The sequence below is a fragment of the Flavobacterium rhamnosi genome (assembly GCF_048286515.1).
GTDB lineage: Bacteria > Bacteroidota > Bacteroidia > Flavobacteriales > Flavobacteriaceae > Flavobacterium.
The window spans coordinates 1-57671 of the sequence record NZ_JBLVPS010000022.1; the positions used below are offsets into that span (position 1 = coordinate 1).

Consider the following 57671-nt stretch of genomic DNA (forward strand, 5'->3'; position numbering starts at 1 on the left):
AAAAAAGTATTTAACTGTCACTTGTATATCCAAAATGATTAGAAGTATTTGCATTTTCAATTCATCCCCCGTCTAAAGACCCAAGTGTATGGGGGCTTTCTTGAAAAATTATCGTAAAACATTACAATCGGTATGTATTTTTTTTTTCAAAATAAATACTATTTTAATACCGCTACAAAAACTATTTCACATTTTCAGCAAAATACCTTTCTTCAATTCGTTTTATATCTTTTATGGAATTTTTGGCCCAAGCCAAACGCTTTTCTAAAATTTCATTTTTGGTTAAATGCCAATCAATTTCAGATCTGCGCAATCGATTCGTCAGGTTTTGAATAATTATCGCAGCCGAAACCGAAATATTTAAACTTTCGGTAAAACCAACCATTGGGATTTTTAGAAAACCATCGGCACGTTGCAAAATTTCTTCTGATAAACCGTCTCTTTCTGTTCCAAAAAACAAAGCGCTAGGTTTAGAAATATCAAAATCTTCCATTAAACAATCATTTTCATGCGGTGTGGTGGCAATAATTTGATACCCTTGACTTTTTAAGGTATCTACACAATTTGTAATACTGTCGAATGTATTAATATCAACCCATTTTTGAGCACCCATTGCAATTTCCTTGTCAATACTTTTTCCGTAACGCTGCTCGATAACATTCAATTCCTGAATTCCAAAAATTTCACAACTGCGCATTACTGCACTTGTGTTGTGCATTTGAAAAATATCTTCAACGGCAATGGTAAAATGCTTGGTTCTGCTTTCCAATACTTTCAAAAATTTTTCTTTTCTATTTTCGGTCAGAATATTTTCAAGAAAATTAAGATAATCGATATCAATCATTGGGAATTATTTTTGGCAAAAATACTAAAAAAGACTAGCTTTAGCTCCTAATCTATTGTGCAAATGAAAAAGAAATTGGTGGTTTTAACCGGTGCAGGAATCAGTGCTGAAAGTGGCATAAAAACATTTCGTGACAGTGACGGACTTTGGGAAGGGCATAACGTTATGGACGTCGCGACCCCAGAAGGCTGGAACAGAAACCCGGCATTGGTGCTGGATTTCTATAATCAAAGACGAAAACAACTTAAAGAGGTACAACCAAATCCGGGGCATATAATTCTAGCCGAATTAGAAAATTACTTTGATGTTTTCATCATTACACAAAATGTTGATGATTTACACGAACGTGCCGGAAGTTCTAATGTATTGCATTTACATGGCGAATTATTAAAAGTAAGAAGTAGCAGAAACCCGAATTATATTCTGGATTGGCAAGAGGATTTGAATTTTGGTGACTTAGATGAAAACAAAAATCAATTGCGCCCTCATATTGTTTGGTTTGGCGAAGCTGTTCCAGCACTTGACCAGGCAATAACAATTACTCAGAGTGCAGATTATTTTGCTGTTATTGGAACGTCTTTACAAGTGTACCCTGCGGCTGGACTAATCGATTTCACAGCCCGAGAAACACCCATTTTTTATATTGATCCAAAGCCAATAAAAATCCCAAATCTCAGAAATCAATTGGTTGTAATACCAGAAGTGGCATCCAAAGGAATGAAAACGCTAAAAAAGAAGCTTACTGCGTTTATTTAAAAAAACATTCGTTTTCTATTTTGTCACGAAAGGTTTATATTTGTGCCTTTCGAACAAACAACTAAACAATGACTACTTTAAACGAATTGAATGCTATATCGCCAATCGACGGAAGATATAGAAACAAGACTATTTCACTGGCTCCATTTTTCTCTGAAGAAGCTTTAATCAAATACCGCGTATTGATTGAAATTGAATATTTTATTGCTTTGTGCGAAGTTCCTTTGCCACAACTAAAAAACGTAAATTCGGATCTATTCGAAAGTTTACGTAACATCTATAAAAATTTCTCTACTGAAGATGCACTTTGGATAAAAGAAACGGAAAAAGTCACCAACCACGATGTAAAAGCAGTAGAATACTTCATTAAAGATGCCTTTGAAAAATTAGGCTTATCAGAATATAAAGAGTTTATCCACTTTGGACTGACTTCGCAAGACATTAATAATACGGCGATTCCATTGTCTACAAAAGAAGCTTTCGAGAAAGTATACATGCCGTCTTTAATTACTTTAACTTCAAAATTGAAAGATTTAAGCGTTGAGTGGAAGGATATCCCGTTGTTGGCCCGTACTCATGGACAACCGGCTTCTCCAACACGTTTGGGTAAAGAAATCGGTGTTTTTGTTGAACGTTTAGAAGAGCAAATGCGTTTATTGTTCAACATTCCTTTTGCAGCTAAATTTGGTGGTGCAACTGGAAATTATAATGCGCATCATGTAGCATATCCTCAAATTGACTGGAGAAAATTCGGAGGAAAATTTGTTGAAGAAAACCTTGGTTTACATCACTCCTTCCCTACTACACAAATTGAGCATTACGATCATTTCGCAGCATTTTTTGATGCGTTGAAGAGAATAAATACTATAATCATTGATTTAGATCGAGACATTTGGACGTATGTTTCGATGGAATATTTCAAGCAGAAAATAAAAGCGGGAGAAATAGGTTCTTCGGCTATGCCACATAAAGTAAACCCAATTGATTTTGAAAATTCAGAAGGAAATTTAGGAATTGCCAATGCAATTTTCGAACATTTATCGGCTAAATTACCATTATCAAGATTGCAACGTGATTTGACCGACAGTACGGTTTTGAGAAATATTGGGGTACCAATGGGCCATACGTTAATCGCTTTTGAAGCTACTTTAAAAGGATTAAACAAATTGTTATTGAACGAACCAAAATTCCACGAAGATTTAGAGAAAAACTGGGCCGTTGTTGCCGAAGCAATTCAAACAATTTTACGTCGTGAAGGATATCCTAACCCCTATGAAGCATTAAAAGGATTAACAAGGACCAATGAAGCGATAGATAAAAAAGCGATTCACGGTTTTATCGCAACCTTAGAAGTTTCGGATGAAATAAAAGCAGAGTTGCTACAGATCACTCCGAGTAATTTTTTAGGAATATAAGAGTTACGAAATTTATTGAAATTTTGCAAAATCCCGTTAAAAAGAGACAAAAATTCTTTTCAACGGGATTTTTATTGCTAAAAAAATCATAAAAAGCAGTATTTAGCTAAAATTACACTTTGAAAATTAAAGTTTTTTCATATCTTACCACTATACAGAAAACCTTTAAAATACAAGTAAACGCCTATGAATACAGCCGAAACAGTAGCAAATGCATCACACCACTTACAACCCTTAATTAGTGATTTAGGATTAATTCTGATAACTGCCGCAGTTGCAGTATTGTTATTTAAAAAAATAAAACAGCCTCTGGTTCTGGGCTATTTAATTGCAGGATTTTTAGCTGGAAATCATTTTGATTTTTTCCCTTCTGTAAAAGACATCAAAAGTGTAGAAGTTTGGGCAGAGATTGGAGTGATCTTCTTATTATTTAGTTTAGGTCTGGAATTCAGTTTTAAGAAACTGATGAAAGTGGGCGGAACTGCATCGATTACTGCTGTAACACAAATTATCGCAATGGTAGCCATTGGTTATTTAGTAGGCCAATGGATTGGCTGGAAACCCATGGACTGTATCTTTTTAGGAGTTATTCTTTCCATTTCATCCACAACCATCATTCTAAAAACATTTGATGAGCTGGGTGTAAAAACACAAAAATTCGCAGGAATAGTTATCGGTTCACTTATTGTTCAGGACATTGTCGCTATTTTGATGATGGTTTTGCTTTCCACCATTGCGGTTAGCCAGCAATTTTCAGGTGGCGAACTACTCCAATCCGTTTTTAAGCTGATTTTTTTCTTGACAATATGGTTTGTTGGAGGTATTTTTTTCATCCCAACTTTACTCAAAAAAGCAAAAAGCTTATTGTCGGACGAAATGTTGTTAATCATCTCACTTGCTTTGTGTCTTATGATGGTAATTCTGGCAGCAAATGTTGGTTTTTCTCCAGCATTAGGAGCTTTCATTATGGGATCTATCATTGCCGAAACGACCCAGGCAGAACACATAGAACATTTGGTAAAACCTGTTAAAGACCTGTTCGGAGCAGTGTTTTTCGTCTCTGTCGGCATGTTAATTAATCCCGGGACTTTATATGAATATGCCTTACCTGTGGCTATATTGACGCTGGTAGTAATTTTGGGACAATCCATAAGTTCCACTATTGGTGCGCTACTTTCCGGGCAGCCTTTAAAACAATCAGTACAGACCGGAATGAGTTTGTCACAAATTGGAGAATTCTCATTTATTATTGCAACATTAGGCATGACCTTGAATGTAACCAGCAATTTTTTATATCCAATTGTAGTTGCTGTCTCTGCAGTAACCACTTTTACGACCCCTTTTATGGTAAAATTTGCTACGCCATTTTCGGAGTACCTTGAAAAAAAATTACCACGAAAATGGACTAAAAAAATTGAACGTTATAGCGCCAATGCGCAGTCCATAAAATTAGTAAGCAACTGGCAAATTGTCGTACGCGCATTTCTGACGCAAGTAATAATCCACTCCGTGATTATTGTTGCTATTATTCTAATTTCATCTAAATTTATTCTTCCATTAGTTAAAGAGTCTCAATTTGGAAATGCCCTTGGCGCACTGATTACTTTAATAATAATATCCCCCTTTTTGTGGGCGCTTTCACTGCGCCGCGTAGCCGTGAATGAAGTCGCTATTTTAAGAGAAGAACGTAAATATCGCGGACCAATTCTGATGATGATTTTATTGCGAATGGTTTTGACTCTTTTTTACATTGGATTCTTACTTAATATCTTTTTCTCTCCCGGAATCGCTTTTATAGTACTGATTGCCGCCGTAGTAGTTTATTTTGTTTTTCCAAAAAAGTTAAACGCACAATACCACAAAATTGAAGATCACTTTTTGCAAAATTTAAATGCCAGAGAAATTAAAAAAGCGGTAAGAAGCCGCAGTGATTTAACACCTTGGGACGGCCACATGACTACTTTTGAAATAGCGGCAACATCAAATATTGCAGGAAAAACATTAGAAAAATTAGGCATTCGGGAGCAACTGGGAATCAACATCGCTTTCATAAAGCGAGGAGAAATCACTATTAACATCCCTAGTAAAAACGAAAGATTATTTCCAGGAGACGAAGTCTGCGTCATTGGAACCGACGCACAAGTCAAAGAGTTCAAAAAATATTTAGACCAGCATGAAATTGATGTTTCACCAATGGAAAAGGAATCTGATATAGTTTTGCAACAGTTAGAGCTAATAAACGAAGCTTATATTGGGAAAAGTATCCGTGATTCTGAATTACGTGAAAAAACACGTGGCCTGATTGTTGGTTTGGAAAGAAAAGGAAACAGAATTCTCAATCCAGAGTCAAAATTAATTTTAGAAAAAAACGATATTCTTTGGATTGTTGGCAGTAAAAAACTGTTAGCGAATCTTTCCAAAAATTAAATTAGGAATTTTGTATTTTATAATTCTATTTTGGCAATCAAAAGAAGTCTTTCATTAAATTCCGTCTGAACGAAATTTTTAAATTTTGTTTTGACGGGATTTTCTGTTTTTTAAATATGAATATGATAAAAATGGGCTTTTGAATGTTATTCTATTATTAAAATCAAGCATTATTTTATATCTTTCAACAAGTTTTCATTCGTTAAACAACATTGTAAATCAATCAAATAACACTTAAAAAAAAGCTTAAAATAAATTTTATGTCAAAAAATAAAATCTTAATCCTATTTTCCCATCCATTATTCGAAAAATCACATGCGAATAAAGCTTTGGTGCAAAATATTCCCGATTCAGAAAACATCACTTTTCACGATTTATATGAGGAATATCCGGATTTTGATATTGATGTAAAACACGAACAAGTTTTGCTAAGCCAACACAATATCATCATTTGGCATCATCCTATGTATTGGTATAGTTGTCCACCACTTATGAAGCAGTGGATTGACATGGTACTGGAACACAACTGGGCCTATGGAAAAAAAGGGAAAGCATTGCAGGATAAAATTATTTTTCAGGTAATTACTACTGGCGGCAACAAGGAAAACTATTGTGAAACCGGTAGTGAACGTTACAGTATTCTTGAGTTACTGGAACCGTTTAATCAAACAGCAAAAGTCTGTAATATGACCTATTTGCCCCCTTTTGTCATACATGGTACACATAATATGGCCAAGGAAGATTATGAAAAAAACGGTTTGATTTATGGTTATTTTCTTGACTATTTAGAGAATAATAATTTAGACACGGATGAAATTCTGCAATACCATTATTTAAATGAATGGTTTGCCACAATAAAAATATAACATGGATACGAATTTTCTACTTCAGGCCATTATTTATTTAACAGCAGCCGTTATTTGCGTGCCTATTGCTAAAAAACTAGGCTTGAGTTCTATACTAGGGTATTTACTAGCTGGAATAGTCATCGGCCCTTTTGTTCTTGGTTTTATCGGTCAGGAAGGTCAGGATATAATGCATTTCGCCGAATTTGGTGTTGTAATGATGTTGTTTTTGATCGGCTTAGAATTGGAACCGAGTAAGTTTTGGAAAATGCGGAAATTCATTCTTGGCATGGGTTCCTTACAATTGATCGGAACTACACTAATTCTGTTTCTAGGCTGTCTTTTTTTTACGGACTGGAAATGGGAAACTACATTAGCGATTTCCCTTGCACTGGCATTATCCTCCACTGCCATTGTATTGCAAACCTTAAAAGAAAAAGGATTGTCAAATACATCAGTAGGGCGTTCCTCATTTGCAGTTTTGTTATTTCAGGATATTGCGGTAATCCCAATTTTAGCCTTTCTGCCTCTTTTATCAACGGTAAATCTTGAGGCGACGAATGACGCTCAACAATCCTTAATTACCGGCTATGCCAGTTGGCTGCAGACGGTAATTGTATTTGGAATTATAGCTGTAATTTACCTCGCCGGTCGCTTTTTATTTGTACCGCTATTGCATATTATCGCAAAAACTCGCTTGCAGGAATTGTTTACCGCTTCAGCTTTGTTATTGGTCGTTGGTGTCTCCTATTTAATGCAACTCATTGGATTAAGTCCTGCTCTAGGTGCCTTTATGGCCGGTGTCGTACTTGCCAACTCCGAATTTCGTCATGAATTAGAAGGCGATATCGCACCATTTAAAGGACTACTTTTAGGCTTATTCTTTCTGGGTGTCGGTGCCTCAATAAACTTTCAGTTAATTATTGACAACCCATTATTTATCTTTGTTTTTGGAGCGATTTTAACTTTAGTGAAATTCGCAGTCTTATTTATGACCAGCAGATTTTATAAAAAGAAATTGGATCAAAATCTACTGTTTGCATTCGGTCTGAGTCAGGCCGGAGAATTTGGTTTTGTCATTATGAGTTTCTGTATGCAATTGAACATTATACCCAATATTTTAGCCAATCAAATAATGGCAGTAATTGCCATGAGTATGGTTGCCACACCTTTCCTACTACTAATCAATGAAAGAATAATTTACCCTAACACCAGAATTCAGGAAAAAGAAATAAAAAAAGATAATGATTTTATTGACGAGCACAATCCCGTTATCATCGCTGGTTTTGGACATTTCGGAAGTACCGTTGGCCGTTTATTAAGAGCTAACCAAATAAAATCAACCATTCTGGATTATGATTCAGACCGAATTGATTTATTACGAAAAATGGGGTTCAAAGTTTATTATGGAGATGCGACCCGCTTAGAACTATTGAAAGCGGCAGGTTGTGAGAATGCGAAAATTTTTATTGCCGCGATAGATAATCCAACAGTAAATCTGCAGGTTATCGAAACCTTAAAAAAACACTTTCCAAATTTAAAAATCTTAACCCGTGCCCGAAATCGAAATGATGCCTATGAATTAATCGATCATAAAGTCGAACATATATACAGGGAAACTTTATACAGCGCTGTTAATATGGGTGTTGATGCATTGGTTGAATTAGGACTTCGAAAATATACCGCAACCAGACAAGGACAGCAATTTATAAAATACGACGAAATCACAACACGTAAATTAGCTGAAAAACGACACGATAAAATGGCGTTTCTAATTACAATCAAAGAAGAAATTGAACTGCAGGAACAATTATTAAAGAGTGATGTTTACTCCCAGGTTGCAGCAACCAATCACAGCTGGGACAGCCAGCATTTAAAAGACAATTTAGCTGACTTGTCGGACTCCTCTGAATTGCCGGACTAATAGTTTACAACAATAAAAAAGACATAATTAACACCTTAGAATGGGATTAATTATGCCTTTTTTTATTCTTTTGAGCAAAAAACTATCTTGAATAATTTGGAGCTTCTTTAGTTATTGTCACATTATGTGGATGACTTTCATTGATTCCGCTTGCAGTAATGCGAACAAAACGCCCTGTTTCCTGTAAAGTTGGAATGTCTTTTGAACCGCAATATCCCATTCCAGCACGCAGACCTCCAATAAATTGTTGCATACTTTCATTCAATTCCCCTTTGTAAGGCACACGCCCTACAATCCCTTCTGGCACCAGTTTCTTCACATCATCTTCCACATCTTGAAAATAACGATCTTTTGAGCCTTCCTGCATCGCTTCAACAGAACCCATTCCTCGGTATGATTTGAATTTTCTTCCTTCGAAAATAATAGTTTCTCCAGGCGATTCCATAGTTCCAGCAAGTAAAGATCCCAACATCACACAATCAGCTCCTGCAGCAATTGCTTTAGGGATATCACCTGTGTAACGAATTCCACCATCAGCAATTACCGGAACTCCAGTTCCTTTAATGGCTGCAGCCACTTCAAGAACAGCTGAAAACTGTGGAAACCCCACACCAGCAACTATACGAGTCGTACAAATAGAACCAGGCCCAATTCCCACTTTTACACCATCGGCACCATTTTCAACAAGATATTTGGCTGCTTCAGCAGTAGCGATATTACCAACAATAACGTCTAATTCCGGAAATTTAGCTTTCACTAATTTTAGGACATCAACAACTCCTTTTGTATGTCCGTGCGCAGTATCAATTATAACCGCATCTACTCCCGCGTTAACCAAAGCAGTAGCTCTTTCAACAGCATCGGCAGTTACACCTAATGCAGCAGCAACACGTAAACGTCCGTATTTATCCTTATTTGCATTGGGTTTTTGGGTTAATTTAGTAATATCTCTAAAGGTGATCAAGCCAACTAACTTATAATCAGCATTTACTACTGGAAGTTTTTCGATTTTATATCCTTGCAAAACCACTTCGGCCTGTTCAAGAGAAGTACCTTCGGCAACGGTTACCAAGTTCTCGCTTGTCATTACCTCAACGATAGGTCTGGTATTATTTTTTTCGAAACGTAAATCCCTATTGGTAACAATACCTTTCAGTTTTTTATTTTCATCAACAATTGGAATACCTCCAATTCCGAATTCTTTCATAGCGTTTTTAGCGTCAGCGACGGTAGAAGTCAATGGTAAAGTAACCGGATCGATAATCATTCCTGATTCAGCACGTTTTACTTTGCGCACTTTAGCAGCTTGTTGCTCGATAGTCATATTTTTATGCAAAACGCCAATTCCTCCCTCTTGTGCCATAGCAATTGCCATATCACTTTCGGTAACGGTATCCATAGCAGCAGACACAATTGGCACGTTAAGCGTTATATTTCTTGAAAATTTTGATTGAATACTCACTTCGCGTGGAAGTACATTCGAGTAGTTGGGAACTAATAGTACATCATCGTAAGTTAATCCTTCACCGATAATCTTAGAATTGTGTGCGATCATTGCAATTTGTAGTTGTAGTTAAATTGCGTGCAAATATACATAATCTTAAGCGAAAAAACGACTACTTTTTACAATAAATGATTAAATTGCATTTCAGTGACTATTTAAATACCTATAAAGAGTCACTGATTCTTTGGAATTCATAAAATTCTAGCTTTTTTGACATGACAGAACCGCAACAGCAAATAAGAGGGCTTTCAAATGATGAAGTTTTGCAGTCAAAGGCAAAATATGGTTCTAATTCCTTAGCACGTCAGGATAAAAACACTTTCTTAACTTCTTTATTTGAAATGGTTAAAGAACCAATGTTTTTATTGCTTTTAACCGCAACCAGCATTTATTTTATTACAGGAGATTTCGGCAATGGAATTTTTATGGTCGTTGCTATTGTATTGGTTTCTGCCATCTCTCTCTATCAGGAATCAAAAAGCAGAGATGCAATGGAAGCCTTAAAAAAGTTATCACAGCCCAAAAGCAAAGTCATTCGCAATAGAAAAATTATAGAAATCCCAAGTGAAGAAATTGTCTTGGGTGATTTCATCCAAACGGAAGAAGGCACCTTTATTCCGGCTGACGCAATCATTATTCAATCCAATGATTTTTCCGTAAACGAGTCCATACTCACTGGAGAATCGCTGGCCGTTTTTAAGAATGAAACAGCTAAAAACAATCAGGTATTCCTGGGAACTATAGTCAGCAGTGGCTTAGCAATTTGTGAGGTAACAGCAATAGGAAACCAAACCCAGTTGGGAAAAATAGGGAAAAGTCTTGAAACGATTACGGAAGAAAAGACGCCGCTGCAAATGCAAATGGAAAATTTTGTTAAGAAAATGTCTATTATTGGCTTAGTAATTTTTGTTTTTGTTTGGGCAATTAATTTTTATAATTCCAAAGATATTTTAGACAGCCTTCTAAAAGCATTAACTCTGGCAATGAGTATCATTCCGGAGGAAATTCCAGTTGCTTTTACCACATTTATGGCTTTAGGAGCCTGGAGATTGATGAAAATGGGCGTTATTGTCAAGCAAATCAAAACTGTGGAAACCCTTGGGAGCGCGACCGTCATTTGCACAGATAAGACAGGAACCATCACCGAAAACAAAATGAGCCTGATAGAATGGTATACGTTATCTGATAATGTCATAAATACAAATAACAACACAAAACTCAAAGACAATGAAAAAGAACTTCTTAGCGTAGCCATGTGGGCTAGCGAACCTATTCCGTTTGACACAATGGAAATTGCACTGCACGATGCTTATTCAAAATTAGAAGTCTCTGATGAGCGAACCAATTTCAAATTAATCCATGAATACCCATTGGAAGGGAAGCCTCCTATGATGACACATGTTTTTGAAAACCAGAATGGAACCAGAATCATTGCTGCTAAAGGTGCCCCGGAAGCTTTACTTGCATGTTCTAATTTATCAGGAAAAGAAACACAGCAAATCTGCGCTGCAATGACAACTATGGCTACGAAAGGCTTTCGTGTTCTAGGAGTTGGTGTCGCGGACTTTACAGGAACAGACTATCCCAAAAAACAACAAGACTTTTTGTTTCATTTTAAAGGATTAGTCGCTTTTTATGATCCTCCAAAAGAAAACATAAAAGCTGTATTTGAGGCCTGTTACAAGGCTGGTATTCTGGTAAAAATAGTAACAGGTGACAATGCCCAAACAACTGCCACAATTGCCAAACAAATTGGTTTTCAAAACGCCGAAAAAACACTAAATGGAGATCAATTAATGGCAATGGATTTTCTCACGCTAAAAGAAAAAGTCATGGAAACAAGCATCTTCACAAGAATGTATCCTGAGGCCAAACTTAAAATCATAAAAGCCCTTAAAGATAATAATCAAATTGTAGCTATGACTGGTGATGGCGTAAATGACGGTCCTGCCTTAAAATCAGCTCACATAGGAATTGCTATGGGTAAAAAAGGAACTGAAATTGCCAAACAAGCTGCCAATCTTATTCTTATTGAGGATGATTTTTCTAAAATGATTGCTGCCATTGCAATGGGAAGAAAAATATATAACAATCTAAAAAAGGCCATACAATACATTATTTCCATTCATATCCCAATCATAATGATTGTATTTATTCCTTTGGCATTGGGATGGCTTTATCCAAATATTTTTTCACCTGTCCACGTAATTTTTCTCGAAATTATTATGGGTCCGACCTGTTCGATTATTTACGAAAATGAACCCATGGAGCGCAATTTGATGTTGCTTAAACCCAGACCTTTTACCACTACTTTTTTCAACCTCAAAGAAATTGCCATCAGCATTATTCAGGGTCTTGCAATCACACTGGGGCTTTTATTTACCTATCGTTTTTGTGTAGCTGATAATTGCTCCGAAAGTGTAACCAGAACTACCGTTTTTCTTACTTTGATAGCTTCCAATATTTTTTTGACACTCACCAATCGTTCCTTTTATTATTCGGTATTTACCACTTTACGCTATAAAAACAATTTAGTTTTCATGATAATTGGCGCTACAATTTTAATCACGGCTTTGTTGTTGTTTGTTCCCTTATTTGCTCATTTTTTCGAATTCGAAAGCGTTTCTGGTTTTCAAATAGGTTTGAGCATTTTCGTGGGATTTGTTTCGGTACTATGGATAGAAATTTACAAATGGTTTAGACGAAGAAAACAGTAAAAGCTTTATCAAACAAAAAATAGACATTTGGAAAGTAAGCTTTAATACGGTTTATCACTATCCTTTAAAATAACATTAAATCCAAATTGAAAAGAAAGACTGTTCGCTTTAGTAATGTCGTAGTATTCTAAAAGATTATCGGCAAGAACGTAAAAATTGACCTTCCCAAGCTGAGCAGACAATCCCAATCCAATATTTTTATACGAATAGGAATCTAACGTATAAGTTGCTTTCATCTGTACATTTTTCAAAACATTCCTTCGGTAGTAAGTAGTAAAAGACACAAAGGGCGTTTTGGGAGTTGACATTACAAAAAATTGGACACCAACGGCATTTTTATAATCAGAATCAGTGCTTTCGCAATTGCAATCTTTACTTCTTGCATCATCAAATGAATATTGAACAGAGGAATTAAACTTTGCGGGACGCCATGTCGTGTACTTAGTATATAAGGTATCAAACGGAATAGCTTCTTTAAATTCCTCATATATATTTCCTGCAGAACTTCCATCTGCAAATTTAGGATTTATCCCTTCATATTTAAAATAACCTTTATACGTAAAGGTCTCAACATCTTTAGTATGTTTTATAAATCCAACGTCTACAATACTTGCTGTAAACTGGATATTTTTTTTGGGATAATAGGTAAACCCTGCATCGAAACCTAGTCCTAAATCACCTCCAAAAAAAGCTTTTTGCTTAATCTCTTTTACTGCATCTCCAGAATAATCTTCGTCTATATACTTTGAAATTCCGGAAGTATTGAGTTCTAAATTAGAAGAAATAACTTGTTCGTACATCCCAACATTAGAAGGAATAGTATAAATATATCCAGAGTTTTTAGTTGAAGTAGCATTAAATACACTCGAATAAATCTTTCCTCTGAACCCCACAATTAAGTTATCCTTTATATTCTTATGATAGCCTATATGAAGAACCGAAAGCATTTCAGCCTTTACATTCAAATCCCCCAAATTAAAAACTTTACCCAGATAATTGCTATTTCCATCCAAAGCAAGTACAGCAATGTCTTTAGGCATATAGCTCAGGAAATCAAATTCATGATACATCCCAAAAGAAACATACGTTTTGCTTTGCCAGTCCCCTATCTTGAAACCTCCGCTGAATAATTCTATCTGTTCGTTTAGCGCAGCTTTATCTTTACTGGTGGTAGAAAATACAACATTTCGTAATTTCACATTAAAATCTACTCCATTATCAGCAAATAAATCATAGGCTGAAAAACCGCTCGAACCAACATTTGCAGAAATCCCAGACAATAAGGGAATCCCAAAATACCATTTATACTTAACATCAGAGCCAGGATTAGTCATTAAAGACTGAGGAACTGAGGTGAAATTATATAAAATTTGCTTGTTTTGAGAAATACATTTAACAGACAGTAAAAAAACAAAAAATAAGATTATTTTTTTCATTCTATTACTAAATAAGCGGTGGCACTCGAACGTAATTTTAAACTCCCCGTACTATTTTCACTTACTATGGGACCAGGAAGCATTTTGAGAATAAAAGCCATTCTAGTTGTACTTTTCAACAAATCAAGTTTAGCATTTTCAAACACCTCGGTTTTAGTAATCAGATTTTCGACCCCATTATAAGCGGGTATAGCAAAATTAATAGAATAAAGAGGCTGATTATTTTTATCCAGATAGACTAAATCTAAAGTATACGCTCTGTTTATGGTATTATTGATTTCAAAAAAGAAATCAGCTCTCTCTAAATTATCTTTAAAAAAAACATCGTCAAAAACATCAATTTCTGGCGTGTCAACTGTTATACTTTGTTCTACACCATTAGTTACAAATTGATTAGCAGGAATATCAAAATGACCAAAATTTGAAACAAAAACAGGTTCTAATTTCAAATCATTAGCTTGATTAAAATCGAGATCACTTGCACATGAAAAAGAAAACAGCGCTAAAATTAGCACCCCTAAAATCCTATTGAAAGCCAGTAGTTCCATTCTACTATTTATTAAAATCAATCTCATAATTACTAAACTTCAAACGATTCAAAGTCCAACTTATTATTATTTTTCGTCAATAGTATAAAATCTAAAACAACTATTTTTTTAATGAAATTCTCCAAATAATTTAGAAGCCTCATTATAAGCACTTTCAAAACTCATCGGACTTGTATTTGTAGTATCTTTTTTCGCAGTAAAATAGGACAATAATTTCTCTGTTGGCATATTTCCGGTTAAATCATCAGTTGCCATTGGGCAACCGCCAAAGCCCTGAATGGCTCCGTCAAAACGACGACAGCCCGCTTTATACGCGGCATCTATTTTCTCAAACCATTTATCAGGCGTGGTATGTAAGTGGGCGCCAAACTCTATTTTAGGATATTTTGGAATCAAATTCGAAAATAAATAGGAGATTACATCCGGTGTTGAACTTCCCACCGTGTCTGAAAGAGATAGGATTTTCAATCCCATATCGGACAACGTTTGAGTCCATTCTCCTACTATTTCTGTGTTCCAGGGATCTCCATACGGATTGCCAAAACCCATCGAAAGATACGCTACAACCTCTTTATTGCTTTTGTAGGCAATTTCAAGAATTTCTTGCAGGGTAATTAATGATTCGGCAATTGTTTTGTGGGTATTTCGCATTTGGAAATTCTCAGAAATCGAAAAAGGAAAACCCAGATATTGTATTTCAGGATGAACAGAAGCTAGTGTTGCACCTTGGGTATTTGCTATTATTGCGAGAAGCTTACTTCTGGTTTGAGACAAATCAAGTCGTGCCAGAACTTCAGCAGTATCCTGCATCTGCGGAATCGCTTTTGGCGAAACAAAACTCCCAAAATCTATGGTATCAAACCCTACTCGCAATAAAGATTGAATATAAGAGACCTTTCTTTCAGTGGGAATAAATAGCTTAATGCCTTGCATGGCATCACGTGGACATTCTATAATTTTTATTGGCTCCATAGAAAACCAAAGATAGGAAAACAATTATGAATTTTAAATTATGAATTTTAAATTTCGGTAAATTGATAGTAGGCCTTATTTGCTGCTAGTTAAAATACTATAATCGCTCTAAAATCTTTTTATTTATTGCTTTTACCAATTCAGGTCCCTCATAAATAAAACCAGTGTATAGCTGCACTAAACTCGCTCCGGCATCTAATTTTTCTAAGGCATCCTCGGCAGAATGAATCCCTCCCACTCCGATAATCGGAAAGGCTTTATTGCTTTTTTCAGATAAAAATCGGATAACTTCCGTAGAGCGATGGGTTAATGGCTTTCCTGATAGCCCCCCCATTTCTGTTTTGTTTTCAGCTTGTAATCCTTCACGTGAAATAGTTGTATTGGTAGCAATAACTCCTGCAATTCTGGTTTCCTTTACAATATCGATTATATCCAATAATTGCTCATCGGTCAAATCGGGAGCGATTTTTAGTAGAATTGGCTTTTGCTTTGGCTTTGTCAAATTCTTATTTTGTAATGTTTGCAACAATTGCGTCAAGGGCTCTTTGTCTTGCAAGGCACGAAGATTCGGCGTGTTTGGAGAACTTACATTCACCACAAAATAATCAACATAATCGTATAAAGCATCAAAACAAATTTCATAATCGGAAGTTGCTTCTTCGTTTGGCGTCAACTTATTTTTTCCAATATTTCCGCCTATCATAACATCTTTATTGCTTTTTAATCGTTCAACAGCTTCCTGAACACCACCGTTATTAAACCCCATTCTGTTAATGATGGCACTATCTTCTTTAAGACGGAACAAACGCTTTCTCGGGTTGCCTTCCTGCCCTTTTGGAGTTAGTGTTCCTATTTCGATAAAACCAAAACCAAAATTAGACAACTCCTTATATAACTTGGCATCTTTATCAAAACCAGCGGCTAAACCTACAGGATTTTTAAATTTCAATCCAAAAACTTCCGTTTCTAATCTTGGATCACTGACTTCATACAGGGATTTAAAAAGAAAAGGAAATCCTGGAATTTTAGACAGAAAACGGATCAATGAAAAAGTAAAATAGTGAACTTCCTCGGGATCAAAACAAAAAAGTATCGGACGAATAAGTAATTTATACATGGTTGTTGTGTTGGTGGTGCAAAAATAGAACTATCTATTCGATAATTAAATATTTGTAAAATTATTTTACAAATCATTTTACACTATTGGAATTGAATGATAATTGTACAAATTCTATTTCAAATTCCCCAAAGTAAAAGTATTTTATTTTTTACCTTTTTTTTCAAACATTAAATATAAATGACTAATTTTAAGCACTATAGAATACAAAAATAGGTTCATACTTCGGTTTTTTTTACTAAACTTAAAAAAAAAGCAATGAAAAAAAATTTAAATTCCCCTAAATTAGTACCTGTTTACATCACCTTTGCTCTATTCCTAATTGTAGTAGCAAGCTGCAACTCTTCCAAAAAAGATGGCGCAACAACATTTGATTTGGCTACAGCCAAAAAAGAAATAGCAAAACGAAACGCTGTTTTTATGAATGCCCTTAGAGAAAGAGATTCCGTAGGAGTCGCCAAATGTTATACTCTAAATTCCAAATTCATGATGCCAAATGCAAAAGCAGTAGTTGGCAGAGAAAATTTAATTCCTGTCATTAGGGGTTTCATTATGGGAGGAATGACCAACATCACTATTAAACCAATTGAAGTTTGGGGTAATGAAGATATGATGACAGTAGAACAGCAATGGGAATTTACTGATAAAAATGGGGCAATTATTGACCGTGGAAAATCTTTAGAGCTATGGAAAAAAGAGGATAATGAATGGAAAATTTTTCGCGATTGCTTTAACTCTGATTTGCCGATACCAAAAACACAATAACTAGCAATAACATTTCAGAACAGTAAACGGTGCACTTAAGCACCGTTTTATTTATGCTTTAACAATTTCAATCCCCGATAGCAGGCCTTAATAGTTCTCCTTCCTATTGCCCTTCTTATTTACCTTAATTTGCAAAATTACATCTGCTTATTTTTAATTATTTATCTTTAGTAACTGTTGCTTTATTAAACGAAATTTCTTATATTACCATTACAAATCATTTTTAACCTAATCAACAGAAAACATATTGCCATGAAGACGAAATTAAGCCTTACTATTATCTTACTATATTGCTCTCAATTGTTTTTTGCGCAAGATTTAAAAATTGAGACCGCAAACTTACCAACCCAAACTTCTACCACAACAACAATCAAAGACTCCACAACAGTTGCTCCTGTAGGCATAACAAATAATGCTGTAGTTGCAACTGCTGAACAAAATAACAGGGATGAAAAAGCTTTAAAAGACCAACTCAGAGCTGAAAAAAAAGTCGAAAAAGAAATAAAAAAAAGGGAGAAAGAACAAAAAGAGTTTGAAAAAGAAAAAAAAGACTTTAATAAACAGCAAAGCAAAATTCTTTCAAGCGAAAAATCCATAAGCAGAACAAAAGATAGAATATCAGATGCTAAAAAAGATTTAATAAAAAGCAAAGAGAAATTCGAAAAGAAAAAATCAAAAGGAAAACTTACTTCTACAGAAATTGAAAAGCAAAACATCAAAATCAGTAGAGCGCAAATCAAAATTAACAAGCTTCAGGAGGACCTCGATAAAGACACTAAAAAATTAAATAAAATTAGAGACTAATCAAACCACCTTCGGGTGGTTTTTTTATACCCATAGAAATTATTTCCCAACTAAAAGCATACTTTTCTAATAGTCTTTTTTACCAAAACAAGTTTTCTTAAAAATCGGCTTTTTGACTCCAATTTACTAAAAAAAAGCTTCTTAAAAAATGATTATATTTGCATAAAAACAAATAAACATGCAACATATTATTGACCGTTTCTTAAGCTACGTAACTATAGACACACAATCTGATCCCAACTCAGAAGCTACACCAAGTACTAAAAAACAATGGGACTTAGCCAACAAACTAGTTGAGGAACTAAAAGCCATTGGAATGCAAGACGTAACAATTGATGACAAAGCCTATATTATGGCTACTTTGCCCTCTAATGTTACACACGAAGTGCCTACCATTGGATTTATTTCTCATTTTGATACTTCTCCAGATTTTTCCGGTACCAATGTAAAACCACAGATTGTTACTGATTACGATGGCAAAGACATTATCTTAAATGCAACTAACAATATCGTATTGTCGCCAAATTATTTTAAAGATCTATTGCTTTATAAAGGGCAAACATTGATTACTACTGATGGTACAACGCTATTGGGGGCTGATGATAAAGCCGGAATTACCGAGATTGTCACCGCAATGGAATTCCTGATCAATAATCCGGAAATCAAACACGGAAAAATACGCGTTGGTTTTACACCAGATGAAGAAATTGGCCGTGGTGCACACCATTTTGATGTGGAAAAATTTGGAGCCGAATGGGCATATACTATGGACGGCAGCCAAGTAGGTGAATTGGAATATGAAAATTTTAATGCCGCTGGTGCCAAAATCATTTTTAAAGGAAAAAGCGTCCATCCTGGATATGCTAAAGGCAAAATGATTAATTCCATGTTGATTGCCAATCATTTCATTAATGAATTACCTAAAGATGAAACACCGGAATCAACTAAAGGTTACGAAGGTTTTTTCCACGTACATCATCTAACGGGAAGCATCGAAGAAACAGTTTTGGAACTGATCATACGCGACCATAACAAGAAAAAATTTGAAAAGCGTAAAGAATTAATCGAAAAAATAACTCAAAAAATCAATAAAAAATTCGCGAAAAAATTCGGCGAAAATATTGTTGTAACGGATATAAAAGATCAATATTACAACATGAAAGAAAAGGTTTTACCTGTAAAACATATTGTTGATATTGCAGAAAAGGCGATGAGAGAATTGGATATAAAACCACTAATCAAAGCTATCCGTGGCGGAACTGATGGTTCCCAATTATCATATAAAGGATTGCCTTGTCCCAATATATTTGCGGGAGGCCACAATTTCCATGGAAAATACGAATACGTTCCGGTAGAAAGTATGCAAAAAGCGGTTAATGTAATTGTAAAAATTGCTGAATTGACTGCAGCAGGTGACTTCACTAAAACAGAGAAAATAGTTAAAAAGAAAAAATAATTGGAACCATTAAAAACAAATACAAATGCATGGGACAAAGCTAATACTTGGCCAGAAGAGTTAGAATTTCTGAAATCAATTATTGCGAAGACGGAGCTGATCGAAACCTCGAAATGGGGCGGCTGCGTTTATGTCCTGAATGGTAAAAATGTACTTGGAATTGGGGGGTTCAAAAATTATTTTACGATTTGGTTTTTTAATGGTGTTTTCCTGAAAGATGAAAAACAGGTTTTAGTTAATGCTCAGGAAGGCGTTACCAAATCTTTGCGACAATGGCGCTTTTCATCAAAAGAAGAAGTCAATGAAGCAGCTATTTTACATTATATTCTTGAAGCTATTGAAAATGAGAAACAAGGAAAAAACCACAAACCTGAAAAAGGAAAAATTATAATTTCTGAACTTTTTCAAAAAGAATTGGATGCTGATACTGATTTGGCAGAAGCCTTTCTGAAATTCACTCCTTACAAACAAAAGGAATTTCTGGAATACATAGAAACCGCAAAACGAGAAGAAACCAAGCGGTCCAGAATCGAAAAAATCAAACCAATGATACTTGAAAACATTGGACTAAATGACAAATACAGATAAAAAAAAATGCCCTAAAATTAGGGCATTTTGTTTTTAGTCATACAACTAAAATTATTTTTTGTTCAATGCTGCACTCATTTCCATAGAAATAGCTGAACGCTCCATTTTAAGTTTTCCTGACATCGTTTCAACAACAACCGTTGTATCAGCTAATTCAGAAACTTTTCCGTGAAGACCACTTTTTGTAATAATTTTATCTCCTACTTTCAAGCTGCTTTCAAATTCTTTTTCGTTTTTTGCTCTTTTTTGTTGTGGTCTGATCATAAAAAAATAGATCACTACAAACATTAATAAAAACGGTGCAAATTGAGTTAACTGTTCCATAATTTAAATTCTTTTTTTATTTATTAATTATTACATTAAACCTCTACCGGCTTTGATGATTTTTTTACTGGCCTGAAGTTCTTTTACTAAATTATCTAAAATTCCGTTGATAAAAATACTACTTTTTGGTGTAGAATATTCTTTCGCAACTTCTAAATATTCATTAAGGGTAACTTTTACAGGAATTGAAGGGAATTTCAAAAATTCACAGATAGCCATTTTAAGGATAATTGTGTCTATTTCGGCAATTCTATCGCTATCCCAATTGGGCGTTTTATCAATATATTCCTTAGCTAATTCCGATTCGTTTAAGACTGTTCTTCGAAACAATTCTTTAACAAAATCCTTGTCCTCGTTGTCTTTGTACAATTTTGGAACTCTAAAATTATCGTCTTCACCAGATTTTATCGCCTTTAACTGTTTGATAATATGCGTATTGACTAGTGGAATATCATCAACCCAAGTCAATTTATCATCTTCTAAATATTCGTACAATTTTTCGTTAGGGACAATAACATCCATAAATAAATCAACGATAAACTGTCTGTCTTCTTCAAATGTATTGGTCGAATCGCTCATGTATTTTGCATACAGTTTGCTTGCTTTAATATCATTAAGAAGTAATAAAATATAATCGTCGTTTAAAGTCCAATTGTTGATTTTACGATTCTCCAGAGCAATACTTAGTGAATTATTTTCGGAAAGAATTTGAAAAATACGATTTTTGATGAATTTCTCGTTAGGTTTACGTTCCTCAGGAGTTGCAAGATGTTTCAGGCTTGATTTATGTAAAAACACAGTTTCTGTTTTACAAATTTCAATCAGTGAAGAAAGCATTATAAGGTATAAATCTTGAATATTATCGATACTGTAAAAAAGGAATTTTTCTTCTTTTTCCAGATTATCTGAACCGCTTTGATGCATCGCATAAATGGATTGCATTACTTTAACGCGTATGTGTCTTCTATTTACCACCTTGTAAGAACTTTTATTAATTAGTCTGCAAAAATAAGAATTTCCTCTTTTAAAATAAAATTAAAACGACAAAAAAAGCTTTTGGTTCTAATTTAGATTACCCTATAAGAAAACAGTCGCAGGATTCAGCTGCAGTTTCCGGCTAAACCGGAAGAGTACAACTGTAAACTGCGACTGTTTATAAAAGAATCAGAACTAAATTTTACTATTCTCTATCTTTCTCTGATCAATTCTATTTTGAGCAATTGTCAGCGCTGCATGATGCGTAGTCATCTTATTTGCAATGGCAAAATCAATTATTTCTAGCGTCGTATTGTAAATATTCTCTGTCTTACGCATGATTTCCGCTTTATCGTAATGCGCTAATTCTGCATAAACATTGATAATACCGCCTGCATTAATTAAGAAATCCGGAGCATAAAGAATCCCTCTGTCCTGCAAAATTGCTCCATGGACATTCTCGTTTGCCAATTGGTTATTCGCTGCGCCAGCAATTACTTTTGCTTTAATTTTATGTACCGTTGCATCATTTATAGTTGCTCCCATAGCACAAGGTGCATAAATATCGACATCCGCGCTATATAAATCTTCGCCTGAGAATATTTTAGCGTTGTACTTCGCTCCTACTTCATACAATTTTTCTTCATTAATATCGGTAATCGTAACTATTGCTCCTTCTTTAGTCAAATAATCAACTAAAGTTTCTCCAACATGTCCAATTCCTTGAACCAATACTTTTTTACCTGCAAGCACATCAGAACCAAATTGATGCTTTACAGCTGCTTTCATACCTAAATATACTCCGTAAGCAGTTACAGGTGATGGATTTCCAGAACCACCTCTTTCTTCAGAAATTCCAGTCACATAAGGTGTTACATCTCTCACAATATCCATATCTTTAGTTTCCATTCCTACATCTTCCGCAGTAATATATCTTCCGCTTAAAGAATGTACAAATTCACCAAACTTACGCATCAGTTCAGGTGTTTTTTGGGTTTTGGCATCGCCAATAATAACCGCTTTACCACCACCAATGTTTAATCCTGTAATGGCAGCTTTGTAAGTCATACCACGAGAAAGTCGCAATACGTCGTTAAGTGCTTCCCATTCATTGGCATAATTATACATACGGGTACCACCTAAAGCGGGGCCCATAACCGAATTATGAATACCAATAATTGCTTTTAAACCTGTATCTTTGTCATTGCAAAATACAATTTGTTCGTGATCATCAAATGATAATTGACCAAAAACGGGATCCATTTTTTGAAGTTCCTTTCCAGTTGTGAAAGCTGCATTCATAGTATTAATTTTTATAGTGATAATTACGAATTCGTTAAAAAGACAAATCAAATTTACACAAAAAATAAACATCTCCTACTATTTAGGCTAAAAATTATCAATTTCGTAATTTAAACAAAAAACAACCCAATTTTAAACATTGTCAAAAATTGATCGTTAATCAATAAACAAAACTTTTTCAACATAGAATATCATAAAAAAATGAAAGAATTACGTTATTTAAACAAATACTTTATCAAATATAAATACAGCTTTTCTCTTGGTATTTTATTTACAATTATCGCACAAATATTTTCTTTGTTTACTCCAAAATTGATTAGCAAGTCATTTATGGTCATTGAATCCTTTTCAAAGGATAAAACCATTACTGCGGCTGTTATTCGTCAAGAATTAATTTCGAATATTGTACTGATAATAGCTACGACTATAATCGCTGGTTTTCTTACTTTTTTGATGAGACAGACCCTTATTGTAATGTCACGACATATTGAATTTGATTTAAAAAATGAAGTCTTTAGACAATATGAAAACTTGTCACAAAATTTCTATAAGCAAAACCGTACCGGTGATTTAATGAACCGTATAAGCGAAGATGTTTCCAAAGTAAGAATGTATGTTGGCCCCGCCGTTATGTATACCATTAATACTTTTATACGCTTTGCAATAGTAATTGGATATATGTACAATGTATCGCCACGATTAACACTATATACTATTCTTCCCTTACCAATATTATCCTATTGTATTTTTAAATTAAGTTCTGAAATCAATAAGAGGAGTACTATTTTTCAGCAATATTTATCCAAAGTATCGAGTTTTTCTCAAGAAATATTTTCTGGAATCAGGGTAATAAAAGCCTATTCACTAGAAGACCAGCATCAAAACAACATGGTGGACTTAGCCAATGAAAGCAAAAGCAAAAGTTTAAATTTGGCAAAAGTACAGTCTTTATTTGGTCCTTTAATGCTGGCACTAATAGGAATAAGTAACTTGGTTGTGATTTATTTTGGTGGTTTGATGTACATAAATGGCACCATAAAAAGCATTGGAACCATAGCTGAATTTATATTGTATGTCAATATGCTAACTTGGCCGGTTGCTTCATTAGGATGGGTTTCATCGATGGTTCAAGAAGCGGAAGCTTCCCAGAAGCGGCTTAATGAATTTTTAAAAATCGAACCCGAAATAAAAAACAAAAATCCAAACAAATCTACTATTGAAGGCACTATTGCTTTCGAAAATGTAAGTTACGTCTACGAAGACACGAATATAAAAGCAATACAGAATATCTCATTTACAGTAAAAAAAGGTGAAACTCTGGCGATTCTGGGAAAAACGGGATCGGGAAAATCAACAATTTCATCCTTAATTTCACGCATGTACGATGTCACTAGCGGAAGAATAACTGTTGACGCACATGAAATAAGCACTTTAAATCTTAATGATTTGCGCAGCAGCATCGGAATCGTTCCCCAAGATGCCTTTTTGTTTTCAGACAGCATCAAAAACAACATTAAATTTGGCAAAGAAAATGCAACTGATGAAGAGGTGGAAACTGCGGCAAAAAACGCGGTAGTACATGACAATATCATTGGCTTCAACAAACAATACGATACTATTCTGGGAGAAAGGGGAATCACTCTTTCGGGTGGACAAAAACAACGCGTTTCTATAGCCCGAGCAATTATTAAAAACCCGGCTATTTTGCTTTTTGACGATTGCTTATCTGCTGTTGATACCGAAACAGAAGAAGCCATCCTGAACAACTTATTTGAGATTTGCAAGGATAAAACAACCATTATTGTTAGCCATAGGGTTTCATCAGCAAAAAATGCAGACAACATTATCATTCTGGAAGACGGAAAAATTATCCAACAAGGTTCTCATAATCAATTGATAAATCAAGAAGGTTATTATGCATCCTTATATTTAAAACAACTTTCCGAAAAAGAATTACTATAAATGTTGTATAATAAATTAATTTTTATGATTTTTGATTGCTATTAAATAAAAAAATTGACAGAAAGGATTATGAGAGAAAATGACATGTTAGAAAAAGAAGAGATATTTTCTAAAGTTTTACGTGCTGGAAGAAGAACCTATTTCTTTGATGTAAGAGCTACCAAAGCTGATGATTATTACATAACGATTACAGAGAGCAAAAAATTCACCGAAGAAGACGGATCTTTCCATTTTAAGAAACACAAGATTTATTTATACAAAGAGGACTTTGCTGCTTTCGCAGAAATTCTTGGAGAAATGACTTCTTATGTTTTAAACCACAAAGGCGAAGAAGTAATCTCAGAGAGACACCAAAAAGATTTCAAAAAAGAATATGCATCTGATAAAACAGATGATGATGAAATTATACCGCAAACATCAACTTTTACCGATATAGAATTTGATGATATTTAATTCCTAGTTACCTACTTACAACACGAAAGTCCAAAAATCAGCTGATTTTTGGACTTTTTTTTTTATACTCGTATAAACTGCAACCAGTAGAATCAATAGTTCTTTTTTATTTCTGAAAAGAATTTCTATTTCGATAAAATATTATATTTTTATTCCAAAATAATTTTCTAAACACTTTTTTATAGTTGTTGCGGAATTAAGGTAAATATTTAAATGGAACTACAATTATTAATTATCCCGGGACTGGGTGATTCCGGAGCAGCGCATTGGCAAAGCTATTGGTTAAAAAAATATAAAAATGCCACTAAGGTAATTCAGGACAATTGGGACGAACCTCAACTGGAGAAATGGCTCGAAAGACTGAATGAAGCAATCCTAAAATTAGATTCACCAACGATTTTGGTAGCCCACAGTCTTGCGGTTTCCTTAGTAACACATTGGGCTTCTGCAAACAGTAACCCTTACGTAGTAGGCGCTTTACTTGTAGCTCCTGCTGATGTAGATTCTCCTGAGCATACTCCAGATACAATCTGGAACTTTTCACCGATACCTTTATCGAAACTGCAATTTCCTTCTACAGTAGTAACCAGTGAAAATGATCCATACATAGCGTCGCAAAGAGCGAAATATTTTGCTGAAATGTGGGGAAGTGATTTTGTAAATATTGGACAGAAAGGACATGTTAATTCAGAATCAGACCTTACGTTTTGGGAAGAAGGACAATTGATATTGCAGCAATTAGTTGCTAAAATTAATAGTAAGCAGTAGCATTCTCCATACCTCACCTTTTATACAGACCTACTAAATCTCCCGAGGAAATTATATGGCCTTTCATTGCGTTTAAAAGTTCTTTTTCACCAGTGCCGGATGGCAAATTAAGTTTAGTATTTAAGGCATACACTTTAAAATGGTAATGGTGCGTCCCCCTTGGAGGATACGGGCCAAAATACTTATTTTCATTCATGCTGTTTCTACCTTGAGTTCCGGGTTTACTATCTTCTTTTATTGTGTTTTTTGGAGGAATATCCCATGCTAACCAATGGCAAAATGTTCCATTTGGAGCATCCGGATCATTTACAATCAAAGCCAGGCTTTCTGTATTTAAAGGAATATCCTCTATCACCAGTTCCGGATTTACACTTAATCCGTCTCCCGTATATTTTGAAGGGATAAACTCATTGTTTTTAAAAGCGGGACTTTTTACTGTTAGGGTGGCACTTGGTATTGTCGACATGATTAATAGCATTAAAAGGTTCTTAAAAGAACTTACTAAATGACCTTCTTTCAAATCATTTAATTTTCACTTTTTTTTTTGGCGATAGCAACCCACGATTATTTGCCCACCTTTTTGCATGACTGATTGCTGTGGCAATACTTCTCCCCTCCTCCATATTTGCTTTTCTGAACAACGCATTAGCAATTTCAATAGCTTTATTGCGAACGGCTTGGGAAAGATTCTTCAGAGCGTTTGGATAATTTGTTTTAGTCCAGGGCATAACACGCCTATTTTTTGAAATACAATAGGACTATCGTTATAGTGCAAATCGGAAATAACGATAGTCATTTTCTAATGTGCCAATTGTTGCTCCTCGCACATTGATGCGCACTTATGGCATGCTTCAGCACATTTTTTACAATGTTCCATTTCTGGGTATTTTTCGCATTCCGTGGCACATCTTTCACACATTTCTAAACACAATTTTAAAAAAGAAGCTGTATTTTCAGAGTTTCTATCCAACAATTGCGCTGTTAAACGACATATATCCGCACAGTCCTGATCGTTCATCATACATCTGGACATATCCATTTTTTTCTCTAAATGGCATGCATCATAACAATGTGTGCACTGTGCCGCACAAAAATGCAATATGTCAATCATTTTTTGCTTTTCCATTATTCAATGTTTATTTAATTTATAATCTTGTTTTAAACCAACGGGTTCGGCACCCATAAATATTTAATTTTAGTAAATTCAACTACTAATTATATTCATTACTTATTTAGAGCATTTAGAACGAATTCTAATTAAGCGCGACGTAAATTTACGATATTTTTTAATTTCAAACATTTAAAAATCAACGTGTTAACATTTTTATAACTGCCATTTAAATGCTAAATTCAGCTATTCACCAACTTCTTTTTAATTCCCCAATTCCAACCGCACTTAAACGAAAAAAAAACATATTTATCTGATAATCAATACAAATAAACCTCAATAACTCGTAACTTTATATAGTCTTTGCAATTAAAAATAATATCAAAAAAAAAAGCCATGGAAAATATAAAATGGGAAATAGACCCGTCGCATTCAGTGGTCCAATTCAAAGTAAAACATCTTATGATTTCTTATTTAACGGGAAGATTCGATGAAATAACAGGCACTGTGGAGGCAAGTCACAATTTTGAAAACGCAAAGTTTACATTTAGTGCCAATATCAATTCCATCAATACTAATAATGAACTTAGAGACACGCACCTGAAAAGCGCTGAATTCTTTGATGCGGAAAAATTCCCCAAACTTTCATTTACCTCAACGAGCTTCACAAAAACGTCTGATACTGAATTTGAACTGAACGGCAATCTTACGATAAAAGAGGTAACAAAACCACTTCTCTTAAATGTAGAATATGGAGGTATCGCTACAGATCCCTGGGGAAATATAAAAGCAGGTTTTCAGTTAGAGGGGAAAATAAATCGTAAAGACTTTGGATTGATCTGGAATGAAACAATAGAAGCTGGAGGCACTATGGTAAGCGAGGAAGTAGCATTGATTGCGAATATTGAGTTGCTTAAAAAATGATATGAATTATGAATTGACATAAAATTTCAGACAACCATTTTTAAAACCTACATCTGAAGAAACCTACTACATCTTAATATAGTAGCGCTAATTCTACGGCTGAAGACAATACTCAAGGACAGAACTTTTTAGAACAAAATAAAAAACCTACCCAATTCGCAATCCATTTTCAATTTTAAAATCAGGCGCCAGTAAAATCACATCGCCTTCTGCTCCTACTGCTCCTAATACGAGACATTCGCTCATGAATTTCCCTATTTGCTTTTTAGGAAAATTAACCACAGCAACAATTTGTCTGTTTAGCAAATTTTCTTTTTGATAGCGTTTGGTAATTTGTGCGGACGTTTTCCTGATTCCAATTTCAGAACCAAAATCGATTGTTAATTGGTAAGCGGGTTTTCGGGCTTCGGGAAAATCATTTATTTCCATAATGGTTCCTACACGCATTTCTACTCTTTCAAATTCAGACCAAGTCAGCATAATTTTTATTTAAGTTTAAAGTCATAAACCAACCGATTTACAATCTAAAATTAGCATATTAAATTTAAAACACAATCCTTTTTTCTTAACTTTAAACCTAAAATTCTAAATTAGAAAAACTTCAATGTCAAAAACTACTTCAAAAATGGTTCCCCTAGGAACTATTGCTCCCGAATTTAATTTGAAAGACACCGTTTCCAACGAATGGTTTTCTTTTGCGGATTTAAAAGGTGAAAAAGGAACCCTGGTGTTGTTTATCTGCAATCACTGTCCCTTTGTGCACCATGTTTTAGAAGAAATTTTGATGATTGCTAATGATTATCGTGTACAAGGCATCGGGATCATTGCCATTTCAAGTAATGATGCAATTAAATTTCCTGAAGATGCGCCAGAATTAATGACGGAATTCGCATTCGAAAACAATTTTGAATTCCCTTATCTTTATGATGAAACCCAAGAAGTTGCCAAAGCATACGATGCGGCTTGTACGCCCGATTTCTTCTTGTTTGACAACCAAGACAAATTAGTATACCGTGGTCAGTTAGACGACAGCCGACCCGGAAATGGAATTCCGCTTAGTGGCAACGATTTGCGTGGCGCGATTGATGGTGTGATTTACAATCGAATCATTAATCCCAATCAAAAACCAAGCGTTGGCTGCTCTATAAAGTGGAAATAAATCAATAGCATAAAACCATCCAGACTTTCAACAAAATGCTTTTTTAGGCTTTTAAAACACATAAAAATGCAACTATTCATACTAATTCTGTAATACATTTTTGTTTAAAACATTTAATTTTACCATAGAGGAATATTAAATTCATCATGTAAACAGTAAATTTTATGGAAACGAATCAAATTAACAGAAGTGACATCGGATTAGATAAATATATTGAGACTGCACCGGGAGTAACACTGTATGTGAAAGATTATGGCGAAGGTAAACCGGTAGTACTTATTCATGGATGGCCGCTTTCGAATGAAATGTGGGAATACCAAATAGAAGCTCTTGTTCAAAATAATTTTAGAGTTATTACCTATGACCGTCGCGGTTTTGGAAAATCATCACAGCCTTGGGACGGCTACGACTATGACACTTTGACTGACGATTTAAAAGCTATTATTGACCAATTGGATTTAAAGGAAGTTACGCTTGTCGGATTTTCTATGGGAGGTGGTGAGGTCGTGCGCTATTTTAGTCGTCATGGTGGAAAAGGAGTTTCAAAAGCGGTTCTTATCTCTTCTGTAACACCGTTTCAATTAAAAACGGATTCTAATCCAGATGGCGTACCACAAGAAAAATACGATGGAATGGCGGAACAAATAAAACAGGACCGAATTGGTTTTCTGGATAGTTTTGGAAAAACGTTCTTCGGAGTGAGTTTCATCAGCCAACCTATAAGCACAGCTTTACTGGACTATTATAGAATGCTATGTTCTTTTGCCTCACCGCGTGCAACTCTAGCGTGTGCACAGTCATTTTCTACAACCGATTTTCGTAGAGAAATGGCTTCGGTCAATGTCCCCACATTAATCATTCATGGCGATGAAGACAAAACAGTTCCTATTGAAATCACTTCCGAGGTAGCTACAAAATTAATACCTTACAATAAATTTATTGTTTATGAAGGGGCACCACATGGCTTGTTTTATATTGAAAAAGACAAATTAAACAACGATTTAATAGAATTTTTAAATTCAGATTTGAAATAGCAACAAGTCTACTTAGTGTATAAAAAAAATCCCAAAATATTTCTATTTTGGGATTTTTAATTTTATCTGACGACTGAAATCTGTTATTTGAACCAGACTATTTAACATCCATTAATTCTACATCAAAAATCAAAGTAGCGTTTGGTGGAATTGCTCCTCCAGCACCACGAGATCCGTAACCTAAATGAGCTGGAATCACGAAACGTGCTTTATCACCAACTCTCAATAAGGCAATACCTTCATCCCAACCTTCAATAACGTTCCCTTTTCCTAATGGAAATTCGATTGGTTTTTTACGAGGATAAGAACTGTCGAAAACTTTTCCGTCCGGAAGTTGTCCTGTATAATGTACTGAAACCGTTTTCCCATTTTCTGCTTTTTTACCTTCTCCTCTTTGGATAAATTGGTAACGCAAACCACTTTCTGTTTTTTCGAAACCAGCAGCAAGCTTTTCCATTGCTGCTTCAGCATCCGCCTTTAAAGCTGCATCACGTTTGTTACGAGATCCTTTGAAAGTGATAAAAGCTTCAATTGCATTCCAGTTTTTAGCTTCGTCACCTACTCTGATAATTTCTAAAGATTCCAAAACATCACCTTGCTGTACAGCATCAACAACATCCTGACCTTCTACAACATGACCAAAAACTGTATGTTTATTGTCCAACCATTCTGTGGGAATGTGTGTAATGTAAAATTGAGAACCATTTGTTCCAGGTCCTGAGTTAGCCATAGCCAAAACTCCTGGGCGATCGTGTTTCAAACTTGGATGAAATTCATCATCAAATTTATAGCCAGGGTCTCCAGTTCCTGTTCCTTGTGGACAACCACCTTGAATCATGAAATCAGGAATTACTCTATGGAATTTTAATCCGTCATAAAATTTAACCCCTTGAGGCTTCACTTTATTTTCTAAGTTTCCTTCCGCCAATCCTACGAAGTTACCAACTGTTCCTGGAGTCAAATCGTGTGTTAGTTTTACTAAAATAGCACCTCTTGTAGTGTTAAATTTAGCATATATTCCGTTTTCCATTTTTGTTTAATTTTTATTGAAGGGCAAATTTACGAAATTAATTTTAAAAGGGAATTGAGAGATCCGTTGATTGTTATCACAAACCTGTGATTAATATTTATAGCCTTCAGCAATCATATCAATTCCAAAACTTAATAAACTTCCAATTAAAACATATTCCGTAACATCGTATAGAATATAACGGTATAATTCTGCAAAAAACTACCCCTTATTAAATTTCACTGCTCACTACCCAAAGGAAAGGTACAGTTAAAAACTGTAAATAGCTCCTGAAAAAAAACTTTGTACCTTTGCACCTTTGAAACTTAGAAAAGAAATTATGCGCATTGATATTGTAACTGTTCTCCCGGAATTATTGCGAAGCCCGTTTGAGGCTTCGATTATGAAACGTGCCATCGACAAAGGATTGGTGGAAGTCCACATTCATAATTTACGGGATTATACGACCAACAGACAGAAAAGTGTGGACGATTACCCTTATGGTGGTGGTGCAGGAATGGTAATGACCGTCCAGCCTATTGATGCTTGTATAACGCATTTGAAAAGCGAAAGAACCTACGACGAAATCATTTATATGTCACCGGACGGAGAAACCCTAAATCAGAAAATGGCAAACACGATGTCGATGTATGAAAACATTATCATTTTGTGTGGACACTATAAAGGTGTGGATCAGCGTGTTCGCGACCATTTTATCACGAAGGAAATTTCGATTGGCGATTATGTACTGTCTGGTGGAGAACTGGGCGCTTTGGTTTTATCGGATGCTTTAATCCGATTAATTCCTGGTGTTTTAAGTGATGAAACCTCCGCTTTAACGGATAGTTTTCAAGATGGATTACTATCGGGCCCTATTTATACCCGTCCTGCAGATTACAAAGGATGGAAAGTTCCCGATGTTTTAACAAGCGGAAATTTCGCCAAAATTGATAAATGGCGGGAAGACACGGCCTACGAACACACCAAGAACAGAAGACCGGATTTGCTGGAAGAAAGCTAAGCGCTATAAATTATATGCATTATGATTTTTGCTCAAAATAATTCATACCTAATAACTTATAAATCATAATTATTTTTTACATTTGCACCCAAATTTAGATTAACCTCTGGCGAGATCCGTGAATGTTGATTTAATAAAAAACCATAATTAAAATTATCATGGCAGATTTAATGAAATTCGTTCAAGACGAATTAGTAGCTAGAAAAGATTTCCCTGTTTTTGGAGCTGGTGATACTATCACAGTTTACTACGAAATTAGAGAGGGTGAAAAAACTAGAACACAGTTTTTTAAAGGAGTTGTTATTCAAAGAAGAGGATCTGGTAACACAGAAACTTTTACTATTCGTAAAATGTCAGGTGCTATTGGAGTTGAGCGTATCTTCCCAGTAAACTTACCAGCTTTACAAAAAGTTGAAATCAACAAAAAAGGTGCAGTTCGTAGAGCTAGAATTTTCTACTTCAGAGAACTTACTGGTAAAAAAGCTAAAATTAAAGACAAAAGAAGATAGTCAACTATCTCTTTACTATAAAAAAGTCTCAACAATGTTGGGACTTTTTTTTGATTTTTTTTTCCTCCTTGGTTCCCCAATCAAGAACTTAAACACATCTAAAACTAACAAATTTAGAATAACAAGTTAGTAATCTGAAAATTCGTATTTTTCTATATAAAATCCACCTTCTATTACATCTGATTTTCATATATTTGTCCGCCTTATTTCAAGTGAAACACCTTATTTAAGCTACATTTAACCGTGATTCGATTATAAAAATAAAAAAATGACACAAAAATCAAAAATTTTTTACACCCTTACTGATGAAGCGCCTTTATTGGCAACTTACTCATTTCTACCTATTGTTCAAGCATTTACATCAACTTCTGACATTGAAATTGAAACTAGAGACATTTCTTTAGCCGCAAGAATTTTAGCAAACTTTCCTGAATTTTTGACTGAAGATCAAAAAACAGGAGATGCTCTGTTAGAACTTGGACAATTAGCAACAACCCCAGAGGCAAACATCATAAAATTACCAAATGTTTCGGCATCTGTTCCCCAATTAAAAGCGGCTATTGCTGAATTACAATCGCATGGCTATAATTTGCCAAACTTTCCTGAAGAGCCGCAAAACGAAGCTGAGACAACAATCAAAGCTAAATATTCTAAAATTTTAGGTTCTGCCGTAAATCCAGTTTTACGTGAAGGGAACTCGGATCGTAGAGCTCCTAAAGCCGTTAAAAATTACGCTAAAGCAAACCCGCACTCGATGGGAGCTTGGTCTTCTGACTCAAAAACAAAGGTAGCGTCTATGGAAAGTGGAGATTTTTACGGAAGTGAAAAATCAATCACCCTTGCTGATGCCACTGATGTGAAAATAGAATTTGTCGGTAAAGATGGTTCAACTACTGTTTTGAAAGCAAGTACACCACTAAAAGCAGGTGAAATAATCGATAGTTCAGTAATGAATCTGAATGCATTAAAAGCTTTTGTTGCTAAAACAATTGCAGAAGCAAAAGAACAAAACGTGCTACTTTCGGTTCACCTGAAAGCTACTATGATGAAAGTTTCTGATCCGATTATTTTTGGAGCCATTGTAGAAGTTTATTTCGCAGCTGTTTTCGAAAAATACGCGGCGTTATTTAATGAATTAAATATTGACACCAGAAACGGCTTAGGTGATGTGTATGCAAAAATTGCCGGACACCCTATGCAGGCTGAAGTTGAAGCAGCAATAAACCATGCAATAGAAAATGGACCAGCACTGGCCATGGTAAATTCTGAAAAAGGAATTACCAATCTTCACGTTCCTTCGGATGTGATTGTGGATGCTTCTATGCCCGCAATGATTCGTACGTCGGGCCAAATGTATAACAAGGAAGGAAAAGGACAAGACACCTTTGCGATTATTCCAGACCGATGTTATGCCGGAATATATACTGCTACTATTGATTTTTGTAAAAAACACGGTGCTTTCGACCCAACAACTATGGGAAGTGTACCAAACGTAGGTTTGATGGCACAAAAAGCGGAAGAGTACGGTTCACATGACAAAACGTTCCAAATGAATGCAGGCGGCGTTGTTCGTGTTGTAGCTACTAATGGAAACGTTTTAATGGAACAAGCTGTTGAAGCAAATGATATTTTCAGAATGTGTCAGGCAAAAGATGCTCCGATTCAGGACTGGGTTAAATTAGCTGTAAACAGAGCTCGTTTATCAAATACTCCTGCAGTTTTTTGGTTAGACCAAAACAGGGCACACGATAGAGAATTAATTGAAAAAGTAACAAAATATTTAAAAGATTACGACACAACAGCTTTAGACATCCGTATTCTTAATCCTATTGAAGCTACTAATTTTACATTAGAAAGAATCATTAAAGGATTAGACACTATTTCTGTAACAGGAAACGTATTGCGTGATTACTTAACTGATTTATTTCCTATTTTAGAGGTAGGAACATCTGCCAAAATGCTATCTATCGTTCCATTGATGAATGGTGGTGGTTTGTTTGAAACAGGCGCAGGTGGGTCAGCTCCAAAACATGTGGAACAATTCACACAAGAAGGTTACTTACGTTGGGATTCCCTTGGAGAATTTTTGGCTTTGGGAGCTTCCTTAGAACATTTAGGTCAAACTTTAAACAATGCTAAAGCAATTATTTTAGCTGAAACCCTAGATGTAGCGACGGAAAAATTCCTGGCAAACGATAAATCACCAGCCCGTAAACTTGGCGAAATTGACAACCGTGGTTCTCATTTTTACTTGGCAATGTATTGGGCAGAAGCATTAGCTGCTCAAGATAAAAATACAGAATTGAAAACTATCTTCACTCCTATTGCTGCAGCATTTAAAGAAAATGAAACCAAAATCAATTCGGAGTTAATTGGAGCGCAAGGAAAACCACAAAATATTGGTGGTCATTACCAGCCTAATCCAGAATTAACAACCAAAGCAATGCGCCCTAGCGAAACATTTAATAGTATTTTAGCAAAAATCGCTTAATCAAAAATAATTCTTAATTGAATACTACATTAAAAGGCAACTGTTTTTCAGTTGTCTTTTTTTTATATTAGCAATACCTTAACATTTGTTATACCTCAATTGATATTGCGTTTAGTGAAATTTGCATTTCTTCATTTAGAAAATTTAAACAATGGTTATAAAGAAAATTATTACCTTTCTTATTGTAGTATTACCCACCCTTTCTTCTTTTTCTCAACAAACGAGCTTTAGCGAACTGGCGAAACAAAAATTTACCATCAGCGGAACTATTATTGATGCCAACAGTAATGAAACATTAATTGGCGTAAACATAGCTGTCCCAGAATTAAAAACAGGCGTAACTACCAATGAATATGGTTTTTACTCTATCACGGTCCCAAAAGGGAATTACACTATCGAAATAACTTATTTGGGATATCAAACTATAGCGGAATCCATAAGTTTAGACCAAAACATAAAAAATAATTTTACATTATTAAGTAACGAAACCGTTTTAAAAGAAGTAGTCATTATTGATCATAATACAAAAACCAATATTCGAAAACCGGAAATGAGCGTTAACAAACTCACTATTTCGACTATTAAGAAAATGCCGGTGGTACTTGGCGAAGTAGATGTCCTCAAATCTATTTTATTACTTCCTGGCGTTACCAATGCCGGAGAAGGCGCATCGGGTTTTAATGTTCGTGGCGGTGGTGCTGACCAAAATCTAATATTGCTGGACGAAGCAACCATATTCAACTCCTCGCATGTTTTTGGCTTTTTCTCCGTTTTTAATCCGGATGCGATCAAGGATTTAAAATTATACAAAGGCGGAATTCCGGCACGTTTTGGAGGCAGAGCTTCCTCGGTTTTGGATATTTATCAAAAAGACGGAAATAGTAAAGGATTCCACATCAATGGAGGAATCGGACTAATCTCCAGCAGACTTTTAATCGAGGGACCATTAGAAAAAGACAAAGGTTCCTTCCTTGTTGGCGGCAGGAGTTCGTATGCTCATTTATTCTTAAAACTCTCTGAAGAACAAAAAAACAACTCCGCTTATTTTTATGATTTAAATACTAAGTTAAGTTACAAATTGAATTCAAATAACAGCTTGTACCTGTCAGGATATTTCGGAAGAGATGTGTTTAGCTTAAACAAAAGCTTTACCAATATTTATGGTAATTCCACTTTAAACCTGAGGTGGAACCACTTATTTTCAGATAAATTATTTTCGAATTTATCACTAATCTACAGCGACTATTATTATGGATTAGATTTGGATTTCGTAGGCTTCAAATGGGATTCCGGTATCAAGAATTACAATATCAAATACGATTTCAGGAATTACATTTCAGATAAATTTAAATTGAATTACGGTATAAATACCATTTATTATGACTTTAACCCCGGAACCATAAAACCATCTGATACGGATTCTGGAATTAATTTTAATCAATTGGATAAGAAATATGCATTTGAACCTGCCTTATACATCAATGCGGATCATGAAATTTCAAATACTATCACTGTTTCTTATGGTTTACGCTACAGTATGTTTTACCGTTTAGGGCAATCCACCATAAACGTTTATACAGACAACAACCCGGTCACCTTCAACCCAGATTTACAGATTTATGAAAAAGCGACACCAATTGGAACTAAATTCTATGCGAAAAATAAAGCTATTGAAAGTTTCAATAATCTGGAGCCCCGTTTTTCATTTGCCTATCAAATCAACGAAGACCAATCGGTCAAAGCCAGCTACAATAGAATGGTACAGTATTTACAATTGATTTCCAATACTTCCTCTCCTACTCCCCTTGATGTATGGACACCAAGTGATAATTTCATAAAACCACAAATTGCGGACCAAGTGGCTTTAGGCTATTTTAAAAATTTTAAAGAAGGAGTATATTCTCTGGAAATAGAAACTTACTATAAAAAAGTAAAAAACAGATTAGACTATATTGACGGTGCAAATTTGATTGCCAATGAAGCGATCGAGCAGGTAATCCTAAATGGTGAATTAAGATCCTATGGTCTGGAAATCATGGCACGTAAAAATGAAGGCAAATTTAACGGTTGGATTTCCTATACTTTATCCAAATCAGAACAGCAAACTCCGGGGCGAACACTTAATGAGACCGGAATTAACAACGGAAATTGGTACAACTCCGTTTATGACAAATTGCATAATATTGCCATTACCAGTGCCTATACTTTAAACGAAAAATGGTCTTTTGGAGCTAATTTTTCATTACAGACAGGACAACCGGTAACCTACCCGACCGGGCAATACGAATACCTTGGAATAACGGTTCCCAGTTATGGATTAAGAAATGAAAACCATCTTCCGGCTTACCATCATCTCGACATTGCTGCAACATTGACTCCGCGCAAAAACAGCGGCAGAAACTGGAAAGGAGAATGGGTTTTTAGCATTTACAATTTGTACAACAGAAAGAATGCCGCTTCAATCAATTTTAGACAAAATATAGATACAGGTTCTAATGAAGCGGTAAAAACTTCCATTTTTGGAATTGTTCCTGCCGTTAGTTATAACTTCAAATTTTAATTATCATGAGAAAAACAACACTATTGTTAGTAGTTATAACAACACTGTTCTTTCACAGTTGCGAAGATGTTATTCCGGTAGATCTAAATGCTGCACCACCGAAACTGGTTATCGAAGCCGCTATAAATTGGAAAAAAACGACTGCTGGCAATCAACAAAAAATAAAATTAACCACCACAACAGATTACTACAGCACCGAAATTCCAAAAGTGTCAGGAGCCATTATTACCATCAAAAGCAGTTCCAATATCATTTTTAATTTTGTCGAATCAGTCAACAAAGGAGAATACATCTGCAACAATTTTATTCCAGTGATTAACGAAACCTATGCCTTAACTGTTATTAGTGAAGGCGCAACATACAAAGCCACCGAAACCTTAAAATCTGTAGCGCCAATAACAGAAATTATTCAAAATAACGAAGGAGGTTTTACAGGAAAAAATAAAGAAATTAAATCGTATTACACGGATCCTGCAGACGAACCTAATTATTATTTATACAAATACATTTACTCCAATCAGGTTAAGTCTAATTTTTACGTGGACTTAGATGAGTTTTTTGATGGAAATAAATTCTTTAGTATTTCCCAAAATGACGATTTAAAATCAGGTGATGCGATAGAAATCAGCCATTATGGAATTTCGAAATCCTATTACAATTACCTGAGTGTTTTAGTAAGCATTGCTGGTAATAATGGAGGAGGACCGTTTCAATCTCCACCGGCAACAGTACGCGGAAATATCGTCAACACCACAAATCCAGCGAATTTTCCTTTGGGTTATTTTTCACTTAGCGAAGTCGATATTAAAAATTACACTATTCAGTAAGAAGCTGCCTTTAGACTATCCAAAACTAAAGTGTGGACCTGCTCTTTTTTCTATCTGGTCTAAAAAAACACGAATTACAAATTACAGAATTATGAATCACTATCTTTGCATTCGTAAATTTCAATTTAAAATTCATACTTAACCATGTCCTCACATCATATCGTTCGCGACGACCAAGAACCCGCTTTAATAATTGCCAATGGCGCATCCTGTAATCCAGAATTGTTAGGACAATTATTAGAATGGTCCCCTTTAGTCATTGTATTGGATTCTGCTATAGAAAGAGTCATGGAATTAGATATAAAAGTGGATGTTCTTTTAGGAGATTTCGACAGGGGCTTTGATGCCGAGCAATACCAGACATCCCAATACCCAATTGAAATTATCCACACACCAGACCAAAATAAAACGGATTTAGAAAAAGCTTTTGACTATCTGATCCATCGTAAAATTCCAGCTGTAAATGTTGTTTGGGCAACAGGAAAAAGAGCCGATCATACCATTACCAATCTAACCAACATAGTTCGGTACAGAAATCTATTGAAAATTGTAATCTTAGACGACCATTCGAAAATTTTCTTATTGCCCAATAAATTCGAAAAATGGTACACAGCTAATACCCCTATTTCATTAATTCCCATCGGTCATGTAACGGGAATACACTCCGATAATTTATTCTACCCGTTAAAAGACGATAGTCTGACCATTGGCTACAGAACCGGTAGCAGCAATCACGTCATCAAAGACGGCATAGTGACAATAGAACACAGTGAAGGTGATTTATTGCTGATGGAATGCACCGATTAATGACTAAAAACCTATATATAATCTGTTCCTTTACTATAACAGCAAGAGATTGACTATCTTTGCGCCGAAATGGAAAAATTAAAAATAAAAACGATTACCGAAAAGACCAATTTACATCCTAGAAATCGAGATAGATTTGGATATGATTTTCAACAATTAATCAAAATTTGTCCCGAATTAAACGATTTTGTCGCTGTCAATGAGCACAATATAGAAACTATTGATTTTAGTAATCCCGAAGCGGTAAAAGCACTAAACAAAGCCCTTTTGATAAGTCACTATGACATACAAGATTGGGACATTCCTAAAAACTACCTTTGCCCGCCCATTCCTGGCAGAGCAGACTACATTCATTACATAGCCGATCTATTGGCTTCCGGCACTAACGGAATCATCCCGGAAGGAGAAACCGTTCAAGGCTTGGATATTGGTATTGGTGCCAATTGTATTTACCCGATAATTGGTAATTCTGCTTACGGATGGAGTTTTGTGGGAACCGATATCGATTTAAAAGCAATTGAAAACTGCAGTAAAATTATCGAAGCAAATCCAAAATTAATTGACGCCATTAGTTTGCAGCAACAAACAGAAGCGCGCTTTATTTTTAAGAACATCATCACATCCGAAGATAAATTTACTTTCACGATTTGCAATCCGCCTTTTCATGCTTCACAGCAAGAAGCCACCAAGAGCACATTGCGAAAAATTAATAATCTGGAACAAACAAAAACAATAAAACCTGTTTTAAATTTCGGAGGTCATAACGCTGAATTATGGTGCGAAGGCGGCGAATTAGGTTTCGTGACCCAAATGATTTACGAAAGCGCGAAGTACCCGATGCAATGTTTGTGGTTTACTACCCTGGTTTCCAAAAAAGAAAATCTTTCCAGTCTATATAAAGTCTTAAACAAAGTAAGTGCTGTTACTGTAAAAACAATAGACATGGCACAAGGACAAAAAACGAGTCGCATCGTAGCCTGGACTTTCCTGAGTGAAGCACAACAAAAAGCCTGGAAGTTTTAAAAACACAAACACTTTGTTAAGATTCAAATACCGCGGCAATTCCAAACACATAAGGAATATAATTGTGGTCCACTCTTTTTTTGCGATTTACAAGAATTCTATACGTAACACAAGCGTAAAGAAAAAGTCCCATTATTAAATCAATAATTAAAGTCCTAAAAATTTAATTATCTAAAAAAAACATACAACTATTCCCAAGTAGTTGTATTTCTCTATATTTTCAAGACAATAAACACGTTTTAACATATAATTATGTAAATTTGTTCATGAAATTTTAAATAAAACACAAAATATTCTTTTGCTATTCTTAAAACAATCAGCAAAAATTAACTATTATTTAAGCACAAAAACACCACTACTATCCTTTTTTGTTGAAATTTATTCGGCTTCAATAAAAATTATACGCTCATCAAAAATTTGCATTGAAAAGAATTAACTAATCCTGACAAAAATTGTGAAAAGGCAAATACTACATACCCAAATACAAGATGACTCCACCCTTTGGAGCAATCTGAAAAAAGGTGATGAAAAAGCGTTTTCAACACTTTTTAAAAAGCATTACGCTGATTTAGTTCGTTATGGAAATTCGTTTATTCCTTTTCCTGAAAAGGTGCAAGACTGCGTGCAGGATGTTTTTACAGACATTTGGGTGTACCGAAATAAATTAAATGAAGAGGTGATAGTAAAAGCCTATTTGTTGTCAAGTGTTCGTAAACGCATTACGCGGTTACAGGAACGAGATCATATTTTTCGCCTTAGCACTTCAATGGATTCTGTTAAATTTCTCTTTGATTTCTCCATAGAATATCATCTCATTGCCGATGAGATTACCACTGCCAAAGTCTCCCATCTCAACCGCCTAATTAATGCTTTGCCCGCTCGACAAAAAGAGGCCTTATACCTCCGCTACAACCAAAACCTTACTGTAGAGCAAATTGCAACTACCCTTGAGGTTAACTATCAATCTGCAAATAACCTTTTACACCGTGCTTTGCTAAGTCTTCGCAAAGAGTGGAAATAAACATTGCTCTTATTTCACTACTATTTCAAAGTTGCTTTTAGTAAAAAATAAAAGTAAAATAATTGAATTTTAATGAGTATCAAATAAAAAAACTGTCCTCTATAGTATTGTAACCACTTTTTCTTTGATGCAACAACGTAACACTTATACAGAAATAGAAGACTTTTTGTCCGATGAATCATTCCAGTTATGGGTCTGTTTCAAAGACGACCAGCAAGACTGGGAAGAATGGACATTAGAGAATTCTGCACGTGCCAAATTGGTTGAAGAAGCGCGACTATGGTTGTTAGCGATGAAAGTTCCTACTGCCAAACTATCTACTGAGGACGTTCAATATGCGTTGGAAGCTACATGGGAAAAAATTGAAAGGGTAGCAGAAAATAAAAATGTAGTAAACCGATCCCTACTAAAACTTTGGAGAAACGATTGGTTTAGCGGGGTCGCCGCTGTTTTAATTTTAAGTCTTTTATTCGGTTGGTTTTACGACCAACATATCGCTGACACCAATTCGATACTTACTTACAACGAGCTGATTACTGAAAACAATGAAGGTCTGGTTGAACAAACCAATAATTCAGACAAACCTCAAATAATAACCTTATCAGATGGCAGCTCCGTATTATTACAACCCAATAGTAAACTGAGTTATCCTAAAATATTTGTTGGGAATGAGCGAAAAGTTTACCTGTCCGGTGAAGGCTTTTTTGAAATCAGTAAAAACCCAACAAAACCTTTTTTTGTCTTTGCTAATGAAATTGTGACTAAAGTGGTAGGGACAAGTTTTAGAATAAAAGCATACGCCAATCAACCAAATGTAGAAGTGGTAGTTCGTACCGGTAAAGTAAAAGTACGATCTAACCAACGAATAACAAACTCAAAAGAGGAACTGATTGTTCTATTACCGAATCAAGCGCTACGATTTGTACGTCAAAATCTAACTTTTAATAAGATTACTGACATAACTCAAGATAAATCTTTAAGTCATTCTGCAAGTAATATAGAACAATTGGTATTTGAGTTTACTGATATCCCTGTTGCTCAAATCTTCAAAACCATTGAGCAAGCCTATTTGGTTAAAATTGATTTTAATCAAGTAAAATTAAAAGATTGTTATCTCACCACGTCTTTAAGTGATCAGCCGTTACCGGAAAAACTCAAAATTATTTGTAAAAGTCTTGGAAACAATACCAATTATGAAATGAATGGAAACCAAATTATTATTATATCAGATGGATGCAACTAATCTAATTTTGCCTATGAATTAAAGCATAAAAACAAAAAAAGCGCCGAAAATGCTGTAACATTCTCGACGCCTTGAATCAAATCAATTACCGCTCTGTAAAGCGTAATTGGTGCGTTTTCTCAATAACCAAACTAAAGAATATTAATAAAACAAACCAAAATTATGAAAAAAACTGTCCTTAAACAACGACTACTCTTTCGAATCATGAAAATAACCTTATTTCAATTTGTTTTAGCATTTGTCTTTTCAAGTGTTACGATAGCGAATAATATCACAGGGCAAAGAAAACTGGATACAAAGGTAACCGTTACCCTGACTGATTTGAACTTAAATACTGCACTAAACAAACTTGAAAAATTGGCACATGTGAAATTTTCATATAATTCGAGAATGACACAATTGAACCAAAAGGTGACTATTTATGCCAATAATGAGATATTATCTAGTGTACTTACTCGCATTTTAAAACCACTTAAAATTAACTATACTGAAGTAAGCAATCAAATAATATTGCAAAAGGAAGGAAGTCAAAGACTCGGGAATACTGGAGAAGTTAACGCTTCATTAAATGAAACAATAGCTGAAATTATTAAAGGCCGCGTAGTGGATGACAACGGCGAACCTTTACCCGGCGTAACGATTCTTGTAAAAGGAACTGCAAAAGGAACTACAACTGATGGCGATGGGAATTATACAATTAGTGCTGAAATGGGAGATGTTTTACAATTTTCTTATGTGGGATTGGAAACCAAATCAGTAACTGTAACAGGAAGCATTGTAAATGTTACTTTAACAGGAAGCGGTGAAACACTTCAGGATGTTGTTGTAATAGGCTCCCGTAATCCAACGAGAACAGTGACAGAATCTGCCGTACCCATTGACGTGATCAGTATGAAAGAAATTGCTTCACAAGGGGCTCAGGTAAACTTAAATCAAATTTTAAACATGGTTGCGCCATCGTTTACATCAAATACTCAAACTGTAGCGGATGGAACAGATCATATTGATCCTGCACAACTAAGAGGTTTGGGTCCAGATCAGGTATTGGTTTTGGTAAACGGAAAAAGGAGACATACGTCTTCACTAGTAAACATTAATGGATCTCCAGGAAGAGGATCCGTAGGAACGGATTTGAATGCCCTTCCTGCCTTTGCCATAGAAAAAATTGAAGTATTAAGAGACGGTGCTTCTGCGCAATATGGCTCTGATGCTATTGCAGGTGTAATCAATATTAATGTTAAGAAAAACACTAATAAATTAGAAGTAAACCTTTTTGGAGGCGGAAATCTTTCAAAAGGTGCTAATGATCATGACGGTGGTTTTGACGGTGGCAATTACCAATTGGACTTAAACTACGGAACAGGTCTTGGTAAAGAAAAAAGTTTTATCAATGCAACGGCTAGCTTCCAACTTAGAGATGCTACAAGCAGAGCAAAAGATGTTACAGGAACTTTATTTAATGCCTATAATGCGGTGGAACAAAGAGCTGCAGAGGCCGGAACTAATATTAATGCTCTTTTTGGAAACATAACCAATACTCCAAATACGACGCAAATTCTTTCTGATATAAAAACCTATGCTCCACAGGTAGGATATTTCACAGGGGCACAACAAACAGCAATAAGTAACGCGACTAACATCTCCCAAATGCAAACTGCATTGAATTTTGATGCCACAGAAGGAGAATTAGCGTACAGAAGTCTTGAAAGAAAAAATTTCAATATGAGAGTGGGACAATCTTCTTTGAAAAGTGCTCAATTCTTTTTGAATGCTGCTTATCCAATAAATGACAAACTGGAAGCATACGCTTTTGGTGGAACTAGTTTTAGAGATGGAGAAGCTGCAGGTTTTTACAGAAGACCAAATCAAGCCAGATCCTACACGGGATTGTATCCAAACGGATTTTTACCGGAAATACATTCTACAATCAATGACGTCTCAATTGCTGCTGGCCTTCGAGGAATTATATTTGAAAATTGGAATTTTGACTTAAGTAATACTTTTGGAAGAAATGCTTTTGATTATGGTGTCGAAAATACGGTAAACGCCTCTTTGAGGGAAAACTCTCCTACTGAATTTGATGCTGGTGGTTTAGCTTTCGCCCAAAACACCACAAATTTTGATATCAACAGAAAATTTGATGTTCTAAAAGGATTAAACGTTGCTTTTGGTGCTGAGTACCGCCATGAAAACTTCGCTATCAATGCAGGACAGCCGGAATCCTATAATTTATATGACATCAACGGAGGAGTGGTTACTGCATCAACAGCGGCAAACATTAAAGTTACTGACTTTTATGGTGCGGCAAGACCAAATGGTTCACAAGTTTTTCCCGGTTTCAGACCCGCAAATGCAATCGATAAAGACCGTAACAGCGTTGCACTTTATACCGATTTAGAATTAGACGTTACTGACAAATGGCTCGTAAACGGAGCAGTTCGTTTTGAGAACTATTCTGATTTTGGAAACACAACTAATTTCAAATTAGCTACACGTTATAAAGTGACCGATAATATCAATTTACGTGGTGCTATTTCTACTGGATTCAGAGCGCCATCGTTACACCAAATCTATTTCAATTCAACCGCTACACAATTTGTAGGTGGTGTCCCTTTTGAAGTAGGTACCTTTAGTAATGATTCTCAAGCTGCACAATTATTAGGAATTCCTACATTGAAACAAGAGGAATCTCAAAGTGCCAGTATTGGTTTTACAGCTAAAATCCCTGCTGCAAATCTAACCCTGACAGCAGATGCTTATATTGTAAAAATAGACGACCGAGTGGTTCTTACAGACCAATTTTCAAGACCAGGCGGAACTCCTGCAGCCGGAACTCCAAATGCCATTTTAAATGCATTATTTGATACTGCCGGAGCCACTGCAGCAACTTTCTTTGCTAATGCAATTGATACGGAATCAAAAGGAATAGACATTGTAATTAGCCGTAAAACAAGTTTTGGAAATAATATTTCTTTAAAAACAGATTTATCAGGAACCTTTTCTAAAACCTACAGAGTGGGAGAAATTCATGCTTCTCCAGTATTAGAGGCTGCCGGTCAGGTAAACCGCTATTATTCTGAAACTTCCAGAGTGTATTTACAAGAAGCAATACCAAGAGTAAAAGCTAATTTAACGAATTCTGTTACTTATAAAAAATTCGATTTCTTCTTGAGAAATGTTTATTTTGGCAAAGTTACAGATCCAAATACTGCTGATGTAAATGGAGATGGAAGAGTTGAAGGAATAATTGTCAACAACCAGGCCGTAGAAATTGAACATCCGATTTGGGGCGCCAAAATCATTACTGATTTGTCTGTGGGTTTCAAAATTACTGAGGCTGCTAAAATTGTTATTGGAGCTAATAATATTTTTGATATTTTTCCAGATTTTAATCTTGGAACACAAACTGCAATCAGACCGAGATTAGTATCCGGAGCTATCGACTATACTGCCGCTCCTGCAACTATAGATTTATCAAACGCGAATCAATTTGTATACTCAAGAAACGTATCTCAGTTTGGTCAAAACGGTCGTTTTGTTTTTGCCAGATTAAACTTTAGTTTCTAAAAAAATAGGTTGTATTGAAAAGCCATCAACTTTTGTTGATGGTTTTTTTTTGCCGTGATTCAAATGACATCCTCTTTACTATTAAAAGTAACCCTCATAAAGAAAGCTTTAGCTAAAGTTCAACTACAATTACAATCTAAATTAACATCTTCTAAATACGTAAACGATTAAAAATGAATTAACTTTGCAAACTGATATTTTGTCCCAATAAAATGAATTTCCAAGTAGTATCCGATTACCAGCCCAAAGGCGACCAACCACAAGCGATTGAAAAATTAGTTCAAGGGATTGCTGATGGTGATAAATTCCAAACTTTATTAGGAGTTACGGGATCCGGAAAAACATTTACGGTGGCCAATGTAATCCAGGAAATACAAAGACCTACATTAGTTTTAGCACACAACAAAACTTTAGCAGCGCAATTGTATTCGGAATTCAAACAATTCTTCCCCAACAATGCAGTTGAATATTTCGTTTCCTATTACGATTATTACCAGCCGGAAGCTTTTATGCCTGTAACAGGCGTTTTCATTGAAAAGGATTTATCCATCAATGAAGAACTGGAAAAAATGCGAATGTCAACAACTGCTTCATTACTTTCCGGAAGAAGAGATATTTTAGTAGTTGCGTCGGTTTCATGTTTGTATGGTATCGGAAATCCGATAGAATTTCAGAAAAACTTAATTCCGATTGAGAAAGGACAAATCATTTCCCGAACCAAATTATTACATCAACTGGTGCAAAGTTTATATTCCAGAACCGAAGCTGATTTTAACCCTGGAAGCTTCAGGATAAAAGGCGATACAGTGGATGTTTATCCCAGTTATGCAGATGAAGCCTATCGGATCCATTTCTTTGGTGATGAAATCGAGGAAATTGAAAGTTTCGACATCCAGAATTCTAAAGTCCTTGAAAAATTTGATAAACTGACGATTTATCCTGCCAATATGTTTGTGACTTCACCAGATGTTTTGCAAGGAGCTATTTGGGAAATCCAACAGGATTTGGTAAAACAGGTTGATTATTTCAAAGAAATCGGTAAACATCTCGAAGCAAAACGATTGGAAGAACGCACCAATTTTGATTTGGAAATGATTCGTGAACTCGGTTATTGCTCCGGAATTGAAAATTATTCCCGTTACCTTGATGGTCGTTTACCAGGAACCAGACCTTTTTGTTTACTGGATTATTTCCCAAAAGATTACTTAATGGTTGTAGACGAAAGTCATGTAACACTTTCACAAGTTAGTGCTATGTATGGCGGAGACAGAAGCCGAAAAGAAAACTTAGTAGAATATGGTTTCCGACTTCCTGCTGCAATGGATAATCGTCCTTTAAAATTTGAGGAATTTGAAGCAATGCAAAACCAGGTGATCTACGTTTCAGCAACGCCGGCTGACTATGAATTGCAAAAAACCGAAGGTGTAGTTGTAGAGCAAGTGATTCGTCCGACAGGACTATTGGATCCAATTATAGAGATTCGACCAAGTTTAAACCAAATTGATGATTTAATTGAAGAAATTCAGGTTCGGGCAGAAATCGACGAACGCGTTTTGGTGACAACTTTAACCAAAAGAATGGCGGAAGAATTGGCCAAATATTTAACAAAAGTAAATATTCGTTGCCGTTATATCCACTCTGAAGTAGATACATTGGAACGTATTGAAATCATGCAGGATTTGCGGAAAGGGATTTTTGATGTGTTAATTGGAGTTAATTTACTTCGTGAAGGTTTGGATTTACCTGAAGTCTCATTAGTTGCCATACTTGATGCAGACAAAGAAGGTTTTTTGCGAAGCCATCGTTCGCTTACACAAACAATAGGACGTGCTGCAAGAAATCTTAATGGAAAAGCAATCATGTATGCGGACAAAATTACGGCAAGCATGCAAAAAACAATTGACGAAACCAATTATCGCAGAACCAAACAAATTAATTACAATACTGTAAATAATTTAGTGCCTCAAGCGCTAAATAAAAAAATAGAAAGCGCATTTACCAAGAATCCTTTGGCAGATTATGAACTAGGCTATACTGTTTCAACTGCATCCGAACCTGTTACAGAATACCTGTCAAAACCGGATATTGAAAAACGAATTCGTGAAAAACGAAAAAATATGGAAAAAGCTGCAAAAGAACTGGATTTTATGCAAGCTGCCAAATTACGTGATGAAATAAAAGCGTTACAGGGGCAATTGACTTAATTGTGTTGTTCTTGAAAAACAGTCAATAAAACCGCACCGTCAATAATTGCATTTGGTGCTTCCTTCATCAATTTCAAAATACGTTTCGTTGCCATGGGACTTAAACCCATATTGATTGCCATTTGTTGGATCGCTACAGCTTCTTTTTTATGTAAAACCCCATCACTGTGCATTAACAAAGCTAATCTGTAAAATTGCTGAATACGTAAAAACTCTGACTTAATTGGAATCTGTGGTATTTCCTGATGAAACAAATCATTAAAAACATCGGATTCGAAACCCAGCTCATTCGCTACAATTGCCAAAAAATCATATTCTCTCTTATGCAAATGCCCGTCAACTGTAGAAAAAGCAATCATCTCTAAAAGTAAACCTCTCTTTTCTTCGAATGTATTCATCAAATTATTATTTTTAGCTAAAATATTGTTTTTAAATCAAAATACAAAACCTAATGATGCGACGACTGCTATTACTTTTATTCTTCTTTTTTACAGTTACAAAAATAACAGCTCAGGAGAGTACTGCTTCAAAACAAGTTTCTACTTTTACTATCGAAGCGCCGCAACTCAAAATGTCTAAGAAAATTTGGATTTATTTACCTAAAAATTATTCGACCTCAAAAAAGAAATTCCCTGTAATTTATATGCATGATGCGCAAAATTTATTCGATACTAAAACATCCTATAGCGGAGAATGGAATGTCGATGAAAAACTCGACAGTATTAATGCGCAGGTTATTGTAGTAGGAATAGAACACGGAAATGACAAAAGAATCGATGAACTGACGCCTTTTAAAAACGAAAAATATGGCGGTGGAAATGCCGATAATTATTTAGAGTTCATCGTGAAAACGCTAAAGCCTCAAATTGACCAAACTTATCGAACTAAAGCAAAAAAGAAAAACACCTTTATTATGGGAAGTTCACTTGGAGGCCTGGCTTCTTTCTATGCTGTTATAAAATACCCGAAAGTATTTGGGAAAGCGGGTGTTTTTTCTCCTTCGTTTTGGTTTACAAAAGACATTTACATTCTAACTGAAAAATCAGAAAAAATAAAATCAAAAATCTATTTCCTCTGTGGAGATAGTGAAAGTGATGAAATGGTTTCGGACTTGAATAAAATGGAGCATTTACTAAATACAAATAGATGTTCTTGTCTCCATCTGAATACCACTAAAATTGTGAAAGGCGGACAGCACAACGAAAAATTATGGCGCGACGGTTTTGTAAAAGCCCTTTCATGGCTAGGTAATTAAATCGTCCGGCCTTTAAAAATAAACGCATAAATTTTAAACATTAAAATTAAGCCCTGATGCAACTAATCTTACGAGAATACAATCTTAAATTAAAACATACATTTACAATTTCCAGGGAATCAATTGACTTCCAGCCTTCTTTGATTGTAGCATTAAAAAGCGAAGGGTTTTCCGGTTTTGGAGAAGCCACTTCCAATCCCTATTACAAAACAACAGTTCCGGTAATGATGCAGGATTTAGAAAAAATTCGGACCATAATTGAATCCGCAACAGATCAAACTCCCGAAGTTTTCTGGACAAAAATCCATCCATATCTACAACACGACATGTTTGCTTTGTGTGCTTTGGACATGGCATATAATGATCTCTTCGCTCGCAAAAAAGGAAAGAGATTATATGAACTATGGAACTACACCACAGACAAAAATCCATTGACTGACTATACTATTGGCATTGCACCCATCGAAAAAATGGTTGCCAAAATGAAGGAACTGCCTTGGCCTATATATAAAATCAAATTAGGAACCAAGGAAGATATTGCCATTGTGACTGAACTTAGAAAACATACCGACGCCATATTTAGAATTGATGCGAATTGTGGTTGGGACGTCGAAGAAACCATCAATAATGCAATCGCGTTAAAAAAACTAGGCGTAGAATTCTTGGAGCAGCCTATGAAAGCGGACAATTGGGAGGGACATAAAGAAGTTTTCAAGCATTCGGTTTTACCAATAATAGCAGACGAAAGCTGCATAATAGAAGATGACGTATCCAAATGTCACAATCATTTTCATGGAGTAAATATCAAATTGGTAAAATGTGGCGGCCTGACTCCCGGTAGAAGAATGATCCAGGAAGCTAAGAAATTGGGTTTAAAAACCATGGTGGGTTGTATGACCGAATCTACTGTCGGAATTTCTGCAATTGCACATTTATTACCCCAACTGGACTACGTAGATATGGACGGTGCATTACTTTTGGCAGAAGATATAGCAACAGGTGTAACCATAGATTTTGGAAAAATAAACTATTCAAAAGTAAACGGAACCGGCGTAACTTTAATTTAATGCTACAATGAAAGTCAACCAATTTCCGGATCGAATAATTGAAATCGACAATGAAGACTATTTGTATTTTGGAGGAACAGCCTATTTGGGTTTACCAACTCATCCCGAATTTCAAAAACTACTCATCAAAAACATTTTACAATGGGGAACGGCATATGGAAGTTCCAGAAGTGCAAATATTCAACTTACTGCCTATGAAAATGGAGAACGATTTTTAGCCAACTACACAAAAGCAGCTAAAGTTCTCACCGTCTCTTCAGGTGTGTTAGCAGGAAAATTAGTCTCTGAAGTTTTAACATCGCAAGGCAATACCTTTTTTCATTTTCCGGATACACATCCTGCCATCAAAACGTCAAATAGCCTTCCTGTTTTTATTGGAAATAATTTAAACCCACGCTTGTTGGATAGTGCAACGGAAAAAATTACAATTCTAACCGATGCAGTTCCTTCTTTTCATATAAAACCTATCAATCTTTCTATCCTAAATTCCATTCCGCCTACTAAAGAAATTACTTTAGTTATTGACGAATCCCATTCTCTTGGGATTTTGGGAACGAATGGTTGCGGTATTTTTTCGATGATTGATCTTCCTGTTATCAAAAGGAAAATAATGGTGGCGTCATTAGGTAAGGCCTTTGGACTGACAGGAGGTGTTATTGCCAGCGAATCTGATTTTATGAATCAAATGGCAACGAACGATACGTTTGTTTCCAGTGCCGGAATGAATCCTGCATTTGTACAAACCATGGCGGATGCAAAACAAATCTATTTGCAACAGCATCAAAAATTAACAGACAATCTCCACTATGTGGATGCTCATTTAATTAAAAGTAAAGCTGTTCATTTTGACCCAGATTACCCGTTAATTTATCCTGAAATCAAAGGAATAAATAAAATTTTTGCTAATAATAAGATCATCGTAACAAATTTCAAATACCCAACCGACAACAGGGATTTAAATAGAATTGTAATTACTGCCAATCATAAAAAAGAAGATTTGGATAAAATAATTCACATTTTAAACCAAGGCCAATTCGGAATCTAAAATTGCGGTGCAATTGCTTTTTAACCGTACCTTTGTAAAAAATAAAAATGATGACTAACAACGATATCTTTAAAAAACTTCGCGTGGCTTTAATGTTGCGTGACGATCAAATAGTTGAAATATTAGAATTGGTGGATTTTAGAATCACTAAATCAGAATTAGGTGCTTTTTTCCGTGATGAAAAACATGAAAATTATATGGAATGTGGTGACCAGGTGTTGCGTAATTTCCTAAATGGACTGGTAATTCATTTACGCGGAACCAAAGAAAATCCAAAAAATCCAACAGATGTATTAGCCAAACACAAAGCTCAAATTCCTGTAAAAGAGGGAGCTTCAGAAAGAGCTGAATTTAAGGCAAAACCAAAAGATGAAGACAGAGCCAGAGGTGACCAAAAACCTGGTAAATCACCGGCGGCTAAGAAACCTTTCAAAAAACAAAATTCCAAAGGAACTCCAAAAATTCAAGTAGTGGAGAAAGTGAAATTTAATTTCGGCAAGAATAAAAAATCCTAACTGTGAAAACGGCTCTAATTATCGGAAGTACTGGTCTAATTGGCTCAGACCTTTTAAATCTACTTTTAGAAAGTAAAAATTACGATAAAGTAATCACTTTCGTAAAAAGAGATGCCGGAATAATACATCCAAAATTAAAGCAACACATCATTGATTTTGACAAGCCGGAAACCTATAAAGATCTAATCGTTGGAGATGATTTCTTTTGTACCATAGGCACAACTATCAAAAAAGCAGGAAGCAGAAAAGCCTTTAGAAAGGTAGACTTTGAATATCCTCGCCAGTTTGCCGCTTTTGCATTGCAAAATAAAATCAAACAATTTCTGATCATTTCATCCCTTGGTGCAGCTGTAAATTCTTCTAATTTTTATTTGAAAACAAAAGGAGAAATTGAAGATTTTCTTAGAGATTGCAATTTCGAAAGCGTTTCTGTACTGCAACCTTCACTCCTATTAGGAAATCGAACAGAATTTAGATTAGGAGAAAAAATAGGTGCTTTTTTTATGAAAACACTTTCCTTCTCCTTTCTTGGAAATTTAAAAAAATACAGACCAATTGAAAGCAAAACCGTAGCTAAGGCACTTTTGACTATTGCAGCAAGAAACACTAAAGGTTTTACACTATATGAATCGGATGCGATTCAAGAAATCGGAAAATAAATGAGCAGTTAGAGAGGCTGCTCTCCCGCCCTCAATGTCATTCCATCTTACAATAATAATAGCAAAAGCCTGAACTCACATTCAGGCTTTGTTTTGTCATAAAAAAATTCAATGCAATTTTAAAAGGTAGTTTTAAGAGCTACAGCTTAACATAGAGCATCCAACTTTATCTCTGGCCCAATCCGGTCGTTTGGCAAACCATTTTTGAAAATTTGGTTGTTCGTCGTAAGGATGTTTAAGCATTTCAAACATTTCATTTAGCAAAGTGTAGTCACCTTTATCAGCGTCATCAATACACAATTGTGCCATATAATTTCGCAACACATATTTAGGGTTTATTACATTCATTTGTGCTTTTCGTTCAGGATCTAAAAGCGTTTCCTGATTAATTCGAATACCATAGTTCTCAAACCAGCCATGCCAATCTTTCAATACCGTTTCATTCAAATCCTTTTCATTATAAAAAGCATTTTTTATGGTATTGAAAGCTGTTACTGCGGTATCTTCTCTAGTAACATTACTCAGATTTCTAAAGAAAATGGTCATGTCTGTTTCTATCCTCTCCAGCAATTGCGTCAGGGACTCAATTAAACCAGCATCCTCTTCTTTTTTGATTTGAAGGCCCAGTTTGCTTCGCATCATATCCAAATACTCCCGTTCAAAATCAGTACTAAAAGCATTCAAAATAGTTTCAAGAGGTTTGGCATCCTGAATTAAAGGATACAAAGCATTCGCCAATTGATACAAATTCCATAGCGCAATTTCAGGTTGATTTCCAAAACGGTATCTTTTATGCTGCCTATCTGTTGTATTTGGTGTCCAACCGGAATTATAATCTTCCAACCAGCCGTATGGACCGTAATCAATAGTAATGCCGTGAATGGACATATTATCGGTATTCATCACTCCATGAACAAAACCAACGCGTTGCCAGTGCACAATCATGTTGCGTGTTGTTTGGGTTACTTCCTGAAAAAAGTCCAGATACTTCCCGATACCTTCACCTTGAATATGAGGAAAATGATGTTTAATCGTGAAATCCGTTAATAATTTGAGATTAACATAATCTTTTCGAGAAGAAAACAATTCAAAACTTCCGAAACGAATAAAAGAAGGGGCTACTCTACAAACAATTGCTCCTTTTTCATAGGCAGGATTTCCATTATACAATACATCACGTAATACCTGATCACCGGACAGAATTAATGAAAGCGAGCGTGTTGTCGGAACACCCAAATAATGCATCGCTTCGGCACACAAATGCTCTCGTATAGAAGAGCGTAAAACAGCAAAACCATCCGCTGTTCTGGAATATGGTGTGGGCCCTGCTCCTTTTAGTTGCAAAGTATACGTAGCAGCATCATGAACAACTTCCATTAGATTAATGGCCCGCCCATCTCCTAATTGCCCTGCCCAGTTACCAAATTGATGTCCGGCATAAGGCAATGCAAAGGGCTTTGTTTCCGGATAAACGCTACTCCCTGAAAAAGTATTTAAAAAATCAGTTGAAAGTATATCTTCAGGAGAAAGACCAATGGCCTTTGCTACTTCAACTGAAGCATGTATTAGGGAAGGATTTGAAGGTTTTTTGGGTAATACATAGGAATAACAAGCTTGCTCAACCTGCCTAGGCATGTTACTTTCATTGGGGTCAGCAGGCAACTCGGTTATAAAATAATTTTGCAAATGAAGTTTCATATCTTTAAAAAGAATTAAATATAAAATCTGAAAACAGTATACTATAAAGGTATTTCATATCCCAGATTAAATTCAGCGCTTATGATACTTTTAATTTATAACTAAGATTATTTTATTTATAAGCATTAAAAACTCAATTTACACTTGGATACCAATACAGGTTTACTAGGCAAAAAAAAATCCTGAGCAATTTCACTCAGGATTTTTTTAATATATAACTATTTCTAATTAAGAAAGTGCTGCTTTTACTTGGTCTGCTGCTTCTTGGAATTCAACAGCAGATAAAATTGGCATTCCTGAATTATCAATTAATTCTTTTGCAATAGCTGCATTTGTACCTTGTAAACGAACAATAATCGGCACTTTTATAGCATCACCCATATTTTTGTAAGCATCAACAACACCTTGCGCCACACGGTCACAACGAACGATTCCACCAAAAATATTAATCAAAATTGCTTTTACATTTTGATCTTTTAAGATAATACGAAATGCAGTTTCAACACGTTTTGCGTCAGCAGTTCCACCTACGTCAAGGAAGTTTGCAGGCTCGAAACCAGCATACTTAATTAAATCCATAGTTGCCATAGCTAAACCAGCTCCATTTACCATACATCCTACTGTACCGTCAAGATCAACATAGTTTAAACCAACTTCTTTTGCTTCAACTTCGATTGGATTTTCCTCACGAACGTCACGCATATCAGCATATTTCTTTTGTCTGTATAAAGCATTATCATCGATATTTACTTTAGCATCTACAGCCATGATTTTATTATCAGATGTTTTTAAAACTGGGTTAATTTCAAACATTGAAGCATCAGAACCAATATATGCATTGTATAAAGAGTCGATAAATTTTACCATTTCTTTGAAAGCATTTCCAGAAAGACCTAGGTTAAAAGCAATTCTTCTTGCTTGAAAACCTTGCAATCCAACAGAAGGATCAATTTCTTCAGTAAAAATTAAATGTGGTGTGTGTTCAGCAACTTCTTCAATATCCATTCCACCTTCAGTAGAATACATAATCATGTTACGACCTGTCGCTCTGTTCAATAAAACAGAAACATAAAACTCAGAAGTTTCACTTTCACCAGGATAATAAACATCTTCAGCAATTAAAACTTTGTGTACTTTTTTACCTTCAGCAGAAGTTTGAGGAGTTATCAATTGCATTCCTATGATTTGTTCTGCAATTTCCTCCACTTGTTGTAAGTTTTTGGCAAGCTTAACCCCACCACCTTTACCACGTCCACCTGCGTGAACTTGGGCTTTTACAACATACCAACTTGTACCTGTTTCGGTAGTTAATTGTTTTGCAGCAGCAACCGCTTCTACTGGACTATTAGCAACGATTCCGCGCTGAATGCGAACTCCGTAGCTAGCTAAAATCTCTTTACCTTGATATTCGTGTATGTTCATAATATAGAATTTGTCTGGATTCTGAATTTATTTCAGAATAAAAGTGGCACAAAAATAGCAAAATTAAACTTAACTGTTATTTTTTTTTTAATTTTATATGGGCACTGAATCTGAATATTTTCAACTCGCAATAACGGATATCTAAATTGAAATAATATAAAAAATAACAAACATTTTGTTATAATTCTAAAAGAGAAATCATCAGTAAAATAATTCTTTCAAAATTATTGACTTAATGCCTTTTAATCGGTTTTCTTTTTGTCGAAAAATCAATTGAAATGTATTTAAATACAATTATTGTGATTTATAGTACCTTTTTCTACTATTACTGTAAAAATACACCCATTTTGGCTTTTACACTCATTATATGTTACTAAATCTTTAATTTTGTAAAAAAAATATTAAGCATGAAAGTTAAAGAACAAGGCCTTTATTTGCCCGAATTTGAACATGATAATTGTGGCGCAGGATTTATTTGTAATTTGAATGGAATTAAGTCTAATGATATTATCCATAAAGCACTCGATATCTTAATAAAGCTAGAGCATCGTGGAGCTGTAAGTGCAGATGGAAGAACAGGAGATGGAGCAGGAATCTTATTTGACATCCCTCATATATTTTTTAAGAAAGTATGTGATTTTGAAATCCCAGAAGCAAGACAATATGCAGTAGGGATGGTTTTTATGCCAAAAAGTGTAAACCAGGTCGCTTTTTGTAAAACAACTTTTGAGGAGTCTATACGCAATCAGAATCTAGAAATTCTAGGATGGAGAGACGTGCCAGTAGATGTTTCTAATTTAGGAGAAATTGCTGCCGAAAAAGAACCAACCGTAAAACAAGTATTTGTTGGTAAAAATGGATTGGACCTTACGGAACAACAATTTAACGCCAAAATGTTTGCTGCAAGAAAAATTGCAGAACACACTATAAGAAATTCAAGAACTTCAGAAAGTCATATGTTCTATTTCTCCAGTTTTTCAACAACTACCATTATATATAAAGGTCTGTTGATGCCGGAAGATATTAGCCGTTATTATACTGATTTATCGGACGACGACTTGGTGACCAGACTCGCTTTAGTTCACCAGCGATTTTCAACGAACACCTTCCCATCATGGGAATTGGCTCAGCCATTCCGTTACATGTGTCACAATGGAGAAATCAATACTTTACGTGGTAACATTAGCAGAATGCGTGCTCGTGAAGAATTGATGCAAAGTGATGTTTTTGGTGATGATTTGAAAAAATTATTTCCTATTATATTAGAAGGAAAATCAGATTCAGCTTCCATGGATATGGTTGTCGAACTGTTATTGATGACTGGTCGTTCTTTACCAGAAGCAATGATGATGGTTGTTCCTGAAGCATGGGAAAAACACCAAACAATGTCAGAAGAGAAAAAAGCATTTTACGAATATAATGCTTGTATTATGGAACCTTGGGACGGTCCAGCTTCTATTCCTTTTACAGATGGTAACGTTATTGGTGCATTATTAGATAGAAATGGTTTACGACCTTCTCGTTATACATTGACAAAAAGCGGTTTCGTAATTATGTCTTCAGAAATTGGTGTCCTTGATATCAAACCAGAAGATGTGGTG

General features: G+C 35.2%; 50 protein-coding genes (1 of these 50 running past the window's edge). 33 read left to right on the forward strand and 17 right to left on the reverse strand.

The annotated features are described in order from the left end of the window. Nucleotides 1-181 precede the first annotated feature (181 nt). A complete protein-coding gene (locus ACNQGN_RS15305) occupies nucleotides 182-844 on the reverse strand; it encodes a TrmH family RNA methyltransferase (protein WP_417988698.1) in 663 nt (220 codons plus the stop codon). 63 nt (nucleotides 845-907) lie between these two features. Between ACNQGN_RS15305 and ACNQGN_RS15310 the strand changes: the two genes are divergently transcribed. The 5 genes from ACNQGN_RS15310 (at nucleotide 908) to ACNQGN_RS15330 (ending at nucleotide 8211) form a co-directional block, all read left to right on the forward strand. Then, a complete protein-coding gene (locus tag ACNQGN_RS15310) occupies nucleotides 908-1600 on the forward strand; it encodes an SIR2 family NAD-dependent protein deacylase (protein WP_417988699.1) in 693 nt (230 codons plus the stop codon). Nucleotides 1601-1668: 68 nt separating this feature from the next. Beyond that, nucleotides 1669-3015 (forward strand): adenylosuccinate lyase, encoded by a 1347-nt coding sequence (gene purB, locus ACNQGN_RS15315; RefSeq protein ID WP_417988700.1) that lies wholly within the window; start codon nucleotides 1669-1671, stop codon nucleotides 3013-3015. 186 nt (nucleotides 3016-3201) lie between these two features. Further along, on the forward strand, nucleotides 3202-5442 hold the full coding sequence (locus ACNQGN_RS15320; protein WP_417988701.1) for a cation:proton antiporter domain-containing protein: 2241 nt from the start codon (nucleotides 3202-3204) through the stop codon (nucleotides 5440-5442). 260 nt (nucleotides 5443-5702) lie between these two features. Further along, nucleotides 5703-6308: an NAD(P)H-dependent oxidoreductase gene (locus ACNQGN_RS15325; protein ID WP_417988702.1), complete on the forward strand. Its 606-nt coding sequence runs from the start codon at nucleotides 5703-5705 to the stop codon at nucleotides 6306-6308. A 1-nt stretch (nucleotide 6309) separates the two neighbouring features. Further along, a complete protein-coding gene (locus tag ACNQGN_RS15330) occupies nucleotides 6310-8211 on the forward strand; it encodes a monovalent cation:proton antiporter-2 (CPA2) family protein (protein ID WP_417988703.1) in 1902 nt (633 codons plus the stop codon). An 82-nt stretch (nucleotides 8212-8293) separates the two neighbouring features. Here the strand turns inward: ACNQGN_RS15330 and guaB are convergent, their stop codons facing one another. Then, nucleotides 8294-9766: an IMP dehydrogenase gene (gene guaB, locus ACNQGN_RS15335; protein WP_417988704.1), complete on the reverse strand. Its 1473-nt coding sequence runs from the start codon at nucleotides 9764-9766 to the stop codon at nucleotides 8294-8296. A gap of 164 nt (nucleotides 9767-9930) precedes the next feature. On the opposite strand from guaB, the gene ACNQGN_RS15340 reads away from it, so the two are divergent. Then, nucleotides 9931-12432: a cation-translocating P-type ATPase gene (locus tag ACNQGN_RS15340; RefSeq protein WP_417988705.1), complete on the forward strand. Its 2502-nt coding sequence runs from the start codon at nucleotides 9931-9933 to the stop codon at nucleotides 12430-12432. A 41-nt stretch (nucleotides 12433-12473) separates the two neighbouring features. Here ACNQGN_RS15340 and ACNQGN_RS15345 read toward each other — a convergent pair whose 3' ends face one another. The 4 genes from ACNQGN_RS15345 to ACNQGN_RS15360 form a co-directional block, all read right to left on the reverse strand. Then, a complete protein-coding gene (locus ACNQGN_RS15345) occupies nucleotides 12474-13868 on the reverse strand; it encodes a DUF5723 family protein (RefSeq protein WP_417988706.1) in 1395 nt (464 codons plus the stop codon). Next, nucleotides 13865-14416, reverse strand: coding sequence for a hypothetical protein (locus tag ACNQGN_RS15350; protein ID WP_417988707.1), 552 nt, complete (start codon nucleotides 14414-14416; stop codon nucleotides 13865-13867). Before ACNQGN_RS15350 ends, ACNQGN_RS15345 begins: the two co-directional genes overlap by 4 nt. 108 nt (nucleotides 14417-14524) lie before the next feature. Then, complete coding sequence (locus ACNQGN_RS15355) at nucleotides 14525-15388, reverse strand: beta/alpha barrel domain-containing protein (RefSeq protein ID WP_417988708.1); 864 nt, start codon at nucleotides 15386-15388, stop codon at nucleotides 14525-14527. Nucleotides 15389-15485: 97 nt separating this feature from the next. Further along, nucleotides 15486-16505: a quinone-dependent dihydroorotate dehydrogenase gene (locus ACNQGN_RS15360; RefSeq protein ID WP_417988709.1), complete on the reverse strand. Its 1020-nt coding sequence runs from the start codon at nucleotides 16503-16505 to the stop codon at nucleotides 15486-15488. A 258-nt stretch (nucleotides 16506-16763) separates the two neighbouring features. Between ACNQGN_RS15360 and ACNQGN_RS15365 the strand changes: the two genes are divergently transcribed. The 4 genes from ACNQGN_RS15365 (at nucleotide 16764) to ACNQGN_RS15380 (ending at nucleotide 20118) form a co-directional block, all read left to right on the forward strand. After that, nucleotides 16764-17270, forward strand: a complete 507-nt coding sequence (locus ACNQGN_RS15365) for a YybH family protein (protein WP_417988710.1) — start codon at nucleotides 16764-16766, stop codon at nucleotides 17268-17270. A gap of 252 nt (nucleotides 17271-17522) precedes the next feature. Continuing rightward, nucleotides 17523-18074, forward strand: coding sequence for a hypothetical protein (locus ACNQGN_RS15370; protein WP_417988711.1), 552 nt, complete (start codon nucleotides 17523-17525; stop codon nucleotides 18072-18074). Nucleotides 18075-18252: 178 nt separating this feature from the next. Next, entirely contained in the window at nucleotides 18253-19530 is a 1278-nt protein-coding gene (gene pepT / locus ACNQGN_RS15375) for a peptidase T (RefSeq protein ID WP_417988712.1), read from the forward strand. Then, nucleotides 19531-20118 (forward strand): YdeI/OmpD-associated family protein, encoded by a 588-nt coding sequence (locus ACNQGN_RS15380; protein ID WP_417988713.1) that lies wholly within the window; start codon nucleotides 19531-19533, stop codon nucleotides 20116-20118. A gap of 51 nt (nucleotides 20119-20169) precedes the next feature. Here the strand turns inward: ACNQGN_RS15380 and yajC are convergent, their stop codons facing one another. The 3 genes from yajC to ACNQGN_RS15395 all read right to left on the reverse strand — a co-directional run bounded on the left by yajC (nucleotide 20170) and on the right by ACNQGN_RS15395 (nucleotide 22719). Beyond that, nucleotides 20170-20442, reverse strand: a complete 273-nt coding sequence (gene yajC / locus ACNQGN_RS15385; protein ID WP_417988714.1) for a preprotein translocase subunit YajC — start codon at nucleotides 20440-20442, stop codon at nucleotides 20170-20172. A gap of 30 nt (nucleotides 20443-20472) precedes the next feature. After that, nucleotides 20473-21384 (reverse strand): transcription antitermination factor NusB, encoded by a 912-nt coding sequence (gene nusB / locus ACNQGN_RS15390; protein WP_417988748.1) that lies wholly within the window; start codon nucleotides 21382-21384, stop codon nucleotides 20473-20475. Nucleotides 21385-21612: 228 nt separating this feature from the next. Beyond that, complete coding sequence (locus ACNQGN_RS15395; RefSeq protein ID WP_417988715.1) at nucleotides 21613-22719, reverse strand: Glu/Leu/Phe/Val family dehydrogenase; 1107 nt, start codon at nucleotides 22717-22719, stop codon at nucleotides 21613-21615. A 201-nt stretch (nucleotides 22720-22920) separates the two neighbouring features. On the opposite strand from ACNQGN_RS15395, the gene ACNQGN_RS15400 reads away from it, so the two are divergent. From ACNQGN_RS15400 to ACNQGN_RS15410, 3 genes are all read left to right on the forward strand, one after another. Further along, nucleotides 22921-24681 carry an ABC transporter ATP-binding protein gene (locus ACNQGN_RS15400; protein WP_417988716.1) on the forward strand — a complete coding sequence of 587 codons (1761 nt, stop codon included), beginning with the start codon at nucleotides 22921-22923 and terminating at the stop codon, nucleotides 24679-24681. A 69-nt stretch (nucleotides 24682-24750) separates the two neighbouring features. Continuing rightward, nucleotides 24751-25134, forward strand: coding sequence for a PUR family DNA/RNA-binding protein (locus ACNQGN_RS15405; protein WP_417988717.1), 384 nt, complete (start codon nucleotides 24751-24753; stop codon nucleotides 25132-25134). A 213-nt stretch (nucleotides 25135-25347) separates the two neighbouring features. Continuing rightward, on the forward strand, nucleotides 25348-25902 hold the full coding sequence (locus tag ACNQGN_RS15410; protein ID WP_417988718.1) for an RBBP9/YdeN family alpha/beta hydrolase: 555 nt from the start codon (nucleotides 25348-25350) through the stop codon (nucleotides 25900-25902). 13 nt (nucleotides 25903-25915) lie between these two features. On the opposite strand, the gene ACNQGN_RS15415 is transcribed toward ACNQGN_RS15410, so the two are convergent. The 3 genes from ACNQGN_RS15415 to ACNQGN_RS15425 all read right to left on the reverse strand — a co-directional run bounded on the left by ACNQGN_RS15415 (nucleotide 25916) and on the right by ACNQGN_RS15425 (nucleotide 27013). Then, nucleotides 25916-26368: a YbhB/YbcL family Raf kinase inhibitor-like protein gene (locus ACNQGN_RS15415; RefSeq protein WP_417988719.1), complete on the reverse strand. Its 453-nt coding sequence runs from the start codon at nucleotides 26366-26368 to the stop codon at nucleotides 25916-25918. Between the two features lie 55 nt (nucleotides 26369-26423). Beyond that, nucleotides 26424-26630, reverse strand: coding sequence for a DUF2188 domain-containing protein (locus ACNQGN_RS15420; RefSeq protein WP_417988720.1), 207 nt, complete (start codon nucleotides 26628-26630; stop codon nucleotides 26424-26426). A gap of 71 nt (nucleotides 26631-26701) precedes the next feature. Continuing rightward, on the reverse strand, nucleotides 26702-27013 hold the full coding sequence (locus ACNQGN_RS15425) for a four-helix bundle copper-binding protein (RefSeq protein WP_417988721.1): 312 nt from the start codon (nucleotides 27011-27013) through the stop codon (nucleotides 26702-26704). 393 nt (nucleotides 27014-27406) lie between these two features. Here ACNQGN_RS15425 and ACNQGN_RS15430 point away from each other — a divergent pair, with 393 nt between their 5' ends. Continuing rightward, entirely contained in the window at nucleotides 27407-27934 is a 528-nt protein-coding gene (locus ACNQGN_RS15430) for a YceI family protein (RefSeq protein WP_417988722.1), read from the forward strand. Between the two features lie 147 nt (nucleotides 27935-28081). On the opposite strand, the gene ACNQGN_RS15435 is transcribed toward ACNQGN_RS15430, so the two are convergent. Continuing rightward, a complete protein-coding gene (locus tag ACNQGN_RS15435) occupies nucleotides 28082-28414 on the reverse strand; it encodes a tRNA-binding protein (RefSeq protein ID WP_417988723.1) in 333 nt (110 codons plus the stop codon). Between the two features lie 124 nt (nucleotides 28415-28538). On the opposite strand from ACNQGN_RS15435, the gene ACNQGN_RS15440 reads away from it, so the two are divergent. Next, complete coding sequence (locus ACNQGN_RS15440) at nucleotides 28539-29093, forward strand: thioredoxin family protein (protein ID WP_417988724.1); 555 nt, start codon at nucleotides 28539-28541, stop codon at nucleotides 29091-29093. A gap of 164 nt (nucleotides 29094-29257) precedes the next feature. Next, on the forward strand, nucleotides 29258-30127 hold the full coding sequence (locus tag ACNQGN_RS15445; RefSeq protein ID WP_417988725.1) for an alpha/beta fold hydrolase: 870 nt from the start codon (nucleotides 29258-29260) through the stop codon (nucleotides 30125-30127). A 97-nt stretch (nucleotides 30128-30224) separates the two neighbouring features. On the opposite strand, the gene ACNQGN_RS15450 is transcribed toward ACNQGN_RS15445, so the two are convergent. Beyond that, on the reverse strand, nucleotides 30225-31157 hold the full coding sequence (locus tag ACNQGN_RS15450; RefSeq protein ID WP_417988726.1) for a peptidylprolyl isomerase: 933 nt from the start codon (nucleotides 31155-31157) through the stop codon (nucleotides 30225-30227). A gap of 319 nt (nucleotides 31158-31476) precedes the next feature. On the opposite strand from ACNQGN_RS15450, the gene trmD reads away from it, so the two are divergent. The 11 genes from trmD (at nucleotide 31477) to uvrB (ending at nucleotide 48409) form a co-directional block, all read left to right on the forward strand. Then, nucleotides 31477-32157, forward strand: a complete 681-nt coding sequence (trmD, locus tag ACNQGN_RS15455; protein WP_417988749.1) for a tRNA (guanosine(37)-N1)-methyltransferase TrmD — start codon at nucleotides 31477-31479, stop codon at nucleotides 32155-32157. A gap of 158 nt (nucleotides 32158-32315) precedes the next feature. Beyond that, entirely contained in the window at nucleotides 32316-32666 is a 351-nt protein-coding gene (gene rplS, locus ACNQGN_RS15460; RefSeq protein ID WP_416843693.1) for a 50S ribosomal protein L19, read from the forward strand. 268 nt (nucleotides 32667-32934) lie between these two features. Continuing rightward, nucleotides 32935-35157: an NADP-dependent isocitrate dehydrogenase gene (locus tag ACNQGN_RS15465; protein WP_417988727.1), complete on the forward strand. Its 2223-nt coding sequence runs from the start codon at nucleotides 32935-32937 to the stop codon at nucleotides 35155-35157. A gap of 151 nt (nucleotides 35158-35308) precedes the next feature. After that, entirely contained in the window at nucleotides 35309-37717 is a 2409-nt protein-coding gene (locus ACNQGN_RS15470) for a TonB-dependent receptor (protein ID WP_417988728.1), read from the forward strand. Between the two features lie 5 nt (nucleotides 37718-37722). Continuing rightward, a complete protein-coding gene (locus ACNQGN_RS15475; RefSeq protein WP_417988729.1) occupies nucleotides 37723-38544 on the forward strand; it encodes a DUF4249 domain-containing protein in 822 nt (273 codons plus the stop codon). Between the two features lie 144 nt (nucleotides 38545-38688). Further along, on the forward strand, nucleotides 38689-39351 hold the full coding sequence (locus tag ACNQGN_RS15480; RefSeq protein WP_417988730.1) for a thiamine diphosphokinase: 663 nt from the start codon (nucleotides 38689-38691) through the stop codon (nucleotides 39349-39351). 69 nt (nucleotides 39352-39420) lie between these two features. After that, nucleotides 39421-40374 carry a 23S rRNA (adenine(1618)-N(6))-methyltransferase RlmF gene (gene rlmF / locus ACNQGN_RS15485; RefSeq protein WP_417988731.1) on the forward strand — a complete coding sequence of 318 codons (954 nt, stop codon included), beginning with the start codon at nucleotides 39421-39423 and terminating at the stop codon, nucleotides 40372-40374. Nucleotides 40375-40828: 454 nt separating this feature from the next. After that, a complete protein-coding gene (locus ACNQGN_RS15490; RefSeq protein WP_417988732.1) occupies nucleotides 40829-41395 on the forward strand; it encodes an RNA polymerase sigma factor in 567 nt (188 codons plus the stop codon). Between the two features lie 127 nt (nucleotides 41396-41522). After that, nucleotides 41523-42638: a FecR family protein gene (locus tag ACNQGN_RS15495; protein ID WP_417988733.1), complete on the forward strand. Its 1116-nt coding sequence runs from the start codon at nucleotides 41523-41525 to the stop codon at nucleotides 42636-42638. Between the two features lie 162 nt (nucleotides 42639-42800). Then, nucleotides 42801-46205, forward strand: a complete 3405-nt coding sequence (locus ACNQGN_RS15500; RefSeq protein ID WP_417988734.1) for a TonB-dependent receptor — start codon at nucleotides 42801-42803, stop codon at nucleotides 46203-46205. Between the two features lie 212 nt (nucleotides 46206-46417). Continuing rightward, nucleotides 46418-48409, forward strand: a complete 1992-nt coding sequence (gene uvrB / locus ACNQGN_RS15505) for an excinuclease ABC subunit UvrB (protein WP_417988735.1) — start codon at nucleotides 46418-46420, stop codon at nucleotides 48407-48409. On the opposite strand, the gene ACNQGN_RS15510 is transcribed toward uvrB, so the two are convergent. After that, a complete protein-coding gene (locus ACNQGN_RS15510) occupies nucleotides 48406-48807 on the reverse strand; it encodes an excinuclease ABC subunit B (protein ID WP_417988736.1) in 402 nt (133 codons plus the stop codon). The two genes, uvrB and ACNQGN_RS15510, sit on opposite strands and share 4 nt — an antisense overlap. A 53-nt stretch (nucleotides 48808-48860) precedes the next feature. Between ACNQGN_RS15510 and ACNQGN_RS15515 the strand changes: the two genes are divergently transcribed. Genes ACNQGN_RS15515 through ACNQGN_RS15535 form a run of 5 tightly spaced genes read left to right on the forward strand, consistent with a single transcriptional unit; the run spans nucleotide 48861 to nucleotide 52950 of the window. Then, nucleotides 48861-49664 carry an alpha/beta hydrolase gene (locus tag ACNQGN_RS15515; protein WP_417988737.1) on the forward strand — a complete coding sequence of 268 codons (804 nt, stop codon included), beginning with the start codon at nucleotides 48861-48863 and terminating at the stop codon, nucleotides 49662-49664. 56 nt (nucleotides 49665-49720) lie between these two features. Then, nucleotides 49721-50731 carry a dipeptide epimerase gene (locus ACNQGN_RS15520; protein WP_417988738.1) on the forward strand — a complete coding sequence of 337 codons (1011 nt, stop codon included), beginning with the start codon at nucleotides 49721-49723 and terminating at the stop codon, nucleotides 50729-50731. Between the two features lie 7 nt (nucleotides 50732-50738). Further along, nucleotides 50739-51776, forward strand: coding sequence for an aminotransferase class I/II-fold pyridoxal phosphate-dependent enzyme (locus tag ACNQGN_RS15525; protein WP_417988739.1), 1038 nt, complete (start codon nucleotides 50739-50741; stop codon nucleotides 51774-51776). A gap of 50 nt (nucleotides 51777-51826) precedes the next feature. Beyond that, nucleotides 51827-52291 (forward strand): DUF1456 family protein, encoded by a 465-nt coding sequence (locus ACNQGN_RS15530; protein ID WP_417988740.1) that lies wholly within the window; start codon nucleotides 51827-51829, stop codon nucleotides 52289-52291. 2 nt (nucleotides 52292-52293) lie between these two features. Next, nucleotides 52294-52950, forward strand: a complete 657-nt coding sequence (locus ACNQGN_RS15535) for a Rossmann-fold NAD(P)-binding domain-containing protein (protein ID WP_417988741.1) — start codon at nucleotides 52294-52296, stop codon at nucleotides 52948-52950. A gap of 132 nt (nucleotides 52951-53082) precedes the next feature. Here the strand turns inward: ACNQGN_RS15535 and ACNQGN_RS15540 are convergent, their stop codons facing one another. Together ACNQGN_RS15540 and sucC are read right to left on the reverse strand one after the other, a co-directional pair. Then, the gene (locus ACNQGN_RS15540) at nucleotides 53083-54648 is read right to left on the reverse strand and encodes a protein adenylyltransferase SelO (protein WP_417988742.1); all 1566 of its coding nucleotides are present in this window, start codon (nucleotides 54646-54648) and stop codon (nucleotides 53083-53085) included. Between the two features lie 228 nt (nucleotides 54649-54876). Beyond that, complete coding sequence (gene sucC, locus ACNQGN_RS15545) at nucleotides 54877-56070, reverse strand: ADP-forming succinate--CoA ligase subunit beta (protein WP_417988743.1); 1194 nt, start codon at nucleotides 56068-56070, stop codon at nucleotides 54877-54879. Between the two features lie 407 nt (nucleotides 56071-56477). On the opposite strand from sucC, the gene gltB reads away from it, so the two are divergent. Continuing rightward, on the forward strand, nucleotides 56478-57671 hold the 5' end (the start) of the coding sequence (gene gltB / locus ACNQGN_RS15550; RefSeq protein ID WP_417988744.1) for a glutamate synthase large subunit. It continues 3321 nt past the right edge of the window; 1194 of the gene's 4515 nt are visible here — the first part of the coding sequence; the start codon lies at nucleotides 56478-56480; its stop codon lies off the right edge, out of view.

Coding starts and splice junctions, on each gene's coding strand:
- rlmF (WP_417988731.1), top strand. CDS start 39,421: ATGGAAAAATTAAAAATAAAAACGATTACCGAAAAGACCAATTTACAT.
- guaB (WP_417988704.1), bottom strand. CDS start 9,766: ATGATCGCACACAATTCTAAGATTATCGGTGAAGGATTAACTTACGAT.
- ACNQGN_RS15330 (WP_417988703.1), top strand. CDS start 6,310: ATGGATACGAATTTTCTACTTCAGGCCATTATTTATTTAACAGCAGCC.
- ACNQGN_RS15540 (WP_417988742.1), bottom strand. CDS start 54,648: ATGAAACTTCATTTGCAAAATTATTTTATAACCGAGTTGCCTGCTGAC.
- yajC (WP_417988714.1), bottom strand. CDS start 20,442: ATGGAACAGTTAACTCAATTTGCACCGTTTTTATTAATGTTTGTAGTG.
- ACNQGN_RS15465 (WP_417988727.1), top strand. CDS start 32,935: ATGACACAAAAATCAAAAATTTTTTACACCCTTACTGATGAAGCGCCT.
- ACNQGN_RS15340 (WP_417988705.1), top strand. CDS start 9,931: ATGACAGAACCGCAACAGCAAATAAGAGGGCTTTCAAATGATGAAGTT.
- ACNQGN_RS15325 (WP_417988702.1), top strand. CDS start 5,703: ATGTCAAAAAATAAAATCTTAATCCTATTTTCCCATCCATTATTCGAA.
- ACNQGN_RS15500 (WP_417988734.1), top strand. CDS start 42,801: ATGAAAAAAACTGTCCTTAAACAACGACTACTCTTTCGAATCATGAAA.
- rplS (WP_416843693.1), top strand. CDS start 32,316: ATGGCAGATTTAATGAAATTCGTTCAAGACGAATTAGTAGCTAGAAAA.
- ACNQGN_RS15445 (WP_417988725.1), top strand. CDS start 29,258: ATGGAAACGAATCAAATTAACAGAAGTGACATCGGATTAGATAAATAT.
- ACNQGN_RS15365 (WP_417988710.1), top strand. CDS start 16,764: ATGAAAAAAAATTTAAATTCCCCTAAATTAGTACCTGTTTACATCACC.
- ACNQGN_RS15440 (WP_417988724.1), top strand. CDS start 28,539: ATGTCAAAAACTACTTCAAAAATGGTTCCCCTAGGAACTATTGCTCCC.
- ACNQGN_RS15435 (WP_417988723.1), bottom strand. CDS start 28,414: ATGCTGACTTGGTCTGAATTTGAAAGAGTAGAAATGCGTGTAGGAACC.
- ACNQGN_RS15400 (WP_417988716.1), top strand. CDS start 22,921: ATGAAAGAATTACGTTATTTAAACAAATACTTTATCAAATATAAATAC.
- ACNQGN_RS15310 (WP_417988699.1), top strand. CDS start 908: ATGAAAAAGAAATTGGTGGTTTTAACCGGTGCAGGAATCAGTGCTGAA.
- ACNQGN_RS15470 (WP_417988728.1), top strand. CDS start 35,309: ATGGTTATAAAGAAAATTATTACCTTTCTTATTGTAGTATTACCCACC.
- ACNQGN_RS15415 (WP_417988719.1), bottom strand. CDS start 26,368: ATGTCGACAATACCAAGTGCCACCCTAACAGTAAAAAGTCCCGCTTTT.
- ACNQGN_RS15360 (WP_417988709.1), bottom strand. CDS start 16,505: ATGTATAAATTACTTATTCGTCCGATACTTTTTTGTTTTGATCCCGAG.
- ACNQGN_RS15520 (WP_417988738.1), top strand. CDS start 49,721: ATGCAACTAATCTTACGAGAATACAATCTTAAATTAAAACATACATTT.
- ACNQGN_RS15525 (WP_417988739.1), top strand. CDS start 50,739: ATGAAAGTCAACCAATTTCCGGATCGAATAATTGAAATCGACAATGAA.
- ACNQGN_RS15450 (WP_417988726.1), bottom strand. CDS start 31,157: ATGGAAAACGGAATATATGCTAAATTTAACACTACAAGAGGTGCTATT.
- purB (WP_417988700.1), top strand. CDS start 1,669: ATGACTACTTTAAACGAATTGAATGCTATATCGCCAATCGACGGAAGA.
- ACNQGN_RS15370 (WP_417988711.1), top strand. CDS start 17,523: ATGAAGACGAAATTAAGCCTTACTATTATCTTACTATATTGCTCTCAA.
- ACNQGN_RS15395 (WP_417988715.1), bottom strand. CDS start 22,719: ATGAATGCAGCTTTCACAACTGGAAAGGAACTTCAAAAAATGGATCCC.
- ACNQGN_RS15495 (WP_417988733.1), top strand. CDS start 41,523: ATGCAACAACGTAACACTTATACAGAAATAGAAGACTTTTTGTCCGAT.
- ACNQGN_RS15515 (WP_417988737.1), top strand. CDS start 48,861: ATGATGCGACGACTGCTATTACTTTTATTCTTCTTTTTTACAGTTACA.
- ACNQGN_RS15530 (WP_417988740.1), top strand. CDS start 51,827: ATGACTAACAACGATATCTTTAAAAAACTTCGCGTGGCTTTAATGTTG.
- pepT (WP_417988712.1), top strand. CDS start 18,253: ATGCAACATATTATTGACCGTTTCTTAAGCTACGTAACTATAGACACA.
- ACNQGN_RS15410 (WP_417988718.1), top strand. CDS start 25,348: ATGGAACTACAATTATTAATTATCCCGGGACTGGGTGATTCCGGAGCA.
- ACNQGN_RS15475 (WP_417988729.1), top strand. CDS start 37,723: ATGAGAAAAACAACACTATTGTTAGTAGTTATAACAACACTGTTCTTT.
- nusB (WP_417988748.1), bottom strand. CDS start 21,384: ATGCAATCCATTTATGCGATGCATCAAAGCGGTTCAGATAATCTGGAA.
- ACNQGN_RS15320 (WP_417988701.1), top strand. CDS start 3,202: ATGAATACAGCCGAAACAGTAGCAAATGCATCACACCACTTACAACCC.
- uvrB (WP_417988735.1), top strand. CDS start 46,418: ATGAATTTCCAAGTAGTATCCGATTACCAGCCCAAAGGCGACCAACCA.
- ACNQGN_RS15350 (WP_417988707.1), bottom strand. CDS start 14,416: ATGGAACTACTGGCTTTCAATAGGATTTTAGGGGTGCTAATTTTAGCG.
- ACNQGN_RS15480 (WP_417988730.1), top strand. CDS start 38,689: ATGTCCTCACATCATATCGTTCGCGACGACCAAGAACCCGCTTTAATA.
- ACNQGN_RS15425 (WP_417988721.1), bottom strand. CDS start 27,013: ATGATTGACATATTGCATTTTTGTGCGGCACAGTGCACACATTGTTAT.
- ACNQGN_RS15430 (WP_417988722.1), top strand. CDS start 27,407: ATGGAAAATATAAAATGGGAAATAGACCCGTCGCATTCAGTGGTCCAA.
- ACNQGN_RS15405 (WP_417988717.1), top strand. CDS start 24,751: ATGAGAGAAAATGACATGTTAGAAAAAGAAGAGATATTTTCTAAAGTT.
- ACNQGN_RS15355 (WP_417988708.1), bottom strand. CDS start 15,388: ATGGAGCCAATAAAAATTATAGAATGTCCACGTGATGCCATGCAAGGC.
- sucC (WP_417988743.1), bottom strand. CDS start 56,070: ATGAACATACACGAATATCAAGGTAAAGAGATTTTAGCTAGCTACGGA.
- ACNQGN_RS15305 (WP_417988698.1), bottom strand. CDS start 844: ATGATTGATATCGATTATCTTAATTTTCTTGAAAATATTCTGACCGAA.
- ACNQGN_RS15345 (WP_417988706.1), bottom strand. CDS start 13,868: ATGAAAAAAATAATCTTATTTTTTGTTTTTTTACTGTCTGTTAAATGT.
- ACNQGN_RS15510 (WP_417988736.1), bottom strand. CDS start 48,807: ATGAATACATTCGAAGAAAAGAGAGGTTTACTTTTAGAGATGATTGCT.
- ACNQGN_RS15420 (WP_417988720.1), bottom strand. CDS start 26,630: ATGCCCTGGACTAAAACAAATTATCCAAACGCTCTGAAGAATCTTTCC.
- trmD (WP_417988749.1), top strand. CDS start 31,477: ATGCGCATTGATATTGTAACTGTTCTCCCGGAATTATTGCGAAGCCCG.